This window comes from Nocardiopsis gilva YIM 90087 (genome assembly GCF_002263495.1).
GTDB lineage: Bacteria > Actinomycetota > Actinomycetes > Streptosporangiales > Streptosporangiaceae > Nocardiopsis_C > Nocardiopsis_C gilva.
Map to the genome: position 1 here is coordinate 3,818,621 of NZ_CP022753.1, position 55,481 is coordinate 3,874,101.

Consider the following 55,481-nt stretch of genomic DNA (forward strand, 5'->3'; position numbering starts at 1 on the left):
CGGTCGGGCGAAGTGGCGCAGCAGTCGGACGGTGATCCGCGGGGAGACGAGCGCGTCGCCGCGGGACGCCGCGCGCACGGCCTCGATCAGCAGCGGCGGCCCCGCGTCCTTGAGGAGGAAGCCGACCGCCCCGCCCTCCAGCGCCGCGTGCACGTACTCATCGAGGTCGAACGTGGTGACCACGACGACCTTCAAGGGGTCGGCGACCCCGGGACCGGCCAGCCGCCGGGTGACCTCCAGGCCGTCGAGGCCGGGCATCCGGATGTCCATGAGGCACACGTCGGGGCGGAGCTCCCGGGCCAGGCGCAGCGCCTCGATACCGTCCCCGGCCTCGCCCACCACCTCGATGTCGTCTTCGGCATCGAGCATGTACCGGAAGCCCGTCCGGACCATGCTCTGGTCGTCGGCGAGCAGCACTCTGATCGTCATCTCTCCCCTTGCGCCCCATCCACCGCGTCGGCGTCCTGGAGGTCGGCGGTGCCCGCGGGCAGCTCGGCGCGCACGCTCCACCCCTGGCCGTTGGCGATCGGCCCGGCCGTGCAGGTACCGCCGAGCAGCTTGGCCCGCTCGGCCATGCCGATCAGACCGTATCCGCCGCCGTCGCCGAACGACGAGCCGCCGCCCCGGCCGTCGTCGCGCACCTCCAGCCAGACGCGGCCCTTGTCGACCTCGGCCCGGACCCGGATGCACGTGGCGTCGCGGGCATAGCGGCGGGCGTTGGTGACGCCCTCCTGGGCCATCCTGGCGATGGCCGTGCCCACGTCGGGCGCCACCTCCGCCAGGTCCCCGGACAGCCGCACCTCCACCGGCGGCCCGTTGTCGTCGCCGTCCGATTCGAGCGCGCGCAGTGCGGCCGCGAGGTCGGAGGCCTCTAGCGGCACCTCGTCGCCCTCCCGCAACGCGCCGACGAGGCGGCGCATCGCCGTCAGCGCCCGCGTCCCAGCGGCTTCGATCTCGGGAAGGGCTGTGACAGCCAGCTCCGGATTGCGCGCCCCGACGTGTTGGAGCGCCTGTGCCTGCACGACGATGCCGGTGATCTGGTGGGCCACGACGTCGTGCAGGTCGCGGGCGAGGGAGAGGCGCTCCTCCCGCCGGGCCCGGGCGACGTGGCTGGCGCGCTGGGCCGCCCGCCAGCGCAGGTAGAGGCCGGGGGCGAGCATGAGCAGCACGAGGGTCGCTATGGAAGTGGGATCGAAGTCGACGATCTCCCCGCCCCGCAGTGCCGCCACGAACTGTCCACTGCGCAGGGTGTCGGAGGCCAGGCACAGCATCGCCAGAGCGCTGATTCCGGCGATGGTCCGGGGGCGGCAGCGCAGCGCCACCAGCGTCACCACCAGGAACAGCGCTATCCCCTCGCTGGCCGCAAGGGCGTAGCCGAACAGTCCCTTGGGCCCCGGCATCAGGGCCACGGACGTCGCGAGCATCACCCCGGCGGCGGCCAGTGCGCTCAGTCCCGTGCGGCGGGGACTGACGACGTGCGGGACGGCGCTCACCGCGATGAGGCTCATCACCCCGCCCGAGACGATGGGCAGATAGTCCCGGTACGAGGGCGGCGGCCCGAGCCAGTCGGCCTGATCGCTGGGCTGCCCCAGGGCAATCCCGAGGCCGACGACCCACGCCGCTCCCAAGAGCCCCAGCGCGCCGACGACCAGCACGACGTCCAGCGCGCGCGACTGCTCCCCGCGCACCACGCGCCGCAGCGCCCCCATCACTGTGCCTTGCATAGCGCCAGATTAGAGGCGTCGGCGCTGGTTGTGCCTCGGCCGTTCGGCCGAGGCACAACCAGGTGACCACGACCTCCGCGTCTCGTGCCGATTCGCTGAGGTTGCCCCGTGCCTCGCTCTACCGCGGGACGTCCGAGATCCGCAGGACGGAGTCGCTATGTTCTACCCCTTGGGGATGGAGCTCCGGTTCTCCCCTCGCACCGACCGCGGTACAGCGACGGCCGAGGAGTCCGACCGGTTCGTAGACCGGATCACCGATGTTCTCTACAGCCTGGAGGACGCCGATCCCGCGATCTCCGATCCTGACACCGGTGCCAACCTGGCCGAGCGATCGATGGTGATGAGCATGCGGATCGACGCGAGCGCGCTCAGGGACGCGGAGAGGGTATTTCTGGCCAATATCCGTTACACATTGCGTGTAGCGGCGGACGGCACCACCACGTCGGGCAGCTTCGAACCAACGAAAGGACCGACGGTCCACGAGATCGGCCTGGCCTCTTCGTAAGCCGACGCTCCGGAGCCGGTCGATCATTCATAGGAAGTGGACGCGGCGAGCACACCAACGACGAATACGTAATAGAGGATCACAGCGATTAGGGCCAGCACGCCGACGCCGAACAGGATCCACCCTGCCAGCGTGCAGCCGCGCGAGGCGCGCGGGTTGCTGTTCGCGGTCGCCAGACCGATGATCGAGACCACGGTCCCGATCAGCCCGAACGGCCAGCACAGGAGAATCCCGACCACGTTGGCGATCAGGGCGCCCACCGCGGAGCCGGTACTCGCCGGGGGCTCGCCCATGGGGTGACCGCCGGGTCCGTAGCCGGGCGGGGGCGGCGGCATCCCCGGCCCGCCAGGTGGCGGCGGGGGCGGCTGCCAGCCGCCATGGGGTGGTCCACCCTGTCCGGGACCATAGGTCGTCGTTGTCCTCCGGTTGCTACCTCAGTCGACCGACCGCGTGTCGATGGTTGTGAACGAACTGGGCCGCGTCAGTTCGGTTCCGACGCGGCCCAAAGCCTTCTGGAGTATCCCAGAGAATCACGACATTGAGGATTCACACCCGCAGCGATCCCGCTCACCCCGCCACGAGCAGCGCGGGTGCACGCGCAGGACCACCGACCATCATGCGGAGGCGGATGCCCGGCTTTCGTCCATTTCCGCACGGACCTTCTCCGCGATGGCGACGATCTCGTCCACCGTGCCGCCCATCAGCGTGGCCGCGTGGCCGGTGACGGCGTCGATCGGCCAGTTCCACCAGGCCGCCTCCACCAGCCGTGCGGCGTCCTGTTCGCTGTAGCGCCGCTTGACCACGCGGGCCGGGCTGCCGCCGGCGACGGTGTAGGGCGGGACGTCGCGGCTCACCACGGCTCCGGCGGCGATGATCGCGCCGTCGCCGATGGTCACGCCGGGCGTGATCATCGCGTCGCGTCCGATCCACACGTCGTTGCCCACCACGGTGTCGCCCTTGGACGGGTGGTTCGCCAGGAACGTCTCCAGGCTGGCGTCCTGCCACGCGCCCGGGAAGATGCTGAACGGGAAGGCGGAGGGCCCGCTGCTCATGTGGTCGGCGTCGAGCAGGAAGCGGCTGCCCGCGGCGATCGCGCAGAACCGGCCGATGACCAGCCGTGCCGCGCCGAACGCGTAGAGCATCCGGTCCTCCTCGAAAGTTCCGGGGTCTTCGGAGGCGTCGTAGTAGGTGTACTCCCCCACGTCCAGCAGTTCGGAGGTGACGGTCGGCCGGATGAAGACGCACCGGCGCTCACCTTCGGCGAGCGGGAAGGGGTTGGCCGGGTTCGGTGCGGTCATGGAGCTCCTTGTCGTTGGTTCTTCGTGCGTGATGGTGGCTCTGCGCGGCGCCGACGCGTCCCGCGTCGCGCCGTCCCGGTTCACATCGCCGCGATCCGATCGCGCACCCGCCCGCCGTCGAGCCGCAGCTCCGGGCCGTCCCAGCCGCGGCGCAGCCAGCGGTCGTGCGTCGCCACCACGACCGCGCCGGGCGTGGTGCCCAGCGCCTCCTCCAACTCCTCGGCGAGAGTGAGGGAGATGTGGTTGGTGGGCTCATCCAGCAGCAGGACCTGCGGGGCGTTGCCGACCAGAAGGGCCAGGGCCAGGCGGCGGCGCTGTCCCACGCTCAGCTCTCCGACGGGGCGGTCGATGTCGCGCGGCGCGACCAGGCCGAGCTCGGTGAGGGCCGGGGCACCGCCGCGGTCGGCGGTCATCGCCGCGTAGTAGCGGCGCGGCGTCAGGTCGGGCCGCTGGAAGCGCACGTCCTGTTCGAGCAGGGCCACCGTCGCGCCGCGGCGCCACTGGACGGTTCCCCCTCCCGGGTCGATGCGGCGCGCGAGCACGTAGAGCAGGGTCGACTTGCCCGCGCCGTTGGGTCCGGTCACCAAGAGCCGCGCGTCGGCGGGCAGGTCCAGGTGGTCCAGGGCGAGCCGCCCCGGCACCTCGATGTCCCGGGCGATGAGCGCGTTGCCGTCGGCGACGGTGTCGCCGGTGAGAGCCGAGTCGAACCGGAGCGGCTCCGGCGGCTTGGCGACCTGGTCGCGCTCCAGCTCGTCCAGTCGCCGCTGGGCGTTGCGGACGCGCCGGGAGATCTGCTTCTGAACGGAATTACCCGTCGCGTCGTAGCACATCTTGTTCTTGTCCTTCATCGGGCGGGAGTACCCGACCTGGCGCGCGGTGGTGTGCACGGATCGGCGCAGGTACCGCAGTTCCTCCTGCTCCGCGCGGTGCTGCTGGTCCCAGCGCTCCCGCTCCACGCGCTTCTCGCGCAGGTAGTTGGTGTAGGCGTCGCCGTAGTAGGTGGGGCCGCTGCGCGAGGGGTCGAGGTCGAGGATGCCGGTACACACCTCGTCCAGGAACATCCGGTCGTGGCTGGTCACCACCACGACGCCGGGCAGCCCGCGCAGATGAGCCTCCAAGAACTCCACGGCCGCGTCATCGAGGTGGTTGGTCGGCTCGTCCAGCAGCAGGGCACGCGGCCGCCGGATGAGCAGGGCGGCCAGGCCGAGCCTGGTGCGCTGCCCGCCGGACATCGCGTCGATCCGCCGCCCGGGTTCGATCGTGTCCAGCCCCAGCCCGGCCAGGACCAGCTCGGCCCGCCGGTCGGCGTCCCAGACCTCGTGGGCCTCGGCCTGTTCCAGTGCTTCGGCGTAGGCGGTGAACACGTCCGTGTCGCCGGGACGGTCGTTCATGGTGTCGGCCAGCCGGGTCAGGCGCTCCTCCACGGCACGGCTGGGCGCCAGCGCCTCCTCCACGACCGCGGCCAGTGACATGTGGCCGGGGTAGGGCAGCTCCTGGTGCAGGAAGCCGGTGTCGGAGGGGCGGGTGACCTCGCCGCCGTCAGGGTCCTCGATTCCGGCCAGCAGCCGCAGCAGCGTGGACTTGCCGACGCCGTTCTCACCAACGAGGCCGAGGCGCTGCCCGGGGGCGACGTCCAGGGAGACGCCGTCGAACACCGGCGCGGCGCCGTAGGCCTTGGCAAGGTCGCGGGCGCGCAGCAGCGGCGCGGGGCCGACATCGGCGGGGGTCGACCGGTGGGTCTGCGTGGTCTGCAAGTACGACCACCTCCTGTTCGCGACGGAGGTGGGCCTCGGTGCGGGGACGCGCAGGGTGCGGCCCGGTCGGGACACGCGGGAGCGCGACACGCAAAAAAGACACCGAGGCCACACCGAAGGATCTTCGGATCACCCGCCGGGCACTGGCTCCAGCCCGAGAACTCTGGGATTCGGGCGAGCCGCCGCGATCGCGGGCGTGGTCTCGATGTCAGTAACGCACGAAGAGAAGGCTAGGTGAGGTGCGCCGGTCGCGCAAGTTCTTTTCCGCCGGGGCGCGGCCAACACGCGGCTGCCCCGGCTCATCCGAGCCGGGGCAGCCGCGGTCGCATCGGAGCGCGCGGCGCGTGCAGGGGCGTCAGGCGCCGGGGACCTGCTCGCGCAGTTCGCCGAGGAACCCGTCGACCGTCGTCACCGGGGCATCCCAGCCGAGCTCGGCGCCCAGACGCAGCATCTGCGGCGGCTCCACCCGAGCCTCGGCGAGCTTCTCCGCCTGGGTGAACACCACGTCGGCGGTCCCGTCGGCGATCACCCGGCCCTGCGCCATGACCACGACCCGGTCGAAGTTCTCCGCGACGAAGTCCATGTCGTGGCTGACCGCGAGCACGGTCGTGCCGCGCTCGTGCAGCTCATCGATGATCCGCGCGATCTGGGTGACGGCGACGTGGTCCTGGCCGGTCGTCGGCTCGTCAAGCACGATCACCGGGGTGTCCATGGCCAGTACGGACGCCAGGGCGACGCGCTTCCGCTCGGCCGGAGACAGGTGGTAGGGGTGGTGCTCGGCGTGCTCGGCGATGCCGGTGGCCGCCATGGCGGCGTCCGCGAGCCGGTGCACCTCCTCCTCGCCCTTGCCGAGGTTGCGCGGCCCGAACTCGACGTCGGCACGGACGGTCTTGGCGAACAGCTGGTCGGCCGGGTTCTGGAAGACATAGCCGACGTGCGCCGAGAGCTGGGCGATGCCGCGCCCGGCGGTGTCCTCGCCGCCGATGCGGATCGTGCCGCTGGAGGGCGTGTAGATGCCGTTGAGGTGCCGGGACAGCGTGGTCTTGCCCGCCCCGTTCTGCCCGATGATCGCGACGCGCTCGCCGCTCGCGATCTCCAGGTTCACCCCGTTGAGCGCGGTGACGCCACTGGGGTAGGTGTAGACGAGGTCGGAGATGCTGATGGCGGTCATTCCTGCTCCCCCTTGATCGCCGCGCGGAACCCGTCGGCGGCGCCGTCCAGCGTCACGGGCAGCGCCCGCTCCTGCGACCACATCCCGTCGCGCCGCGCCTCGGTGGCGGCGACGGTGAAGCGGGTGCGGCCGATGCCCCACGCGTCCATGCGCGGGTCCGTGAGGATGTCGGCGGGCGCGCCCTCGGCGACGATCCGGCCGTCGGCCACCACGTGCAGCTCGTCGGCGTGCTCGGCGAGCAGCTCCAGCTTGTGCTCGACCAGCAGCACGGTCATGCCGGTGGCGCGGATCGCGGCCAGCGCCTCGACGACCATGCGGGAGCCGCCCGGGTCGAGCTGGGAGGTGGGCTCGTCGAGGATGAGCACGTCGGGGCGCATCACCAGCATCGACGCGACCGCGACGACCTGCTGTTGGCCGCCGGAGAGCTCGTAGGGCGAACGGTCGGCGAGGTGGCCGATGCGCAGCCGCTCCATGACCTCCTCGACCCGCTCACGCATCGCGTCGCGCTCGATACCGAGGTTCTCGCAGCCGAAGGCGATCTCCTCGCGGACGCTGAACCGCGCGCCGGAGATCTGGTTGAAGGGGTCCTGCTGGACCAGGCCGACGCGGGTGACCAGCTCGGGCAGGGGGGTGTCGGCCACCACGAGATCGCCGACGGTGACGCTGCCGGTGTGCTCGCCGCCCTGGGCGTGCGGGATGAACCCGGCCGCGGCCATGGCGAGGGTGGACTTGCCGGACCCGCTGGCGCCGATGAGGCCGTGGAAGCGGCCGGGGCGCACGTCCAGCGAGATGTCCCGCAGGACCGGGGCCTCGCTGGTCGGGTAGGCGTAGGTGAAGTCGCGGAAGGTGATCATTTAGAGGACCCCCAACGTGTGCAGGGCGATCGCGAGGACCGCGAGCAGGATCATCGCCCACCGCGCCAGGCGCTGCCCGACACTGTCGGGGACGATGGTGAAGGCGGTGGGGCGCCGCGGCGACCCGAAGGCGCGCGACTCCATGGCGATGGAGCGGTTCTCCACGTCGGTGAGCGCGCCGAGGAGGAGCGGGCCCATGAGGGGGACGAGCCTGCGGGCGCGCGTCAGCGCGCCGCCGGAGCCCAAGTCGAGCCCGCGGGCCTGCTGGGCCTGCATGATGGCCCCGGCCCGCGCCTGGAAGGCCGGGATGATCTGCATGGTCGCCGAGATCACGTAGGCGATCTTGGGCGGCAGTCCGGCCTGCTGCATCGCCGACATCAGGGTGCCGGGATGCGTGGTGAGCAGCAGGACGATGAACGCGCTCACCATGACGAGCAGTCGCAGCGCGGTGGTCCCGGCGAAGACGAGGCCCTCGGTCTTGACGGCGAGCGGGCCCAGCTCGACGAGCACGGTACCGGGGTCGGGGTAGGTCAGGCCCTGCAGCAGGAAGAGGATGACCAGGAACGGTGCGAAGAAGCCCAGGACGAGCTTGATGAAGCGCGTGGTCACCCCGGCCGCGATGGCGGCGGGGATTTCCAGCAGGAGGAAGAGGACGGCGGGCCACCACAGGTTCTCCACGCCGAACGCGGCGATGGTGACGGCGGCGACGAACGCCAGCTTGGTGACCGGGTTGAGCCGGTGGATCCAGGTCGCGCCGTCCTGGTAGAAGTTGAGCGTCTGGCTCACAACCGGCCTCCTTCCTCGTCCTGGGTGGTGTCGGTGCCCGAGGCGCTCGGCGCCGCGCCGCTGCCGTCGCCGTCCTGGCCGTTCGCGGCGGCTGACGTGGCGGCCGGGGCGGTGGCGGCGATCGACGCCGAGACCGAGGCGCGGTCCGCTCCGGCGAGCACGTCGACATCGCGGGCCCTGGCCAGCACGGAGGCGCTGCGCGGCGCGAACACCGAGTGCTCGCGGGCGAACGGGAAGCGCTGGGAGAACCGGCTGGGCAGCGCGCGCAGGATGATCACGGCGACGAGGAACGCGATCGACTTGTCCAGCGGGTCGACCGTGAGGCCCTGGGCGATGGACGCCCCGAGGGTGTCGAGCCCCAGGGTCTGGAAGACCGCGACGATGGCCGAGCGTCCGGCCGAGGCGTTGGCCCCGCCGAAGATGAAGGCGGAGATGGGCCCGGAGACGAACGCGGCCACGACCCCCGTGGCGACACCGGCCGCGACGGCCGTGGGCACCCGGCGGGTCCATCCCCAGCGGGCGAACACGCCGGCCAGCAGACCGATGACGACCTGGGTGGTGGAGTACGGGAGCGAGGCCGGGCTGATGCTGATGCCCCAGATGACGTTGCTCAGCGCGCCGGTGGCGGCACCGGCCGCCGGTCCCGCCAGGAGCCCCACCAGGACGGTGCCGATGGAGTCGAGGTAGAGCGGCAGCCCGACCATGTTGTTGATCTGGCCGGCCACGATGTTGATCGCGATGGCGATCGGCAGCAGCGTCACGGTGGACGTGGGCATGCGCGCCATGGCCCCGGCGATGATGAGCCCCGAGCCGATCAGGTATCCGGCGAGGGCGATGAGTGCCGCCGGGCCGACGCCGGCACCACCCACGAGGCTCTCCGGCTGCCACACCACCAGGAAGAGGTAGGTGGTGATGATGATGGCCGATCCCGCCGTGATCAGCAGCCACGGTGGATAGCGCCGCGTGGTCGGCATGTTCCTCATGGTTCCCCTGGTCTGTTCCCCTGGTGCGGAGCGAAATGCGATCGGATCGCGGCATCGGCGGTGGCTGTACCCCGGTCGCACTGGAACGCCGCGTAACAAACTTCGCTTTAATCGCCTGCTGTCACAAATGACAACATTTCGCCGGATCGACCTTACCGGGCGAACAGGGGTCCCCCGACCACGAATGGCGGGACGACGCGCGTCGACACCGCTTCGTTGCACTCGCGTGCCGCGCATCGTATTTTCACAGTACGGGGGCCTACGGTGACATTCCGTATCTTCCCCCCGTGCCGCTTTCACCCACCATTCCGCCACCCGATCCCTGGGCAGGACCATGGCCGTGCACCTATCGACCCGTATCCCACGCCTGCTCTGCGCGGGCGTCGTCCTGACCCTGCTCTCGGTTTCCGGGTGCGCCCTCGGCACTGCCGAGGGCGCACCCCGGCTGCTCACGGTGCAGCCGAAGCGGATCGACGGAGTCAGCCTCGAAAAGCGGTCGATGGACGTGGACGGCCTGCGGATCAGCACCGTCCACCCGGTGGTCCCCGGCGCCCGCCCCTTCAGCACCGAGATCCGCACGACCATGGCCGAGCAGCAGACCGCGTTCATGACCGCGCGGGAGGGCGATGGCGAGGCGAGCCTGGAGCAGAAGGCCGAGTTCCTGGCGGCGTCGGACGACGTGCTGGGCGCCCGCATCACCACGCGGCGCGCCAACGGCGGCTCGGAGGCGTCCGCGTCGGCCACCACCCGCTGGTACGACGCCTCCACCGGCGAGGTCCTGCCGTGGACCGCGCTGTTCCGCGGCGAGGACGCGATCCGGGCGACGGCCGCGGAGGTCGCCCGGGTGCTGCACGAGGAGGAGGGCGTCGAACTCGACGAGCAGCCCGAGGGGCTGGGGCAGTCCGCCATCTCCGCCGCACCGTCGAACGCCGCCGAGGACGCTCCGTCCGACCCGGTCGAGGTCGCGGCGGAGGAGGCCTGGAAGCTGGCGGCCAAGCTGGACGGTTCCCCGCTGGAGGACGTCGGCTTCGGCACCACCGGCGGCCTGATCGTCAGCTTCCCCGGCGAGCCCGGGGAGGAGGGCGCGGGCGAGCGTTCGGTGGCGCTCGACGCCGACTTCACCCGGCCGCTGCTCTCCGCGTTCGGTGAGCGCGCCCTGACCGCCGCGACCAGCGAGGAGAAGGAGGAGAAGGTCGACCTCGGCAACGCGCCCTCCGCCGCCGGCCCCACCCCCACACTCGACTGCGCCCGGGTGCCGTGCGTGGCCCTCACGTTCGACGACGGGCCCGGCAAGCACACCGGGCGGCTCCTGGACGACCTCGCCGACTACTCCGCGAAGGCCACCTTCTACGTGCTGGGCACCATGGTGGAGGAGGCGCCCGACGTCGTCGCCCGTGCGGCGCGCGAGGGCCACGAGATCGCCAACCACACCTGGAAGCACGACGACCTCACCGGCAAGTCCGGCAAGGGCGTCGCCGCCGACCTCGCCCGCACAGCCAAGGCCATCGAGAAAGCCACGGGAACTCCGCCGCGCACCATGCGCCCGCCCTACGGCGCCTACGACGACACCTCGCTGAAGCACACCGACTACCCGGTGATCATGTGGGACGTCGACACCCTCGACTGGATGAACCGCGATACCCGCAAGATCACCAAGATCGCCACCACCGAGACCACCCCCGGCAGCATCGTGCTCTTCCACGACATCCACGCCCCCACCATCGACGCCATCCCCACCGTGCTGCGCACTCTGCACGAGCAGGGCTACCACTTCGTCACCGTCACCGAGCTGTTCGGCGACACGGAGCTGGAACCGGGCACGATCTACCGGCGCCGCGACTAGCAGGCCGCCGACCGAGCGGCTCCGGTCGCGGAATGCCGGGCGCGGCCGCGGGTTCCGGGCTTCCGCCACCCCGGCGTCGCCCATTGACATTCGTAGTGATCTGTTTCACTCTGCCGTTCGTCGAACCAGCCGCGATGGAACGAGGAGACACCGATGACGGACGGCTACCGCACCTTCGGCCACGGCGACCACAAGGTGCTGGCGCTCAACGGCTGGTTCGGATCGGCGGAGGCGTGGCGGCCTCTGCTGCCGCACCTGGACCCCACGGCCTTCTCCTATGTGTGCCTGGACTACCGGGGCTACGGTGCGCGCAAAGGGATCGCCGGGGAGTACTCGCTGGCGGAGGCCGCGCGCGACGCGCTGGAGTTCGCCGACGACCTCGGCTGGAGCCGCTTCTCGGTCATCGGGCACTCCATGGGCGGCAGCGTGATGCAGCGGATCCTCGCTGATGCCCCGGAGCGGGTCCGCGGCCTGGTGGGGATCTCTCCGGTTCCGGCGAACGGAATCCCCTTCGACGAGCAGTCCTGGCAGCTGTTCCGCGGGGCGGTCGAGGAGCCGGCGAACAGGCGCGCGATCATCGACCTCACCACCGGGAACCGGCTGACCGGGGTATGGCTGGACACCATGGTCGAGTACTCGCTGTCCAACTCCGACAAGGCGGCCTTCTCCGCCTACCTGGACGCCTGGGCGCGCACCGACTTCCACACCGAGATCGCCGGGAGCACGGTGCCGATCAAGGCGATCGTGGGCGAGCACGACCCGGCGATCAGCGCCGACGTGCTGCGCTCCACCTTCGAGAAGTGGTACCCCAACCTCGAGATCGACGTGCTGTCCAACGCGGGCCACTACGCGGTGGACGAGACGCCGATCGCGCTGGCCACCAGCATCGAGCGGTTCCTGGTGGAGGTGTGACCGCCGCGGCGACGACCCACGAGCGGGCGGAGCCGCCCGATGTCTTCGACCCCCGTGTCTTCGCGCGCGGGCTTCCGCACGCCGCTTTCCGCGCGCTGCGCGACTCCGCGCCGGTGTGCTGGCAGGCGGAGCACGAGGTGGAGGGCTGGCCGGCCGGGCCCGGGTTCTGGGCGGTCACCCGGCACGCCGACGTCAAGCACGTGCTGCGCACACCCGAGGTGTTCTCCTCCCAGCTGGGCGCCACCCAGATCCGCGACCCCGACCCCGACGACCTGCCGTTCATCCGGCGGATGGTCCTCAACATGGACCCGCCGGAGCACGTCCGGCTGCGCCGCCTGATCACCTCGGTGTTCACCCGGCGCCGCCTGGAGCGGTTCACCGACGCCGTCACCGAGCGAGCGCGGCACCTGATCGACGCGGTCGCCGAGCGGGGGCGCTGCGACCTGCCGGTCGAGGTCACCGACGACTTCCCGTTGAGCAACCTCGCCGATCTGATCGGGGTTCCCGCCGCCGACCGCCATCTGATGCTGGAGTGGACCAACCGGGTGATCGGCTACCAGGACGACGAGCACGCCGAGGTGGTCGTCGACGGCCAGGGCCGCCCGGTCAACCCGCGCTCGCCGCGGATGCTGGGGGACATGTTCGACTATGCGGGGGAGCTGGCCGCTGCCAAGCGGGCGCATCCGGCCGACGACCTGATGACGGCCCTGGTCCACGCCGAGGTCGACGGGCGCGGGCTCACCGACGCCGAGCTGCGGATGTTCTTCTTCCTGGTGGTCATCGCGGGCAACGACACGGTGCGCAGCGCCCTGCCCGGAGGGCTCCTGGCCCTCATCGACCACCCGGAGGAGTACCGGAGGCTGCGGGACCGCCTCGAGCTGCTGCCCACGGCGATCGAGGAGATGCTGCGCTGGCATCCGCCGGTCCTGAGCTTCCGCCGCACCGCCGCCCGCGACACCGAGCTGGCCGGACAGGCCATCCACGCCGGTGACAAGGTGGTGGTCTACCACGCCTCGGCCCACTTCGACGAGCGGGTGTTCCCCGATCCCCTGCGCTTCGCGATCACCCGCGACCCCAACCCCCACATCGCCTTCGGTCAGGGGCCGCACCTGTGCATCGGAGCCCACTTCGCCCGGCTGCAGATGCGGATCTTCTTCACCGAGGTGCTCACCCGGCTCCCGCCCATGGAACTGGAGGCACCGGTGACCCGACTGACCTCGAACTTCATCAACGGCATCACCCACATGCCCGTTCGCTGGACGGCCCCGGTGCGGGCCACCTGACCGCCGGGACGGCGGTCAGGGACGGGCAGCGCGTTCAGGGCGGGTCGGGCGCCGGTGCGGGCGGCGCCTAGAGCCGCGCCTTGACCGCGGGGCAGATATGCCGGGTGTCCGCGGCACCGAGGGCCATCGTCGCGAACGAGTAGGGCGCCCACGGCCCGGAGACCGTAATGCGGATGCCGCGGGGAACACTGGCGCGGAGCCGCTCGGCGATGCGCAGAATCTGGGGCGTCCGGTCGGCGGGGATGAGGTAGGAGGTGTGCATGACGCTTTCTCCTCCTGTTCCCGACCGTCGGGTGTCCGGGGGGTGGTGGTCCTCGCGTGCCTCGGCGAGTCCGCCGACCAGGTCGTCGGCGCGACGCGCCAGGGCCGCCGCGTCACGCCTGAGGTCCTCGGCGCCTACGGGGGGCCGACGGCGCTCATCTCGGTAGGTTCGGTCGGCCGCACCACGGGCGCCCTGGGTGACGCCGCCCGGCCGCGCCGGCGGGCACGTGGAGATCTTGACGCCCCATTCGACGCGTCCGCTCAGCCGCCGGAGGAGCCCTTCGAACCGCCCGTGCTCGTCGCGCAGCAGCGCGCGCACCTGCTCCTCGCCGTCGTACACGCTCGCCATCCGCAGCGGGATCACCGCGCTGTTCTGGGAGATCTCGTCGACCACCCGATGGTGGGCGCGCGCTGCGGACTCCAACCACTCGATGTCCTCCAAGTGCGCCCGGAACCCCCGCTCGTCATAGGAGTTCACGGGAATAGAGCTGACAGCGGCCGCGAGATTCTGCTGTGACACCACATACACCGGACAACCGCCGACACCGCGCGCGTCACCCAGTCTGTGCTGTGGAAACGGCCGCGCGACCGCGTAGACGTAGACCGCGTTCCTTTCCTCCACCGGTCCATTCCTCTCCCTCGGGACGGGGGTGTTCGTCTACCTATGTCCGATGCCGTCCGATCGTGCTGTGTTCGCCCGAGGAGTGGCCACACCGCGCCACTGTGTAATACGCGCTGCTCAACGCGGCAATTTAATGCTGACCGATTTCAGCAAAATGGCATACCACCATGTCATGGGATGTTATTCACCGACACATTTCGGGGACCCATCGCAGCCGCCCGCCGGATGGATCCCCCTGGAGAAAAAGGGTCAGACCTTGATCTTGCGCCACTCCCCGGTGGCCAGGATCGTCGCCCAGGCGCCCGCGATGCGGGCGAGCCCACGGCGCACCTCGTCGACGACGGCGGGCGCCAGAGCGGACACCGCCCCGTCGGACGGCTCGATGCGCACGGTCACGCGCAGCCCGTCGAGGACGCGCTGCGCCTTGTTGATCACCTCGGTGTCGGCGGGGTGGCCTGCGGCGCGGCGGAGTTGGGCGTACATGCCGTCGCGCAGGGTCATGGCTTCGTCGAAGTCGGCGAGCGTGATCGGAATGGCTCCGTCGGTCGTCAGCCGATGCTCACGCATGAACCGCGCGAGGTCCGCACGGTCACCCAGGGTGTCGCCGGTGACAACGAAGGAGCGTACGAGATCTGCTGCGGTCGATAGCTGGATGGGGGTCGTCATGCCCCCATCTCACCACGGCCGGGGTCGGTCTGAAGCCGGTCGTGCCCATCTCGGCCGAATTAGGCCGTGATCGACCAGGAATGCCGGGGAATCGGGGGTGCGCCCCTGATCCGGACCGTCCGTTTTGCGCGCATCGGAAAGGTCTAATCGCCCCCTCCGTTGATCTCGGACATATCGACCGAATAATGGCGCATATGAGGTCGGTATCTCCGAGATCAACGGAGGGGGCGACGACGTCGGTGGAACGTCAGTGAAGCTCGACGCCGAGGAGGGTGTCGGCGATGTCCGCGGCCAGGGCGGGAGCGGCGGGGTCGACCTGGGTCGGGCCCGCCAGGGCGGCCTCGGCCCAGGTGTCCATGGCGGTGAGGGCCGTGGCCGTGTCGAGGTCGTTGGCGAGGGCCTCGCGCACCTGGGCCAGCAGGGGCGTGGCGTCGGGGCCGTCGGGGCGGGCGGTGGCGGCGCGCCAGCGGGCGAGGCGGTCGGTGGCCCGGGTGAGCTCGGCGTCCGTCCACTCCCAGGTGCCGCGGTAGTGGTGGGCGAGCATGGCCAGGCGGACGGCCATCGGGTCGGCGCCCTGCTCACGCAGACCGGAGACGAACACGAGGTTGCCCAGCGACTTCGACATCTTCTCGCCGTTCAGGCCGACCATGCCGACGTGCATGTAGTTGTGCGCGTGGGGTCCGGTGCCGGTCGCACATCGCGCCTCGGCGGCGCCCATCTCGTGGTGCGGGAAGACCAGGTCGCTGCCGCCGCCGTTGAGGTCGAAGCCCATGCCCAGCTCGTGCAGGGAGATCGCGCTGCACTCGACGTGCCACCCGGGGCGGCCGCGGCCCAGCGGCGTGTCCCAGGCGGGTTCGCCCGGGCGCTCGGCACGCCACAGCAGCCAGTCCAGCGGGTCCTTTTTGCCAGGGCGGTCGGGGTCGCCGCCGCGCTCGGCGAACAGCCGCAGCATCTCCGCCCGCTCCAGGCCGCTCACCTCGCCGAAGTGCGGCGCGGACTCGGCGGCGAAGTAGATGTCGCCGTCGAGTTCATAGGCGGCGCCGCGCTCGCGGATCTTGGCCACGAACTCCGCGATGAGGTCGATGGACTCCACGACCCCCACGTAGGCGCGCGGCGGCAGGATGCGCAGCGCCGACATGTCCTCGCGGTAGACCTCGATCTCGCGCTCGGCCAGCGCCCGCCAGTCCTCCCCGTTCGTCTCGGCGCGCTCCAGCAGGGGGTCGTCCACGTCGGTGGTGTTCTGCACATAGTCGACCTCGTGTCCGGCGTCCCGCCAGACGCGGCCGACCAGGTCGAAGGTCAGGTAGGTGAAGGCGTGGCCGATGTGGGCGGCGTCGTAGGGGGTGATCCCACAGACATACATCCGCGCGGTTGGGCCCGGATCAGTGGTGCGCAGGGCGCCGGTAACGGTGTCGTGGACGCGGAGCGGCCCGCCGTTGCCGGGCAGGCGGACGATGTCAGGCGCAGACCAAGAACGCATACATTCGAGACTATCCGCCGGTGTGGGCGGGAATGCCCGAACTCGGCGCCCGGAAAAGAGGCGATCCTCCCAGCCCCGCAGGGAATAGCGCGCGTGTGGCGGCGGCCCAGTCACCGGTTGCCCGTGCGCCCGCCCGCGTTCGGCTCCGGAGAGCGGAGGTCACCGCGGACCCGGTGTCACAAGGTGCGGCTCTGCCAGTAGACGCGCGCGATGCTGCAGGCGCTGATCAGTACGGCGACAACGCACAGCGCCGCGAGCAACTCGTTGCCCAGCCGCCAGTGCATCACCGCGGCGGCGAAGGACACCACATAGAGCAGCCAGTAAGCCGCCGATTCCAGATAGTAACCGGGCGGGCGGGGGCGGGCGATTCGACCGTCCTCACCCCTCTGCCCCCCGTTGCAGGTTCTTCGAGCTATCACGTGATGTCGCAATCCCGGACCTTCCCCGACGACGCGGGGCGCCTGTAGGTGGGTTGACGTGGTTGGGGCCGATTGTGGCGAGACACCATCCGGCCAGGATCCGATCGCGGTCCGATCCCGCCGTAAGGAGACGCCACACGTGGCGCCGAGGTTTACCGGCCACGCCCCCGCCTCGGGAAGATCGCCAGGTCAGCGGAGTACCCGCCAGGCGCTGGGGTCGCCCGGCGCGCCGGTGAAGGCGTAGCGCGCCTCCTGCTCGGAACAGGCGACCAAGGATACCGATCCCGATGCCCACACCCGGCCGTGGCCGAGGTCCGCCCGGGCGATCAGGGAGGAGGGGTCGTCGGGGTCGGGACCGAGCCCGCCGGTGCGAGCGGGACCGCGCGCCGCCTCGTCGACCAAGCGCCGCCAGGCGCCCCAGATCTCGTCGGGCTCCCTCGCCGTGCGCAGCACGCCGGCGCCGGGGCGCGGACGCGCCTCCTCGAACAGCGGGGTGTGCCGCTTGGCGCGTGGCTCATCACGGTCGAGACCGGTGTTGACCAGGACGCTCACGCCGGGCGGCAGGGTCTGTTCGGCGAGTTCGCGGCCGTCCCAGCTGTAGAGCACGGCCGACTCGGCGTCCGCGCCGAGCAGGTGGAAGGGCTCGTAGCGGTGCAGGTCCTCCGTGCCGAGACCGAGCGTGCCGTACTCGGCCATGAGCAGCGGCAGGCGGCCCCGGCTGAGCCGGTCGACGTCGGCCGGGACGGTAGGCTCCAGGTTCGGCGTGCGGTCGCCCCGCGGCCAGCCGTTGAGGAGGGCGCCGACACGCGGCCCCTTGCCGTGGCCCTCACTCGTGCGCACGGCCAGCCAGGTCCCGCCCTCGCGGGGGTCGCGGCCACCGAGCAGGTCGGGGTACCGGGGCCAGTGCCGGTCCGGCCCCTCCCAGCCGCGTTCGACCATCTCGTCGCGTATCGCCACGAGCAGCAACGGGACCTCGGCTTCGGGATCGAAGCCGACGATAGCCGTGCACATCCGCGTTCTCCTCGCCCTTCGCTCGGCGGCGCTGTATGGCGCCCTGGCGCCCGCCGACCGCCGCTCCGGCCCGGAGAGAGGGACACGCGGCAGCACACCGGGCGGAACGGGTCCTGGCACTACCGCCGAGGTTCACGGCTTCGCATAGGCTTCTGGTCGGTCGGGCGCGAAGCGTGGTCCCTCGTCGGCCGTTTTCCCGATTCCCCCTTCATTGTGACCGCAGCGACTTCCTGGAGCGTGGATGGCCCCCCAAGGCGGACGAACGGAGCAGGTCGCCGACGCCGCCGAGGAGGTGCGCGGGCTCTCCGCCGACCAGGTCGCCGAGCGCGTCGCCCAGGGACGGACCAACGACGTCCCGGTACGCGCCAGCCGCACCCTGGGCCAGATCATCCGGGGCAACCTCTTCACCCGCATCAACGCGATGATCGCCGTCCTCTTCGCCATCATCGCGGTGATCGGCCCGGTACAGGACGGCCTGTTCGCCCTGGTCGTCGTCGTCAACACGCTGATCGGCATCGTTCAGGAACTGCGGGCCAAGCGCACCCTCGACCGGCTGGCGATCGTCAACGCCGCCCACCCCCGGGTGCTGCGCGACGGCCAGGTCGTCGAGATCCGCCCGCAAGAGGTCGTACTCGACGACGTGATCGAGCTGGGGCAGGGCGACCAGGTGCCGGTGGACGGCGACGTCGTGTCCGCCACAGCGCTGGAGGTCGACGAGTCGCTGCTGACCGGCGAGGCCGACCCGGTGCTCAAGGCCCCCGGCGACACGGTCATGTCGGGCAGTTTCGTCGTCGCGGGCACCGGCCGGTTCCGCGCCGCCAAGGTCGGCCGCCACGCCTACGCGGCCCGGCTGGCCGAGGAGGCCAGCCGGTTCAGCCTGGTCCACTCCGAGCTGCGCTCGGGCATCAACCGCATCCTGACGTTCATCACCTGGGCACTGTTCCCCATCGGCGGGCTGCTCATCTACAGCCAGCTGGCCCTCGGCGGCGAGGTCGTCATCCGCAAGAGCATCGGCGACGGCCAGGTCTCCGGTCCGCTGGCCGAGGCACTGCGCGGCATGGTGGCCGCCCTAGTGTCGATGGTCCCCGAGGGCCTGGTCCTGCTGATCAGCATCGCCTTCGCGGTGGGCGTCGTCCGGCTCGGCCGCCGCCATTGCCTGGTGCAGGAGCTGCCCGCGATCGAGGGCCTGGCCCGCGTGGACATCGTGTGCACCGACAAGACCGGAACGCTCACCGAGAACGGCATGCGCCTGGCGGAGCTGCGCGACCTGGGCGGCGAGCTCGACGGGGAGCGCACCGCCCCGCGCGAGGTGCTGGCGGCGCTGGCCGCGGCCGACCCCCGCCCCAACCCGAGCCTGGCGGCGATCGCCGAAGCCTGCGGCGACGCACCGGACTGGCCGGTCACGGCCACGGCCGCGTTCTCCTCGGCACGCAAGTGGAGCGGCGCGAGTTTCACCGCCCCGGCCGGCCAGCGGCATTGGGTCCTCGGCGCACCCGACGTGCTCGCCGCCCCGAACAGCCCGGAGGCCGCCGAGGCCGAGCGCATCGGCGCCCAGGGGATGCGGGTGCTACTCCTGGCCCGCTCCAGCGTGCCGGTCGACGCCCCCGAGGCGCCCGGCCGCCTCACGCCCGTCGCGCTGGTCGTGCTCGACCAGCGCGTGCGCGACGACGCCGCGCCCACCCTGCGGTACTTCGGCGACCAGGACGTCGAGGTCAAGGTCGTCTCCGGCGACAACGCCGCCTCCGTCGGGGCCGTCGCCCGGGAGCTGGAGCTCCCCGGCGCCGCCGACCCCGTCGACGCCCGTGACCTGCCCGGCGAGCGCCGCGGGTTCGACGACACGGTGGAACGGACCACCGTGTTCGGGCGGGTGACGCCCGAGCAGAAGCGCGACATGGTGCGCGGGCTGCGCAAGCGCGAGCACACGGTCGCGATGACGGGCGACGGCGTCAACGACGTCCTGGCGCTCAAGGAAGCCGACATCGGCGTGGCGATGGGCTCCGGCAGCCCGGCTTCGCGGTCGGTGGCGCAGATCGTGCTGCTGGACAACCGGTTCGCCACCCTTCCGGCGGTGGTGGCCGAGGGGCGGCGGGTCATCGGCAACATCGAGCGCGTCGCCAACCTGTTCCTCACCAAGACCGTGTACTCGATGACGATGGCCACCATCGTCGGCCTGCTCGCCGTGTCCTACCCGTTCTTCCCGCGGCACGCCACCCTGATCAACGCGGTGACCTTCGGCATCCCGGCGTTCTTCCTGGCCCTGGCGCCCAACACCGAGCGCGCCCGCCCCGGGTTCGTGGCGCGGACGCTCCGGCTGGCCGTCCCCGCTGGCCTCATCAGCGGGCTCGCGGCCGTGACCACCTACCTGCTCGTGCTGCGCGGGGCCGCGATGCCCGAGCTGACCGACCGCACGGCCGTGGTGATCACCCTGTGCGCGACCACGCTGTGGGTGCTGCTGCTGGTGGCCAAGCCGTATGTGTGGTGGAAGGTGGTGTTGGTGGGCGCGATGGTGGGGCTGCTGTGCAGCGTGCTGGCCACACCGTATGGGCGGGAGTTCTTCGCGCTGGACATCAGTGACCCCGGCAAGATCGTCACCGCCCTGGCCGTGGCGGCGGTGGCGGCCGGCCTGATCACGGTCGTGCGCGTGGTCGACGACCGGTTCATCCGCCGCGACCGGGAGCGAGAGGATCGCGCGCGTGCCGGTGGAGCCGCGCGGCGGCAGGGCGCGGGCGTCTGAGCGACCGCCGACCGCACCGCCGCGTCACACCGGCGGCCAGGGGACCGAGGGCCACTCCGGCGAGGGGTAGGGGTGGATGCGGTGCTCGCGCAGCAGCTCGACGCGGCGGCGCACCGCGTATCCCTCTGGGCGGGTGAGGTGCCGCGCGAGTTCGGTCGAAACGGTGCTGTCCGGCGCGGTCAGCTGGGCGTGCAGGGACTCCAGGGCGGCCAGGGACTCCGCGGTCAGCGGCTCGCCCTGCCACTGCCACAGCACCGTGCGCAGCTTGTAGTCCTCGGCGAACGAGACCCCGTGGTCGCAGCCGTACAGGTGACCGTCGCGCGTGGGCAGCAGGTGGCCGATCTTGCGGTCGGAGTTGTTGATGACCGCGTCGAACACGGCCATCCGGCGCAGCCCCGGGTGCCGCACGTCGCGGGCCAGGTCGATCAGGTCGACCTCCGGGTCGCCATCGACCCACAGCTGCACCATGCCCTCGCCGAACGGGCCGTCGCGGTGCACGGTGGGCGGGACGATGTCCCAGCCCAGGGCGTCGGAGACGGCGAACGCGGCGACCTCCCGCCCGGCGAGCGTGCCCTCGGGGAAGTCCCACAGTGGGCGCTCCCCGGCGACGGGCTTGTAGACGCAGGGGGCGCTGCGCCCGCCCGCGGTGATGGTGCAGTAGAGGGTGGCGTTGGACGCGGTGGTGAGCCGCCCCTCGGCGACCAGGTCCCCCGAGCGCAGCAGATCCAGGGCGTCGGTCACCGGCAGCCCCTGGAACGACGCGGTCATACGTGCTCGTCCCGCCCGTCAGCGCCCGGAGGGCTTGTACCCGTTCTGCCGCGGGCAGATGTGGCCCCCCGGGTCGAGCGGGCCGCCGCACAGCGGGCAGTTGGGCCGCCCCGCGGCCACGACGCGCATCGCCCGTCCGGCGAAGGCCCGCGCCGCGGCCGGGGTGAGGTGGACGCGCAGCACGTCGCGGGTGGCGGGCGCCTCTTCCGCGAAGACCTCGATCTGCTCGGCGACGGGGTCCTCCACCCCCTCCTCCGTCTCCTCGACCTCCTGGGCCTCGACGATGACGCGGCCGGCGTCGGCGTCCCAGGCCAGGGCGAGCGTCCCCACCCGGAAGTCCTCCTCGATGGGCTGCTCAAGCGGGTCGTCGTCGATGTCCTCGGGCGCGGGCGGGGTGTCGCCCGGCTGGTCCCCGAAGCGCCGCCGTACCTCTTCGAGCAGCTCCTCGATGCGTTCGGCCAGGGCCGATACCTGAGCCTTCTCCAGCACCACGCTGGTGATCCGGCCGCCGCCGGTGGCCTGCAAAAAGAAGGTGCGCTCCCCCGGTCGGCCGACGGTTCCGGCCACGAAGCGCTCGGGGGGATCGTAAGAGTAGACGGGCATGGTCAATAACCCTAGAGGATGGGGGTCACCGGCGTGATCCGCGACTCGGGTCATCGGACCGGCCGGATCCGGCCGGTCCCGCTCCGCCGCCGACGGCCGCGTCGCCGGAGGCGTCCGAGGGGCGCGGCACCAGGCCGTCGACCGAACCTCCGACGTCGTTCAGGCGCACCAGGAAGGGCCGGGTGGGGGTGTAGCGGATGGCGGTCAGCGAGCACGGGTCGGGGACGATGCGCTGGAAGTGGTCGAGGTGGAGGCCGAGGGCGTCGGCGACGATCGCCTTGATGATGTCGCCGTGGGTGCACACGAGGTAGACGGGTGCGGGATGGGCCGCGGTGAGCCGGTCGTTCCAGTCACGCACCGCCGCGACCGCCCGCGACGCCATCCCGACCAGGGTCTCCCCACCCGGGAAGCGGGCGGCGCTGGGGTGGCTCTGCACGACCCGCCACTGGGGCTCGCGGGCCAGGTCGTCGAACTCGCGGCCGGTCCACTGCCCGTAGTCGCACTCCAGGAACCGGTCGTCCGGCGTGACCGGCGTGCCCACGGTGTCGGCGATCACCTCCGCGGTCTCACGGCAGCGCTCCAGCGGGCTGGAGACGACGGCGTCCAGCCGCAGCGGGGCGAGCCGGTCGGCGACATCCTTGGCCTGGGCGCGCCCCCGCTCGTCGAGGTGCAGGCCGGGTGCGCGCCCCGCGAGGCGGCTGCCCGTCACCTCGGTCAGGCCGTGGCGGACGAGCAGCAGGGTGGCGACGGATTCGGGCGGCGTTGGCTGCGCAGTGCTCCCCATGGTGGGTCAGCATAGGGGCCCCGCTCGCCGATTCGCCCGCCGGCCGCCGCCCGAGCGGTCACCCCGTCGGCGCGGGCTGCCCCTCCTGCGGGGCGCCCTGCTGCCCTTCCTGCTGGCCGTGGACGACCTTGGGGTCGTAGGGCTGGCCGGTGTAGGGGTCGATGGGCAGGCCGCTGTTCGGGTCGATCTGCACGAGCTCGCCGGTGACGGGGTCCTTGTGCTGTCCGGTCTCCGGGTCGCGCGCCAGGCCGGTCTCGGGGTCGATGGGCCAGCCGGTCTCCGGGTCGACGGACGCCGACGGCGAGGGCGAAGGCGACGGAGTGGGCTCCGGCGTTGGCTCGGCGCCGGGATGGGAGGTCTGCTCCTCGGCGATGACCTCCTTCTTCGGGTTCTCCGTGGGGGCGCCATGCGGGTCCAGCACGCCGAAGCTGACCAACGTGAGGACGAGGATGCCCAGCCCCACGCGGTAGTAGACGAAGGGCATGAAGCTGTGGGTGGAGATGAACCGCATCAGCCAGGCGATGACGGCGAAGCCGACCACGCCCGCCACGACCGTGCCGACGATCGTGGCCAGCACGCCCGCGTACTCGTCGCCGCCGATGTCGGTCAGCTTGTACAGGCCGGCGCCGAACACGGCCGGGAGGGCGAGCAGGAAGGAGTACTCGGCGGCGTCCTTGCGCTTGAAGCCCAGCAGCATCCCGCCGGTCAGGGTGCCGCCCGAGCGCGAGACGCCGGGGATGAGCGCGAGCGCCTGGAAGAGGCCGTAGGTGATGCCCCGCTGGGCGTTGAGGTCGGTCAGCTCGCGGTGCTTGCGGGTGTAGCGGTCGGTCACACCCAGGATCACCCCGAAGATGATCAGGGTCAGCGCGATGAGCCGCAGGTCGCGGAAGACGCTGTCGATCTGCTCTTCGAGCAGGAGCCCCAGGACGACGATGGGGATCGTGCCGATGATGACGTACCACCCCATGCGCGCGTTGATGTCGCGTCGCAGGTCCTTGTTGACCAGGGAGCGGAACCAGGTGGAGAGGATCGTCCAGATGCGCTTCCGGAAGTAGATGAGGACCGCGAGCTCGGTACCCAGCTGACTCACGGCGGTGAAGGCGGCGCCGGGATCGGGCCATCCGAACAGCGCGGAGGCCACCCGCAGGTGGCCACTGGACGAGATCGGCAGGAATTCGGTCAGTCCCTGGACCAGCCCAAGGATGATGGCCTCAAGAATGCTCACGACGGACTCGTCTCCAACAACATGCGGACTCCACGGCGCCGCTCGGGCAGGGCCCGTGGACCTGAAGGGGCGGTGCGCCGACTGGACGCGGCGCGGGCAGACGTGGGCAGCTTACTCAAGGTCGGACGCACTGATCGACGTCGGTCCGAAGGGCCCTCCCGCCGGATTCGGGCTGCCGACGGACCGCAGTAGGACCGGGCCACGAGGGGGCGTGAGGGGCGAGGGAGCCCCGCGAGGGGCTGTGACGTGCGGCCACCATCGGCCCTTCCCGGAGCGGATCACAGCCGATCGGGACGCGAGACGGTACTCTCCGCGCCATGGAACAGCGACAGGCGGGCGGGTCGGGGCTCTGGGTGTCACGCACTGCTCTGGGCACTATGACCTGGGGAAAAGACACCTCAGAGGAGGAGGCCGGCGACCAGCTCACCGCCTTTGTGGATGCCGGTGGGACGTTGGTCGACACGGCCGATATCTACACCGGCGGGCACAGCGAACGCATCATCGGACGGCTGCTCACCGGGGTCATCCGGCGCGATGACGTGATCATCGCCACCAAGGCCGGGCACACACCCGAGGGCTACCGGCCGTGCGACACCTCGCGGCGCCATCTGCTGGCGTCACTGGACGCCTCCCTGCGCCGCCTGCGCACCGACTACATCGACCTGTGGCAGCTGCACGTCCACGACCCCGACACGCCGCCGGCCGAGACCCTCGCGGCGATGGACACCGCCGTGTCCTCGGGCAAGGTGCGCTACATCGGCGTCGGCGGGCTGGCCGCCTGGCAGTTCGCCACCTATGCCACCTGGCAGCAGGCCGCCCCCGGCGGTGGCCGCGCCCCCGTGGTCACCACCGGGACGGAGTACTCGCTGCTCAACCGGGGGGCCGAGCATGACCTGCTGCCCGCCGCGATCGACCGCGGCGCGGGGCTGATCGCCTGGTCGGCGCTGGGGCGCGGGGTGCTGAGCGCGAAGTACCGCAACGGTGTCCCGGAGGGGTCGCGCGCGGCGCTGCCGCACATGGCCGCGTACGTCGACCCGTACCTGGACGAGCGCAGCCGCCGCATCGTCGAGTCCGTGTGCACGGCGGCCGACGGGCTCGGGGTGTCGCCCCTCGCCGTGGCCCTGAGCTGGGTGCGCGACCGGCCGGGCGTGACCGCGGCCGTCGTCGGCCCGCGCACCGCCGCCCAGCTCGACGACGTGCTCGCCGCCGAAGACGTCGAGCTGCCCCGGGAGATCCGGGAGGCGCTCGACGACGCGTCCTCGGCTCCACTGCGATAGCGGCGCGCCCGATGCAGGGGCGCGGGAACCGTTCACCGAGTCTTGATCCATCGGGGGTTCCGCACGGATTCGGTCATCGCCTGGGGATTTCGGCGCGTGTCGGCGTGCCCGGCGGATGTCCCCGGGGTGTCCCCGGTGGGTCGGGGCTGGTTGTCCACAGCGCCCGTCGCCGCGACCGGACCCTGGGGGTGTTCTCGCTAAGCTCCCAGGGGACGAGTGACCACCGTTCCGCAGAGAGGAACATCCCCGATGTCCGAGGCGCCGATCGCGGCGGGATCCGAGGGCGGCGACGCCGCAGAGCGCACGCGGGCCGTGCTGGCGCGCATGGGCGCGCCGGAAGCGCTGGCGGAGCCCCTGGTGGCCGCTCTGGGGCCGGGCGCCCCCACCGAGCTCGCCGCGGACCCGTGGCGGCTGCTGGCGCTCCCCCAGGTCACCCTGGAGCAGGCCGACTACTGCGCCCGCCGGGCGCTCGGGGAGACCACCGTCTCACCCGACGACCCGCGCCGCGGCCGGGCCGTCGTCGCTCACCTGCTGCGCCGCGCCGCGCACGAGGGGCACACCGCCATCGAGGAGCGGCGCCTGGCGCGGGCGGTGCGATCGATGGGGATCCGCTCCCCCGAACCCGCCATGACGGCCGCCCTCGACGACGGCGAGGTCATGGCCTTCGAGGTCTTCCCGGACGACAGCGACCCCTTCGGCGAGGGCGGGGAGGTCGCGGAAATGCCCGACCCCGAGCTCTACTACGGCCTGGCGCGGGTCGGCCTGGCCGAGCAGGACCTGGGTGAGGGGCTGGCTCGGCTCTCGGGCACCAGCGAACCCATCATGGACTCCGCGACCGCCGCCGAAACGGTCGAGGCCACGGCGGAGCGGCTGGGGATCGAGGTCGCCCCGGAGACCGCCGCCGCGCTGGTCACGGTGGCGCTGCGCGGTGTGTGCGTACTGCCGCACGGCGCGGGGGCGCGCGCGAGCGGAGTCGTGGCGCACGTTCTGGCGTGCGCCGCCGACATCGCGGCCGACAGCGAGGTCGGCATCGCCCTCGCCGCGCCCACCGCGCAGGCCGCCGCCGGGTTCACCACCCAGCTGGCCGGTCTGGGCGCGGGGACGCGGCCGCCGAGGTCGTGCCGCTGGGCGGCTGCTGGAGTGCCGCGGCCCGGGCCTGTTCGGGCGCGGGGCCGAGCGACCCATCGACGCCGGACTGGTGGTCGTCACCGACGCCATGGCGCTCGACGTCGAGCATGCGGCGGCACTGGTCGAGGCCTGCGCCGACGGAACCCACCTGGTCCTGCTCGCCGACCCCGCCGAGGCTCCCTCGGCCGGGCCGGGGCAGGTGGCCGCCGACCTGGTCGCGTCCCGCACGGTGGCCGTGGCGGAACTGCCGGCCGCGGCGAAGCCCGGACCGCTCGACGAGCTGGCCGCGCGCGTCGCGGGCGGGGAGCTGGGCGAGGTGTCGGCTCCGGAGCGGGAGGTCGTGGTCGTCCCCGCGGGCTCCGGCGAGGAGGCGGCGCACCGGGCGCTGCAGCTCATCACTGATTCGATCCCGCGAGCCCTGAGCGTCCCGGCCGCCGAGACCCAGATCGTCGCGGCCACGCGCGGCGGCGAGGCGGGCACGGACGCGCTCAACGCCGCCTGCAAAGCCCACTTCAACGCCGGACCGGGGGTCTACAACGGCGTGGATCCGGGCGACCGCGTGCTGCTCGCGGCCGACGGTCCGGGCTACGCCGCGGGCGATGTCGGCTATCTGCGCGAGGGCGCGGACGGCGGGCTCACTGTGGAGCTCCCGGACGGCACGTCGGCCGCGGTCGCCGACGCCGCGCACCTGCGCCCAGGCTGGGCCGTCACCGTGGCGGCGGCGCACGGCGGGCACTGGCCCGCCGTCATCGCGGTGTTCGGCCCGGAGACCCGCGGGTCGCGTCCTCAGGTCTACACGGCCGGCACGCGCTCGCTTCGGCACCTGTCGATCGTGCACGCGGCCGGCCCCGCCCTCGCCCAGGCCGTCCGGGAGACCCCGTCCATCCCCCGGCACACCCGCCTGGTGCAGATCCTTCGTGAGGGGTGAGGGGCGGCCGCGTGCGGCTTCCTACGCGATCCCGCCTCCGGCCACGGGCATGTCGTCGCCGCTGCTGGACGGTGGGGCGGGCGGCGGGGCCGGCTGGTTCGGGTCGCGACCGCCCAGGTCGATGCGGAACGGCGGGTAGTGGTCGGTCATCAGAGACACGTAGGCGCCCACGCGCCAGGACCACCGGTTCATGCCCATGACGAAGTCGAAGATCCCCCGCGGGTAGCCGCCGGTGAACAGCAGAACGATGGCCACGAAGAAGACCAGGACGTAAAGCAGGCCCGGGAGGACCGGGACGAAGATGTACTCGCCGGAGTTTCCCGTCCAGGTGTCGTAGAACTCGTCCTTGCGCACCGCGTACGACCCGGCGCCGGTGAAGAACCCCAGCACGATGAAGTGCGGGATGGCCAGCAGCCACCACTTGACGAGGACGAGTCCGCGCGAAAGCCGCTCGGGGTAGGCCACATCGAATTGTGCGGGGTAGTCGTCGACCGTGGCGAGGGTGAACGGCGGATACCGGTCCGTGCCCAGTGCCGAATAGGTGTAGAAGTGCACGCGCCAGCTCCACCGCATCACGCCCACGTTGAACCGGAAGATGGGCTCCGGATAGCGGGCGGTAATGAGGATGGCGAAGAACACGATCACCGTCAGGATCGCGAACGCGATCCACAGGAAGAACAGCACGATGAGGTGCGGGATGACCAGGATCCACTTGAACAGCCAAAGCCATCGCGATACCGCGTCGAGCCGCCCCTCGACCCGCACCGGATAATCCGCCGCGTCCACCATTACGTCCACCCCCGGAATCCTCGTCCAAAGCCTTCAGGGACGGATACCCAGAAGGGTAATCGCGTATTCACGCGGACACTAAAGAGAATCCATTGACTACGACAATTCCCGCAAAATCAGGGCCATTGCGAAATACACAATTCGCGCCAATTCGGGTGAAAGGTGGACGCAGAAGTTCAGGGCAGCATCCCCTGGCGGCGCGCCGCACTCACCGCTTCCAGCCGCGTGTGCGCGCCCAGCCTGCGCATGGCCGAACGCAGATAGCTCTTCACCGTCTCCGGCCGCAGCCCCAGCTGCTCGGCGATCCCGGCGTTGGTGCAGCCGAGCGCGGCACACGACAGCACGTCCAGCTCGCGCGGGGACAGCTCGGGCGCGTCCCGCCGCGGGCCCCGCGCGTCGGCGGCGCAGCCCATTCGCGAGCTGATGTCCAGCAGCCGTGCCTGGAGGTCGGCGTCGGCCACGCGTCCGGCCAGTGAGCGCAGCTCCGCGTTGAGCGCCCTGATCTCCTCCCAGTGGGAGGCTGAGGCGGCGGCCCGTGACTGTTCGGCCCGTGCCCGCTGGAGGTCGAGCAGGCGCCGCTGCGCCTCGTCGCGTACCACGATCTCCTGCTCGACGCCGCGCGCGGCCGCGTGGACCGCCGCGATGGCGCGGTCGCCGATCGGCAGGGTCTGGCGCAGTCCGCCGAGCAGGAGGCCGCGCGGCTGATCGCGCACCACCACGGGGACCGCGATGATCGCGCCGAGCTTCTCGGCGCGGACGGCGGCGTCGTACTCGTGGCTGATCGCCGCGGCCGCGATGTAGTCGCGCACCCAGGCCGGGCGGCGGGTGGCGAGGCTCTTGCCGCCCAGCCCGCGCCCCGGTTCGACGACCAGGCCGCGAATGGCGTCGGTGACGGTGCCGGTCAACTCGGTGTAGCGGACGCGTCCCCCGGACGCCGCGGCACCGCCGAAGACCACGGGCAACCCGCTGTCGCGGCGCAGGCGGGGCAGGGCCGCGCGGATCTCCGCGAGGTCATCGCCGTGGGATGCGAGGGCATGCATACCGATCCCCGTTCGGGTGCGGTCGGTCGCGCCCCCACCCCCATCCGGGGGTGGGGAGACGCGGGTCACATCGCCCACGATCGTACTGCGTCCCCCCGACGCCGAGCGAACGTGATCCAACCGAAGGACGACGACCATGGCTCAGCATCTCGCGTCGTATGCCAGCGGCGCCTCCCCCCAGCCGCTGCTGGGCGACACCATCGGGGAGAACCTGGACCGGACGGTGGCGACGTTCCCGAGCAGAGAGGCGCTCGTGGACCTGCCCTCGGGCCGACGGTGGACCTACGCGCAGTTCGCCGCGGCCGTCGACGACGTGGCGCTCGGCCTGCTCGCGATGGGGATCGAGCACGGCGACCGGGTGGGGATCTGGTCCCCCAACCGGCCGGAGTGGTCGCTGGTGCAGTACGCGACCGCCAAGATCGGCGCGATCATGGTGAACATCAACCCCGCCTACCGCTCGCACGAGCTGGAGTACGTGCTCGACCACGCGGGGGTGCGGCTCCTGGTGTCGGCCCAGCGGCACAAGACCAGCGACTACCGCCGGATGGCCGAGCAGAGCCGGGAGCGCTGCCCCGCGCTGCGCGACGTCGTCTACCTCGACGACCCGAGCTGGGACCTGCTGCTGGACCTGGGCGCCGGTATGCAGCCGGAGCGGCTGGCCGAGCGCGCCGCCGGGCTGTCCTGCGACGACCCGATCAACATCCAGTACACGTCGGGGACGACCGGTTTCCCCAAGGGCGCCACGCTGTCGCACCACAACATCCTCAACAACGGCTACTTCGTGGGCGAGCTCCTGGGCTACACCGAGCACGACCGCGTCTGCCTGCCAGTGCCCTTGTACCACTGCTTCGGCATGGTCATGGGCAACCTCGCGATCACCAGTCACGGCGCCTGCGCGATCATCCCGGCGCCGTCCTTCGAACCGGCCGCCACCCTGCACGCGATCGCCACCGAGCGAGCCACCTCGCTGTACGGGGTGCCGACGATGTTCATCGCCGAGCTGGGGCTGGCCGACTTCGCCGACTACGACCTCTCCAGCCTGCGCACCGGCATCATGGCCGGCTCGCCCTGCCCCGAGGAGATCATGAAGCGGGTCATGTCGGAGATGCACATGCCCGAGGTCGCCATCTGCTACGGGATGACCGAGACGTCGCCGGTGTCTACGATGACCCGGGTCAACGACGACCTGGAGCGCCGGACGGCGACGGTGGGCCGGGTGATGCCGCACGTGGAGATCAAGGTCGTCGACCCGGCCACCGGGGTCACCGTGCCCCGGGGCGAGCCCGGCGAGCTGTGCACACGCGGGTACTCGGTGATGACGGGGTACTGGGAGGAACCGGAGAGGACCGCCGAGGCCGTCGACACCGGGCGCTGGATGCACACCGGCGACCTGGCGGTGATGCGCGAGGACGGCTACGCGGCCATCGTCGGCCGCATCAAGGACATGATCATCCGGGGCGGGGAGAACATCTACCCCCGCGAGATCGAGGAGTTCCTCTACACCCACCCCCAGATCTCCGACGTCCAGGTCGTCGGGGTCCCCGACGAGAAGTACGGCGAGGAGATCCTGGCCTGCGTCATCCCCCGCGACCCCGCTGACGCGCCCACCCGCGACGAGGTCGCCGAATTCTGCCGCGACCGGCTCGCGCACTACAAGATCCCGCGCTATGTGCGGGTGGTGGAGTCGTTCCCGATGACGGTGAGCGGCAAGGTCCGCAAGGTGGAGATGCGGGCCCGGGCCGCCGAGGAGCTGGGGCTGGTGGCGGCCGCCCGATGATCCCATCCCCGCGGGACGGCGCGCCCGCGGGTGGATGAAGACCAGCGTGGCGTCGGCCCGTGATGCTCTGCCCCCCACGGACCGGCGCCGCGCTGCCGCACGCGTGCTACACGCGGTCGAGAAAGCCGCCGTCGACGACGAGGTTCGCGCCGGTGATGAAGCTCGCCGCCGGACTGCCCAGGTAGGCGACGGCGCGGGCGACCTCCTCGGGGCGGCCCAGCCGCCCGTAGGGGATCCGGGCGCGGATGCTCTCGTAGAAGTCCGGGTCGTTGTGCTTGCGGCGGTCCCAGCCGCCGCCCGGGAACTCGATGGGGCCGGGCGAGACGGTGTTCACCCGCACGCCCGTTTCCGCCAGGGATCGGGCCAGTGCGGACGCGTAGTGGTTGAGCGCCGCCTTGACCGCCCCGTAGGCCTTGGGCCCGGAGGGCGCGCTGGCGTGGAGCGCCGAGGTGGTGGAGATGAGCACCACCGACCCGCCGCGCTCGGAGGCGGCCAGGTGCGGCTCGGCCTCCTCGGCCATCCGCACGAACGGCAGGATGTCGGTGGTCAGCCCGCGCTCCCACTGGTCGGGGGTGGCCGAGCTGCCGCCGGAGACGTTGGACACCAGCACGTCGATGCCGCCGAGCCGGTCGGCCGCCTGGGCGATGAAGCCGCGCAGCGCCTCCTCGTCGGCCACGTCGACCGCCTGGTCCACGACCGTCCGGCCGGTGCCCCGGAGCTCCTCGGCGGCGCGTTTCAGGGGCTCGGCCGACCGGGCGCAGATGGCGAGGTCGGCCCCCTCGTCGGCGAAGGTCTGGGCGATGGCGCGGCCGATGCCCCGGCTCGCCCCGGTGACGACGACCCTGGCTCCCTGGAGTCCGAGATCCATTCCGGTGTGTCCTCTCTGGTGTGGCTGGGGCCCGTCCCCCAACGCGGTCGCGGGCGTCCCCTGGAATCCAGGGGACGCCCGCGATGATCACGAATGGGGGATTCTCACCTTACGCCCCTGTGGAGTGGAACCCGCCGTCGACGTGGACGATCTCGCCGGTCGTGGCGGGGAACCAGTCGGACAGCAGCGCCACGACGGCGCGCGCGGCCGGCTCGGGGTCGGAGGTGTCCCAGCCGAGCGGGGCGCGCTCGGGCCAGTGCCCGGCGAGCTCGTCGAAGCCGGGGATGCTGCGCGCGGCCATGGTGCGCAGCGGCCCGGCGGAGACGAGGTTGACCCGGATCTTCTGCTCGCCGAGGTAGCGGGCGAGGTAGCGGGCGGTGGAGGTGAGCCCGGACTTGGCGACGCCCATCCAGTCGTAGACGGGGTAGGAGACGCTGTTGTCGAAGTCCATGGCGACCACGGAGCCGCCGTCGGACATCAGCGGCAGCACCGCGGTGGTCAGCGACTTCAGCGAGAACGTGGAGGTGTGCATCGCGGTGGCGACGTCCTCCCACGCGGTGTCGAGGAAGTTGCCGCCCAGGGCGCCCTGGGGGGTGAAGCCGATGGAGTGGACGATGCCGTCGATGCCGTCGACGTGCTTGCGGATCCGGTCGGCGAGGCTGTTGAGGTGGTCCTCGTCGGTGACGTCGAGTTCGAGCACGGGCGCGGCCTCGGGGAGCCGCTGCGCGATGCGCTCGACGAGGCTCAGGCGGCCGTAGCCGGTGAGCACGACCGTGGCGCCCTGCTCCTGGCAGAGGCGGGCGACGTGGAAGGCGATCGAGGAGTCGGTGATCACCCCGGTGACGAGGATGCGCTTGCCCTCAAGAATTCCCATTGGAGTCTTCAATCCTGTTCTGCGTTCGCGCGGGTAACCGGGGGGACCGCGGCGCGAGGGCGCCGCCCGGTGCTGGTCGGGTCAGCTGACGGTCGGGTCAGTGGCCCATGCCGAGGCCGCCGTCGACGGGGATGACGGCGCCGGTGATGTAGGCGGCGTCCTCGCTGCTGAGGAAGCGCACCGTCTTGGCGATCTCCTCGACCGATCCGTACCGGGCCAGCGGCACGTTCTTCTTGATCTCGGTCTGCCGCTCCTCGGGCAGCTCCGCGGTCATGTCGGTCTCGATGAAGCCCGGGGCCACGACGTTCACGGTGATGTTGCGGGACCCGAGTTCGCGGGCGAGGGAGCGGCCGAAGCCGACGAGTCCGGCCTTGGAGGCCGCGTAGTTGGCCTGGCCGCCGGAGCCGAGGAGGCCCACCACGGAGGAGATGAGGATGATCCGGCCGCCGCGCTTGCGCATCATGCCGCGCACGGCGCGCTTGGCGACGCGGAACGCCCCGGTGAGGTTGGTGTCCAGGACCGAGGAGAAGTCCTCCTCGCTCATCAGGGCGAGCAGCTGGTCCTTGGTGACGCCCGCGTTGGCCACCAGGACCTCGACCGGGCCGTATGTGTCCTCGACCTGCTTGAACGCGGCGTCGACCGCGGCGGTGTCGGTGATGTCGCAGTGGACGCCGAACAGGCCCTCCGGTGGCTCGCCCGAGCGGTAGGTGACGGCGACGTCGTCGCCGGCCGTGGCGAGCTCACGGGCGATGGCCAGGCCGATCCCCCGGCTGCCGCCGGTGACCAGTGCCGTGCGGGACATAACGTGAACTACCTCCGAATGCGCTGATGAGCGCGGTGACAACCATGTCAGAACGGACAGCAGCGTATCCACCTACCCGGCGGTAGCGGAATCGAGGCGGCGAAACCGCGTCCCGGATGCCCCCGATAGGCACTTTGTCCTCGGCAAAACCGCGGGTCAAGATCGGTTTCGATCGCGTCAGGAGGCGGTTGGGCGGGTACAGAGCAGACGTGCCGGTCTACGGCAGACGCACCCGGGTACCCGCCGCCCGCAGCATGGGGAGGACCCATGAAGACCATCACCACCGCATCACCCGTCGACTTCGACGCCTATGGCGACTACGGCACGTCCATGACCAGCTCGAAGGCGGCGGCCTTCGAGCGCCCTCCCTACACCTTCCGGGGCCGGATCGGTTCCAACCGCTTCCCCGCCGAGGCCCACCGGTACCACCTCTACGCCTCCTACGCCTGCCCCTGGGCGCAGCGCGCGCTCATCGTCCGCAAGCTCAAGGGCCTGGAGGACGTCATTTCGGTCGGCATCGTCGACCCGATCCGGGACGGCCGGGGCTGGGCGTTTCGCGAGGGTCCGGGGCACGGGCCCGACACCGTCGGCCACTTCGCCCTGCTGCGCGACGTCTATGAGTCCTCCCGGCCCGGCTACGACGGCCACGTGTCGGTCCCGGTGCTGTGGGACACCTTCACCCGCCGCATCGTGAGCAACAACTTCCCCGACATCACGATGGACTTCAACACCTGCTTCAACGCCTGGGCGCGCAACCGCGTCGAGCTGTACCCGCCCGGGATGCGGTCGGACATCGACACGCTCAACCGCAGGATCTACTCCACCGTCAACAACGGGGTCTACCGGTGCGGCTTCGCGCCCACCCAGGCCGCCTACGACACCGCGGTCAGCGAGCTGTTCGCGACCCTCGACGACCTGGAGGAGCGGCTGTCCAGCCGCCGCTACCTGTTCGGCGACCACATCACCGAGGCCGACGTGCGGCTGTGGGTGACCCTGGTGCGGTTCGACGTCGTCTACGTGACGCACTTCAAGACCAACGTGCGGCGGCTGGTCGACTACCCGCACCTGTGGGGCTACACGCGCGACCTCTACTCCGAGCCGGCGTTCCGCGAGACCACCGACTTCGACCACATCAAGCGGCACTACTACGTCACGCACAGCCAGCTCAACCCTCGGCGGATCGTCCCGGCCGGACCGCTGCTGGACTTCAGTGCCCCGCACGACCGCGCACACCTGAGCGAACGCGACCCGCACGCCCAGCTCATCCGCCCGGGCGACATCGTCAGTCCGCGCCAAGGCGGGTGAGGCCGACCTCGATGAGGTGGGGGACGGCGTCGCCGATCCGGTCGAAGTCCTCCCCCACCGTCTGCCCCTGGCCGAAGCGGTAGTGGATCCCTTCGAGGATGACGGCGACCTTGAAGTAGGCGAACCCGACGTACCAGTCGAGGTGGGAGACGTCGCGCCCGGAGCGGCGGGCGTAGCGCTCGACGATCTCGTCACCGCCGGGGTAGCCCGGGGCCCGGTGCGCGTCGCTGACACCAGGGACGTCGGGGAGGTCGGCGTCGCTGTAGACGATGAGCAGCGCCAGGTCGGTGAGGGGGTCGCCGAGGGTGGACATCTCCCAGTCGAGCACGGCGGTGATGCCGTCGGAGGCGTCGACGAGGAGGTTGTCCAGCCGGAAGTCGCCGTGGACGACGGTCGGCGCGGGCGAGGCGGGAACCGCCGCCGTGAGCCGGTCCTGCAGCTCGTCGATGCCGGGGAGGTCGCGGCTCCGTGAGGCGGCCAGCTGCGCGGCCCACCGGCGCAGCTGGCGCTCGATGAAGCCGTCCGGACGGCCGAAGTCGGCCAGACCGACCGCGGCGGGGTCGACGGCGTGCAGGTCGACCAGGGTGTCGATCATCGCCAGGGCGATGGCGCGGGTGCGCCCTGCCCCCAGCTGGGCGAGGTGGTGGGCCGCGCGGTGGGGCGTGCCCTCGACGTGGTCCATGACGTAGAAGCGTGCCCCGATCACCTCGGGGTCGTCGCAGTACAGCACGGTGCCGGGTACCGGGACCGGGGTCGGGGCCAGTGCCGTGATCACGCGGTGCTCGCGGGCCATGTCGTGGGCGGTCGGCAGCACGTGGCCCAGCGGAGGACGGCGCACCACCCAGCGCCGGCGCCCGTCGCTGACGTCATAGGTGAGATTCGAGCGGCCTCCGGCGATCAGCGCCGCGCTCAGGTCGCCTTGGACCAGGCCGGGCCGCTCGGCGTCGAGGTAGGAGCGCAGCCGTGCCGGGTCCAGCCCCGGAGGATTCGTCGCATCCGTGCCCACTCTCGGCCCTCCCGCCATTCGACACCATAAAGAGCGACCAACATACCATCCGGTCGGTATCTCACTCCGAGCGGTGGGCACCGCCCGGCCGCCGCCGCGCACCGGAGTCTCAGCCAGCGGCCGGGGGGCCGCCCGCGCACGGGAGCAGTTCGCGCAGCAGCACGTCGAATTCGTCGGCCGTCGGGGCAGGGTCACAGAGCAGCGCGCGCAGGAGCAGCCCCTCGTAGGCGCCGACGAAGAGGCGGATCCGGACCGGGTCCGTGGTGAACCGGCGGGCGAAGGCCGCGAGGACCTCCTTCCACTGCTCGGTGGACTCGCGCAGGTCCAGGCGGCGGGCGGCGAGCAGGCACAGTTCGAACTCGGCGAGCAGATGGCCGCGTCCGGGGGCGGCCACGATCCCGGCCATCTGCTCGGCGAGCGCACGCCGGACGTCGAGCAGGTCCCCGCCCCGCGCGGTGATCCGCCGGAGCCGCTCGCAGTCCTCCTCCATGGAGACCGCCAGCGCGGCGGTCAGCATGTCGTCGACGCCGCTGAAGTAGTAGGTAGTCGCTGTGGTGGGCAGATTCGCCTCGCGGGCGACGGTGCGGTGCGTGACACCGGAGGCCCCATCCCGCTCGACCACGCGCAGCGTCGCCTCGATCAACGCGCGCCGGCGCCGTTCGCCCTTGGCCCGGCGGCCGTCGGTCGTGGACATGGTCAGCGCCTCTCTCCCCTCGCGTTCGCGGTGGTCGCTGACGCCCGCGACCGTGCGGATACACGCGCACGCGCGGGTGTCCACGGCGACAATACCCCGCTACCTCTCTGGCTCCGCCGGACGCGGGGGCAAACGGCGGCCGACCATCGGCGGTTGCACGTGGTACGGGCCTGGTTACTCAGGGCTTGGCTGGGCTACAGTCCGGTCATGCACTTCCACGGGTACTACTGGCGCGGCCTGTGGGCGCGCCGGCAGAAGGAAATCGACGATTCCCACCCGGATGGCCCCAACTTCGCGGTATCCGACGTCCCTCCGATGAGGACCTGCCATTGGCTGCGCAAGAACCCCCCGTTGCACCGCGGCACCTGGGAGACGGCCAGGGCAGGGGTGGCATGGATGGTGCGGTGCCACGACGGGATCGCCGACCTGGTGGTCGAACCGTCGCCATGGCGGCCGACCGGAGATCTGCGGGGGGCGACCACGGCGGCCCTGGGGGCCGGCCGGGACGCCTGCTGGAACTACCAACTCCGGGGCGGCGAGCAGGTGTTCACCGCGGTGGTCTGCTGCCCCAACCGGTGGGAGGACCTGGGGTGTCCCCTCACGAAGCACGCCCCGGCCCGGTGATCCCAGCGGGGAGTGGTGGCGGTCCACAGCGCCGGCGGGCGGATCCGCGGCACCGCCACGTGTGCCCACCCGTCCGGAGGAGCGCTCACAGGAGGCGTGGCGGGTCATGGTGGCGGCCGGTGGCGGCGCACATGCGGCACTCTTCGACGACCTGTTCCCACCCGATGCTTCCCGACGCGTCACGTGCGGGCTTCTCCGCGCTCCAGACCCCGGTCCCACGGCAGTGGGCGCAAGGCTCGAACGGTCCGGCGCAGTACGTGCACTCACTCAGGGCGCACTGAGGGTAAGGGGGAGCCATGGATCTTCTCTACCAGAAGACCGACTCCTCCCTCCTTTCTTTCTTTTGTTTCTTTCCGGACGCGCCACTGCGCCACCGCGACGCGGTCAGATCAGGCGGCCGACGTGGCCCAGCGCCTGACGCAGCAGGACCCCCTGGCCGCCGCTCATCTCCTGTTGGACGCCCTGGCCCGCGGCCTCCTCCGGGGTGAACCAGACGAGGTCGAGCGCGTCCTGGCGGGGCTGGCAGTCGCCGGTGACCGGGACGACGTAGGCCAGCGAGACCGCGTGCTGGCGCGGGTCGTGGAACGGCGTGACACCGGGCATCGGAAAGTACTCGGCGACGGTGAACGGCTGCGGTGAGGCCGGGATGTGCGGCAGCGCCATCGGGCCGAGGTCCTTTTCCAGGTGGCGGACGAGCGCGTCGCGGATGCGCTCGTGGTAGAGGACCCGGCCGGAGACCAGGGCGCGGCTGATGGTGCCGTCCGGGGCGGCCCGCAGCAGCAGGCCGACGTGGGTCACGGTTCCGGACTCGTCGACGCGCACCGGAACGGCGTTGACATACAGGATGGGCAGCCGACGGCGCACGGCGTCCAGTTCCTCGGGCGAGAACCATCCGGGCGCGCTGTCACTCATGCTTTCCGTCATGTCGACGTTCTACCGCATGAGCGGCCCGCGAGAGCGATCGACCCACCCGGTCGCCGTGTTCCGCCATCCGCACCGGTGTTCAGGGCGTGCGGCCGACCGCACAGAACTGCGCGACCGGGGTCATGTCGGCGCCGGGGTCGGGGCGCCAGGCCGAGCAGGAGACGACGCCGGGATCCACCAGCTCCAGTCCGTCGAACAGGGCGGCGAGCTCGTCCCTGGTCCGCAGCACGAGCGGCGTGGAACCGCCCGCGTTCCACAGCCGTGCGGCCTCCTCCATGGCCTCGGTCTCCACCTCGGTGGTGGACACCGACACGCACAGGTGGCTGCCGGAGGGGACGGCGCCCATCAGGGTCCGGATGATGGACGCGGCCTCGTCGGTGTCGGTGATGAACTCCAGGACGCCGAGCAGCATGACCGCGACCGGCCGCTCGAAGTCCAGGGTGCGCCCGGCCTCCTTCAGAATGGCGGCGGGGTCGCGCAGGTCGGCGTGGAGGTAGTCGGTGGTCCCGCGCTCATCGCCGACCAGCAGCGCGCGGGCGTGCGCGAGCACGATCGGGTCGTTGTCCACGTAGACGACGCGGCTGTCTGGAGCGACCGATTGGGCGACCTCGTGGGTGTTGTCGGCGGTGGGGATGCCGGTGCCGATGTCGAGGAACTGTCGGACGCCGACCTCTCCGGCCAGGTGGCGCACGGCCCGCCCGAGGAACGCGCGGTCGGCGCGGGCGTTGGCCGCCATCTGCGGCATCGCGTGCAGGATCTGTTCCCCGGTCGCGCGGTCGGCCGCGAAGTTGTCCTTGCCGCCCAGCCAGTAGTCCCAGATGCGGGCCGGGTGGGCGGTGCTGGTGTCGATCTCGGCCGGTGCGGCCGGGGCGTCGAAGCGGGGCTTCATCCAGTCGGGACGGTCGGTCATGCGGTCCCCCGATTTCTGCGCTCAGCGTCGGTGCTCGTCGCACGAATCCTAGGTGCGGCAGGGGTTTCCGCGTCTTCGGGGCGGGTCTCTCGCAGTGGTCGGTGCGGAGGCGCAGGTGGCGGGCCCGGGCGGGGTCAGGGGTGCGCGGGGGCCGGGCGCAGTGCGTCGAGGAGGAGGCGGGCGTAGTGCGCGCCGATCTCGTCGGGGGTCAGGGCGCCGTCGACGCGGTACCAGGTGCTGAGGTGGTGCACCGAGCCGAAGTAGAAGTCCACCACGAGGTCGGCGGGCACCCGGGCGGCGAAGACACCCTCGCGCTGGCCCTCGGTGATCAGGGAGCGGAACAGCTCGTGGTAGCGGCGGCGATCGGCGCGGACCTCGCGCTGCTTGGCGGCGCTGAGCTGGTGCATCGAACGGAAGAAGATGGTGGCGTCGTCGAGGTTGGCGATGGTGCTGACGACGACGTCGGCCGCGGCCCGGCCGAGGCGGTCGGCGACCGGCCCCTCGGAGGCGGCGATCTCCTCCAGCCGGGTCATCTGCATGCGCAGGATCCGCTCGTAGACCTCGGCGAGCAGGTCGTCCTTGGAGGCGAAGTAGTGGTACATCGCGCCCTTGGTGACGGCGGCGGCGTCCACGATCTCCTGCACCGAGGTGCGGTCGAAGCCCTTCTCGGCGAAGAGCCGGGTGGCCGCGGTGAGCAGCCGCCGGGGCACCGTCTCGGTATCGGCCGTGCGGCCGTCGGTGCGACCGGCAGGGGTCTCGGTCGATAACGACGTGGATCTCGCTGTGCTGCCACTGCCTCCGCGGGTTCGGACGGCCACGGCACGGCCTCTCTCTTGCTTTGACGGTCTGACCCGATCGGGTCGCGCTTTCCACCGGCCCCCGATGGGGCCACGTGCACACAATAGACCTGGAGGCGGACCGAGCGGGGGTGAGGCCGATCACCCACCCCGGCCGTCCTGCTACCGCTGCCCGTCGGGCGGGAGCAGCGGCCCGCCTTCCCACTCCTGGAACACCAGGGTCGTCTGCACCTGGTTGATCTCGGGGCGCCCGGTGAGCTCGTCGATAACGAGCCGCTGCAGGTCGGCGACGCTCTCGGCGGCCACGAGGACCAGGAAGTCGTCGCGCCCGGCCAGGTGGTAGAGGGCGCGGGTCTCGGGCTGTGAGCGGATGTGCTCGGCCAGGGCGGTGAGCAGTTCCCGGCGGTGCTGGGCGCGGATGGTGAGGAACGCCTGGATGGGCCGCCCGAGGGCCTCCGGTGCGACCTGGAGTCGGTAGCCGAGGATGACGCCGTTCTCGCGCATCCGGTTGACGCGGTCGAGGCAGGTGGAGGCAGCGATGCCCACGGTGGCGGCGAGTTCGCGGTTGGTGATCCGTGCATTGTTCTGCAGGACCCGCAGAATCTCCAGGTCGGTCGAATCAAGTCGCATGTTTTCGTTCATGGACCGAATTTATCACGGCAGTTTGCCAATATGCCCGAAGAGTCTTCATAATTGAGCTGTTGTTTCCGTGAAACGACCGGGTTCACCCCGGTCGTTTCGTCGTGTTGCGGGCCACGGCGGTGACGCAGCTCGCTCGATGGGAGGGATCCGATATGCCGCAGCCAGAGCACCTGCTCCTCTTCACGCTCACCACGGTGTTGATCGTGGTCCTTCCGGGGCCCGACTTCGTCCTGGTCACCCGCAACACCCTGGCCGGAGGGCGCCGCACCGGATTCGCGACGGCCGCGGGAAGCGCGCTGGGCATGGCGGCCTGGGCCGCGCTGGCCGTAGCGGGGCTGACCGTGCTCGTCGCGTCGAACCCGACCATCCTGCTCGTGCTCCGCCTCGCGGGCGCCGCCTACCTCGTCTACCTGGGCACCAGCGCGCTGGTGCGGCTCTGGCGGGCCTGGCGCTCGGGAACGCTGGCCGAGGCCGCGGGCGACCCGACCGAGACAGGCGACGGCGCGGCGGCGGGCCAGGGCGGCGCGCCGTTCTGGCAGGGCCTGCTCAACAACGTGCTGAACCCGAAGCCGCTCGCGTTCTTCCTCACCGCGCTGCCGCAGTTCATCGACTCCCAGGCCAACGCCACCGCGCAGACGGCGGTGCTCGGCTCCATCGTCGTGGGGATGACGGTCCTCTGGTGGCTCATCTACATCACGTCGATCACGCGGCTGAGCGCGTTCCTGCGCCGCCGCCGGGTCCGCCAGGGCATCGAACTGGGCAGCGGCGTCGCCCTCACCGCCTTCGGTGTCGCACTGGCGCTGGCCGCCTGACCACATCCGGCCAGCGCGCCGTCCCTAGCGGGAACGCAACAGCGGACCGGCCTCGCGGGTGGTGACGCCGATGGGACCGGGGGCCAGCGCCGCGAGGGCGGCGCGGTAGTCCGTTCCGGCGTCGAGGTCGGTCAGCCAGACGTCGGTGGGGGCGTCGGGCGCGTCCCAGGCGACCAGCCGCGCCGCATCGTCCGGCCCGGTGACACCGACCGTGCCCAGGCCCCCGGAGAGCCCGTCCCCGGTCGCCTTGAGCAGGGCCTCCTTGCGCGCCCAGTAGCGGAAGAAGCCGGGGGTCCGCTGCGCTGCCGGCAGTGCGCGCCACACCGCGAGTTCGTCGCCGGTGAGCGTGTAGGAGGCCAGGCCGTCGATGTCGCGGCCCTCCGCGACCGCCTCGACGTCGACGCCCAGCTCGATGCCGTCGGCCACGGCGAGCACGACGCGGTCGCCGGAGTGGCTGATCGAGATCTCCAGACCGAGCGCCGGCCCGGCGGGGCGCGGCTTGCCGTGCGGATCGGTGCGGGGTTCGCGGCGCAGCTCGCAGTTCCTGCAGTGCAGGGTGAACCGCACGTCCTCCGGCGCGCACCCGGCCCGCTGCGCGCAGACGAGTCGCGCCAAGGCGTGGGCCACGACGAAGCGGTCGCGGTCGGCCGCCAGCCGGAACCGCGCGTGCCGGGCGCGTTCCTGGTCGTCGAGCAGGTCGAGGAGTCCGGCGTGTGCCTGGGCCGGGTCCGCCCACCACACCTCACACGTCAGCTGAGTCACCTCCCCATTCTGTCGGGTCTCCCGTCACGCAACACACGCGGGTGTGCTGTCTGTTCGAACATGGATCGTGCTTGAAACATGGAAAAACAAACACCAACTGTGTTTGAATTACCACCATGGACAGTGCCGACAGAACCGACCTGATCGTCGCCCGCCTACGGGACGCGGGCGAGGTGAGCGTGGTGGAACTCGCCGAGCTCACCGAGCACTCCGAGATGACCATCCGCCGCGACCTCGACCAGCTCGCCGCCCAGGGCGTGCTGCGGCGAGTGCGGGGCGGCGCCGTCAGCCTGGTCCCGCGCGGCCAGGAACCCCCCTACACCCTGCGCGAGCGCCAGGCGGCCGCGGCCAAGAAGCGCATCGCCGCCGCCGTCGGCGAGCTGATCGGCCCCGGCAACGCGGTCGCCATCGACGGCGGCACCACCGCCACCGAGGTCGCCCGTGTCCTGGCCGGACGGCCGATCACCGCCATGCCGCTGGGCCTGCAGGCCGCCCAGGTGCTCAGCGCGAGCCGGGAGACCAAGGTGCTGCTGGCCGGAGGCGAGGTCCGCCCCGATGAACTCAACCTGCACGGCCCACTGACCGAGGCATCCCTGGACGCGGTGCGCTTCGACGTCACCGTGCTGGGCTGCTGCGGCCTCACCGTCACCGACGGGATCACCGCCCACGACCTGGGCGATGTCGCGGTCAAACGCGCCGCCATGCGCTCGGCCCAGCGCACCGTCATGGCGGCCGACTCCACCAAGCTCGGCCAGGTGACCATGGGCCACGTCGGCCCGGTGACCGCCATCGACACCCTGGTCACCGATACCGACGCCCCCGACGACATCGTGGCCGAGATCCGGGCAGCGGGAGTGACGGTCATCCATGCCTAGCACGCCCTCCCCCGACACCACAGGGCCCGACCGATCCTCCCTCACCCTGCGGGGCACGACCGAGCCTCCTCACCGGCCGGGGCGCCCTGACCCGCGGGTGCGCCGCGCCCGCCGTGCCGTGGCGGTCTACTTCTTCGTCGCCGGAGTCATCATCGCGTCGTGGGCGGCCCGCGTCCCCGCGGTCAAGGCGCAGACCGGACTGGACGACGGCCGGCTCAGTGTCGGCCTGCTCGGTCTGGCCATCGGTGCGCTGGCCGCCATGCAGGTCGCCGGTCGCATGACCGACCGCTTCGGCAGCGCGGCCATCGTGCTCCCGGCCGCGGTTGGCGGCGGCCTCGCGCTGGTCGTTCCGGGCTACGCCGACTCGCTCCCGGTCCTCTTTGGTGCGCTGTTCGCAGTGGGCGCCGGGCACGGCATGATCGACGTCCCGATGAATGTGCACGCCGCCCGGGTCGAGCGTCGTTACGGTCGTCCCATCATGGCCTCTTTTCACGCGGCCTTCTCCTTCGGCGGATTCGCCGGAGCCGGTCTCGGCGCTCTGGCGGCCCGGGCGGAGGTCGGGGCCACGGCCCACTTCTGGGCTGTCGCGCTGACCACGGTCGCGCTGTCCGTGGCCGTGCGCCGGGGACTGCTTCCCGGGCGCGACGCCGCCAGCACCACCCCACACGACGCCAGGCCATCGGCGGCGGGCGGCGGGGGGACCGCGGTGCCGGGACCCGACCGACGGGCCCGGCTCGCACCGCGGGTCCTGGTGTTCGGTGTCGTCGCCTTCGGCGCCTTCCTCGCCGAGGGCTCCGCTCTTGACTGGTCCAGCGTGTACCTGCACGACACGCGCGGCGCCTCCCCGGCGGTCGCGGCGGTCGGGTTCGCCGTCTTCTCGGCGACGATGGCCGCCGGGCGGCTGGTCAGCGACCGCCTGAGCGGCAGGTTCGGCCCCGTGGCCGTGGTGCGCGGCGGTGGGATGCTGGCCGCGGCCGGGCTGGGGGTGGCCCTGCTCGTTCCCGTGCCGTGGCTGGCCGTGACCGGATTCGGACTGATGGGAGCGGGGCTGTCGGGCATCGTCCCGCAGGTCTTCACCGCGGCGGCCGCGCTCGACCCGCTGCGCGCCGGGCGCAACCTGGGCATGGTCGCCGCGGCGGGATACGTCGGCCTGCTCAGCGGACCGGTACTGATCGGCGCCATCGCCCACTTTTCCGGTCTCGCCGTCGCACTGGCGGTGCCCGCACTCCTCGCTTTGCTCGTGGCCGCAGTGGCCGGTGCGCTGCGCGGAGGGCGGTGAGGTCCGAACGCCGGATGCGGCCAGGGTGGGGATGTGTAATTCCGATCCGGGCTGGGAATCCGTTTCCCAGACCCTGGCGCACGGTGATGCGCCTCACGTCACCGGGAGTCGGGGCGCCGGTCCGTCCCCCTTAGGAGGCCCCGTGTCCATCATGCTGATGTTCGGAATCGGGTCTCTCGCCATGTTCGCTCTCCTCGTCGGCCTGTTCATGACGGCGCTGTTGGCCGGTTCGGGCGACGTGAGCGATGACGACCAAGCCGATGACGAGGAGATCAACCGGTCGTTCGACGCCCACGGGGTGCACATCGGCTGACGGCGCCGCTGCTGATCCCGCTCTATGATCGAGCCGATGGACCGGCGCGATCAGGGGGGCACACGGATGACCGACGAGACCAAGCCCGCGTTCGCGGCGGAGCGCCGGGAGCGGATCCTGGAGCTGGTGCGCGCCAACGGGACGATGGCCTTGCGTGACATCGCCTCCCAGGTCCGCGCCTCCGAGGTCACCGTGCGCCGCGACATCCGCGTGCTGGAGGCCGAGGGCCTGATCGACCGGCGGCGCGGTGGGGCCGCGCTGCCCGGACGGCTCGGCCACGAGCCGAGCTACACGCAGCGGTCGGGCACGTCCGCCCCGGAGAAGCTCGCCATCGCGTCGGCCGCCGCGCGGCTGGTACAGGACGACGACGCGATCGTGCTCGGCCCTGGGAGCACGACAGAGGCGCTGGCCCGCGAGATCGTCGGGCGGCGGAACCTGACGGTGGTGACCAACTCGCTGCCTGTCGCCGAGGTCCTGGCCGGCGCACCCGGGGTGGAGGTGGTGATGACCGGCGGGAGCCTGCGCGCCAAGACGCTCGCGCTCGTGGGTACCGCCGCCGAGCAGTCGCTGGCCGGGCTGCGGGTGCACCGTGCGTTCGTCTCCGGCAACGGCGTCACCGCCGAGCGGGGGCTGAGCACCCCCAACCCGGCCGTGGGCAGCACCGACCGGGCGCTGGTGGCCTGCGCGGAGGAGGTCATCGTGCTGGCCGACCACACCAAGGTCGGCGCCGACACCATGGTCCAGACGGTGCCGCCGGAGAACATCGCTCACCTCATCACCGACAACCACGCCGACCCCGAAGTCCTGATGACGCTGGAGGACATGGGCACCCTGGTGCACGTCGCGGTGTTGGAGGTCGACCGGGGCGAGTAGCGGCCCCAGGGTTCCGGACGCTCCTGCGGGGCCGACGGATCCCGGCCCCGGAGACCGAGGCGCTCGCCGGGCATGATCCCAGGTCGCTGGCGGCCCGGGGCCGAAAGGCCGATACTGGACAGTGAGGGTGGGCACGGGCAGCGCCGCGGCCGCATGAGGGCGTACGCTACCGGCTACCCGCGTGTGGGCTGCTCCCCGCGCCGGCCTGTCCGATCGTCATCCCCTGGAGCACGCTGTATGCCGATTCCCGTGACACTCCCCGAGCCGTGGTCACAGGCGCGGGTGACGGTTGTCGTCCCGACCTACAACGAGGCCGACAACCTCCCCGTCCTGGTCGAGCGGGTCTTCGCGCTCGACCTGCCGGAGCTGCGGCTGGTGATCGTGGACGACAACTCCCCCGACGGCACCGGGGAGATCGCCGACAAGCTGGCCGCCGACCACGGGCAGCTGAGCGGGGGCGCGCCGCGCATCTCGGTCGTGCACCGCACCGCCAAGGACGGCCTCGGGCGCGCGTACGTCGCCGGGATGACCAGGGCGCTGGAGGACGGCGCCGACTTCGTCGCCCAGATGGACGCCGATCTGAGCCATCCGCCGGGCTACCTCCCGCAGCTGCTGGGCACCCTGCTGTCCACCGGTGCCGGGGTGGTGATCGGCAGCCGCTATGTTCCCGGCGGGAGTCTCTCCGAGCACTGGGACCTGCGCCGCCGCCTGCTCAGCGGGTGGGCCAACGCCTACGTCAAGACGATCCTGGCGATGCCCATCCGCGACGTCACGGCCGGGTTCAAGCTCTGGCGCCGCGAGGCGTTGGAGGCGCTGGACCTGCCGAGCATCCACAGCAGCGGCTACAGCTTCCAGGTGGAGATGCACTTCCGCGCCTACCGGCGCGGGCAGAAGATGGTGGAGATCCCGATCCACTTCGAGGACCGGCAGGAGGGGTCCAGCAAGATGGACTTGGCCGTCCAGGTCGAGTCCGCGCTGCGCCCCTTCCGGCTGCGCAGGTACGAGCGCGACGCCCGAGGGAAGTAGCGGCTCGCACGATCCCGGTGCGTGTCGGTCGATCGCAGCTCGGGCTGTGCAGGGCGATCCGGGCCCCGGTGCGTGTCCGTCCGCCGGTCATGTCACCGGGAGGTGTCAGACTCAGCCTCAGTCGTTGAGTCCACACCCACTCCCGCAGGACGCCACCCATGATCAAGATCAATTTGACCGGCATCTATGTCACCGACCAAGACAGGGCGCTGGACTTCTACACCAACGTGCTGCGCTTCAGGAAGAAGTTCGACGTCCCCTACGGCGATGCCCGGTGGCTGACCGTCGTCTCGCCTGCCGAGCCCGATGGTGTGCAACTGGTCCTGGAGCCCGGGGGCAGCAAGATCGCCCGGGAGTACCAGCACGCGATGCTGGACGCCGGGATCCCCGTGCAGTCGTTCGCCACGGACGACCTGCACGCCGAGTACGAGCGCATGCGCGACCTGGGCGTGCAGTTCATCATGGAGCCGACCAGGGAGGGTCCGGTGACCTACACCGTGTTCGACGACACCTGCGGCAACCTCATCGCCCTCCACCAGGAGGACTGACCCCGCCCGTGCGCTACCCGCCGTCCCTCGCCGAGCCCCGCACACGGGCGCGGCGCCCCCGCAAGACCGTGTCCGTGATCAGGTCAGCGAGACGTTCCGCCTGATCGCGAATGTGCGGCAGGGAATCGGCCCGGTCTCCTCGCCGGGCCGGGCCGAGCACGAACATGCACCGGGACGGGCCGCCCGAGGCGGTGATCAGGGCGCCGCGCGGGCAGCTGACCAGTCCCGGCTCGGTCGACGGCGCGGGCACGCCGCTGATCGGCGGCGGTGCGTCGACCCGCGGGTCACCGGTGGCCACCACGGCGGCGGCCACGCGCAGCCGCTCTCGGTCGGCGGACCCCGGATCGGCTCCGGCGGGCGGCCGCCGACTACCGACGAGGTGCAGCACCGCCCCCTCCGGCTCGGCCTCGACTGTCGCGACCCGGGCCGTGCGCTGGTGGACCGCGGCGTGCGGCCAAGCCCAGTCGGCGGTCCGCGCGAGGGTCGCGGCAAGGTAGTCGCCGTAGACCCGGCAGGGCAGGTGGGTGTCGGGGCCACATCGCACCCCGGTTTCTCGGGCCCATTCCAGCAGGTGGGCCGGGCGGTCGGGGAAGGCGGACAGGGCGCGGACCGGTGCGTCGAGCCGCCGGCCGTCGACCGCCGAGCAGGAGGCCCCGCGCGCGTGGCGGCCGTGTTCGTCTAGGAGCACGACCTCGTAGCCCAGGCGCAGCCACGTGGTGGCGCGCAGCAGCGCGATCACCGCCAGAGCGGCGCTGGGTCCCCCGCCCGCGAAGGCGATGACCGGGTCGGCGGCAACAGTGCGGTGTCCCACTCCCATACGTTGAGGGTGCCATCCTCCCGTTCCGGATAGGGCCGCCCCCTTCCCTCAGCGAGGTTTCACGGGTAAACGACGACTCCCTGGGCGTCGGTGATCAGCCGCGCCCCTGTGACCTCCCGCCCGCGGTCGACCCCGGGCAGCGGCTCATCGGCGGCCCGGACACGTCGCAGAAGCTGCGTTCGAGTGCCGGAGCCGACGGCTCACGGAGCAGCACGAGGGCGAGCAGCGCCCCGAGCGCACTCAGCGCGGCCAGGATCAGCATCGCCGGGCCGAACCCGGACGCGATGCCGCCCGCGCCGGTGACTCCGGCCAGCACGGGGACGGCCGCGACACCCATCAGCTGGGCGCCGCGCGCCAGCGTGTTGTTGACGCCCGACGCCACCCCGGCATGTCGTTCGGGGGCCGCGGCCAGCACCGTCGCCGTCAGCGGCGCCACCGCCGTGGACAGCCCCAGCCCGATCAGCAGCACCCCAGGCAGCACGCCCGTGGCATAGTCGGCCAGCGACGCCGCGCTTTCAGGCTCCGGTTCGCCCAGCCGTGCCAGCAGGAGCATCCCGGCGGCCACCAACAGCGGGCCGACGGTCAGCTGCGGGCGCGGCCCGATGCGCTCGGCCAGTTTCCCGGAGCGGCCGGAGAGCAGGAGCATCAGCACAGTGATCGGCAGCGCCGAGGCGCCCGCCGCGACCGCCGAGTATCCGCGCACCTCCTGCAGGTAGATGACCAGGAGGAACAACAACGGCCCCAGCGCGCCGTAGACCACCACCGTCACCGCGTTGGTCACGCTGAACCGTACTGAGGAGAAGATGTCCAGCGGCAGCATCGGATGGGCACCGCGCAGCTCGGCCACGAGGAAGGCCGCCAGTGCCGCGACACCGACCAGGGCGCTGGCCGCGACCGCCGCCACCGGCGCCCGCGCCGCCCCCGATTCGATCAGCGCGTAGGTGATCCCGGCCAAGCCCACCACGCCCAGCACCGCGCCGGGAAAGTCCAGCCGGTCCGACGCCGCTTCATCGCGCGACTCGGGCAGAAAGCGCCAGGCGATCAGCAGCACCACCACGGCCAGCGGCAGGTTGATCAGGAAGATCAGCCGCCACGAGCCGGTGTCCACCAGCCAGCCGCCGACGAACGGTCCGGCCGCCGCGGCCACACCGGTCAGCCCCGACCACGCGCCGATCGCCCGCGCCCGGTCCTCGCGGCGGAACCCCGCCTGGATGATGGCGAGGCTGCCGGGCGTCAGCATGGCGCCGCCCACCCCCTGCAGCACGCGCCCCGCGATCAGCCAGGACAGGTCGGGTGCGACCGTGCACAGCGCGGAGGCCACGGCGAACCAGGCCACACCGAGGGAGAACAGCCGGACCCGGCCGAACCGGTCGCTCAGCGACCCGCTGAGCAGGATCAGCGCCGAGAGCGTGATCATGTAGCCGTTGGCGATCCACTGCAGGCCCGACACGCCCGTGTCCAGGTCGGCGCCGATGTCCGGGAGCGCGACGTTGACGACCGTGGAGTCGAGGAACGCCATCCCCGAGCCCAGGACGGTCGCGGCCAGGATCCACCGTCCCGCCGGTGTGCCCCAGGCGACCTCCCCGGCGGCGACCCGACCTGGCCCCACTCCGCCCATGCGGCTCACCCCCGCCGGAAACACTACGGCGCGGACGGCCCCCGAGGTAGGGAACCGTCCGCGCCTCCGGTGTGTCGCGTGGGCCGCCCGGTGAAACGGCCCCGCGTCACCGGTCGGGGCTACTCGCTGGCGAGCGCCCCGGTGATCGACGTCTGCGCGGCCTTGCGGCCCGGCAGCACCGAGGCGAGCAGCCCGGCGACCACCGCGACAGCGATGAACACCGCGATCTGCCCGGCGGGAAGGGCGAAGAGCATCCCCCGCATGGCGGACGCGCCCGCGGCCCAGCCGAAGAGCACACCGAGCCCGATGCCCACACCCGCGCCGATCAGGCAGAGCAGGACCGCCTCCAGGCTGAGCATCCTGCGCAGCTGTCCCCGGGACAGCCCCAGCGCCCGCAGCAGCGCCGACTCGCGGGTGCGCTCCAGCACCGACAGCGCCATGGTGTTGGCGATGCCGAACACCGCGATCAGGATCGCGAGGCCGAGCATGGCCGCGATGGCGAGGAACGCCATGTCGAGCATGTCGTCGAACTGCTTCTTCATCTGGGACAGCGACGTGACCTGAAGCGTCGGGTCGTCATCAACCACGGAGTAGACCGCGTCGCGCACCTCGTCCGCTTCGGCGCCGTCGACGCCCTTCACCGAGACCTGCCGGTAGTCCGTGATCCCGGGGAAGTCCGCGGCGAAGTCCTTCCCGTCGAGGATCACGCCCCACATCTGGGCCGAATCCTCGGTGACCGCGACGATCTCGAAGGAGCGCTCGCCCTTCTCGGTCTCCAGCGTGTAGGTGTCGCCCACGCCGAGGCCGCCGGACACCATGTCCGCCGACAGCGCGGCCTTGCCGGGCCCCAGGTCGGCCAGGTCTCCGGACTTCACGTCGGCGGTGACGTCGCTGCCGACCTTGCCACCGAAGTAGGCGGCGACCCGGGTGGACTCGCCCCCGTTCTCCTGGAACGTGGAGCGCTCGGCGATGACCGACTCGATCTTCGAGGACTCCTCCAGGCGATCGGCGACGGAGTCCGGAACGCCCTTGCCCTCCTCCGCGTCCATGCTGAGCTGCCGGGAGATCTGGTAGTCCACCGGGAACTGCTTCTCCATCATCTCGGTCATCGTCTTGGAGACCGACGCGCTGACGACGGAGTAGCCGGTGATGAGCGTCGCTCCGACAGTGAGCGCGATCATGGCGGTGGAGGCGCGCTTGGGGCTGCGCCGGGCGTTGTCGGCGGCCAGCATGCTGGGCACCCCGACCTTGCGCATCGGGATCCCCACGACGCTCACGATGGCGCGGACCAGCAGCGGGCCGATGATCACGACGCCGATGAAGGCGAGGATCCCCGCCACCGCGGTCAGGACCAGGCCGGTCTGGCCCTGGGCACCGCGCAGCGCCATGGTGACCAGTCCGGCGGAGGCCAGGAAGAACACCGCGGCACCGGCGATGCGCTTCCACCCGACGCCCTTGTCCAGGCCGTGCGCCACCGCGCTGGTGCGCAGGGCCGCCAGCGGCGGGACGCGGGTGGCGCGCAGCGCGGGCACCAGCGCCGCGAACAGTGTCATCAGAGTCCCGACGAGCATGCCGACGATCACCGCGGTCGGGCTGACCACGAGCGACGCCGAAGCGCCCTCGACGCCGAGGGCCTGGCCGCCCAGCAGGTAGGCGCCGTATCCCGCGCCAATACCGGCGCCCACCCCCAGGGCGGAGGCCACCAGGCCGACGATCAGCGCTTCGGTCAGCACGCTGCGGAACACCTGCCCGCGCTGGGCGCCGACGCAGCGCAGCAGGGCCATTTCACGCTGGCGCTGGGCGATGAGGATGGCGAAGGTGTTGTAGATGACGATCCCGGCCACGAACACCGAGATCAGCGCGAAGAGCATAAGGGCGGTCGCCATGACGTCGGCCTGGGCACCGGCACTCTCGGCCAGCTCCTCGCCCTTCTTCTGCCCGGTCATGACCTCGGAGTCGCTGCCCGCGACCTTCTCGACGGCGGAGGCGACGGCGGTGTCCGCGGTGCCTTCGGCGCCGACGACGTCGATCTCGGTGAAGTCCGAGACACCGGTCATCTCCGCCGCGGTCGTCGGCACGAACGCGACGACGCCCATGAAGGCCAGCTCCTGGTCGATCCCGAAGTCGATCAGGCCGGTCACGGTGAAGGTGTGCTTCTTCCCGTCCGGGTCGAGCACCGTGACCTTGTCGCCGACCTCGTAGCCGGTCTCGGAGGCCGTGTTGGTGGCCAGCGCGACCTCGTCGGCGGCCTTGGGCAGGCGGCCCTCGGTGGCCGAGTAGCGGGTCGCGTCGCTCACCGACATGCCCAGTGTCGGGAAGGAGCCGACGGCGCGACCGTCCTTGTCGAGCAGCGGGGCGTCGGCCTTGATGATGCCGTCGGCCTTGGCGACCTCGGGCAAGTCCCGAATGTCGTCCAGGGTCGAGCTCGGCAGCAGCTTGGGGTCGGAGTCGGGGGCGGCGCCGGTGTCCTCCGGTTCCACGATCGCGGAGAACTTGTCAGCAGACCCCATGACCTGGGTGCTGAAGCCCTCCTTGAGGGTCCCCGTGAAGACGAGGGTGCCGGAGACGAACATGACGCCGAGGATGATGGCTAGGGCGGTGGTGATCAGGCGGGCCTTGTGCAGGCGCAGGCCGGCCAGGGTGGTGCGCAGCATGGCGGGTTCAGGCCTCCAGCTTCACGAGCCGGTCCAGCACGGCCTCGGCGCTGGGGGAGTGGACCTCGTCGACCAGGCGCCCGTCGCGCAGGAAGACGACCCGGTCGGCGTAGGAGGCGGCCACCGGGTCGTGGGTGACCATCACGATGGTCTGGTTCAGCTCGCGGGCCGAGTCGCGCAGGAAGGCCAGGACTTCGGCGCCGGAGCGGGAGTCGAGGTTGCCGGTGGGCTCGTCGGCGTAGACGACCTCGGGGGCGCCGAGCAGGGCGCGGGCCACGGCCACGCGCTGCTGCTGGCCGCCGGAGAGTTTGGAGGGCAGGTGGTCCAGGCGGTCCTGGAGGCCGACGACGTTGATGATGTGGTCCAGGCGGGCCTGGTCGGTGTCGCGTTTGGCGATCTGGGCGGGTAGGAGGATGTTCTGCTGGGCGGTGAGCATGGGCAGCAGGTTGAAGGACTGGAAGATGAAGCCGATGCGGTCGCGTCGGAGCAGGGTGAGTTGTTTGTCTTTGAGTTGGGTGAGGTCGGTGCGGCCGAGGTGGACGGTGCCCGACGTGACGGTGTCCAGGCCGGCTAGGGCGTGCATGAGGGTGGATTTGCCCGAGCCGGAGGGGCCCATGATCGCGGTGAAGGCGCCGCGGGTGAACTCCACGGTGACGTTGTCCAGGGCCCTGACCGCCGAGTCCCCACTCCCATACACCTTCGACAGGCCTCGGGCGATCACCACCGGTGGGGCCTGGGGGTGTTCTTGGTGCGGCGTGGCCAATGCGGCGCTCTCGCTCACGGTCGGTTCTCCTGAAACTCGGTGGGATCGGATGACTACCGCGAGCGGGTGCACGGCTCGCGGCAACGCTGATAACGCTAGGTCCGCGCAGGTGGCCGATTCCTCGGCCGGAGAGCCGATCTTTCCGATGGCCGAAAGTACGGCGTGCGGACGCCGACGACGCCTTCGTCGGGTGCCGCGTACCGACTTTCGTCGGTGCCGCCCCGCCCGCGACCGGACCGAGCACACCCGTCTCAACCCACCTGAGCTGCGCGAACACCCGGAAACCGACTTTCGCCCACCGGGTGGAAAACGCCGCTGACCTGGCGAAGAACCGCTGCTGAGCGCGCCATAGACTCCGGCACATGTTCCATGGAGAGGAAGAGAAGCTGCGGGTCGCCTTCGGGGAGCGGCCGGTGCGGATCTGGGGCTGGTGGTGGAGACGCCGCTACCGGTTCGCCGACTGGTTCTACGCGATCGCCCTCTGGCCGTGGATCATCGTGTTCACCCTTGCCCCGGACGTGGGGCTCGTAGGGCTGACCGCCCCCTTGACGGGACTGCTCGACGGATCCGCGGCATGGCCGCTCCAGGTGGTGGCCCTGGGCCTGGCGGGCTTCGTCTTCCCCACCGCGACCGCGGGCACGATCCTGTTCCGCCGAACACGCCCCCACTGGCTGCTGACGGCCGCGGCGATCATGATCTTCCTGTTCGGCAACCCGATTCCGATCGCGATCGCGCTCTACTCCTATGCCGCCTGGTTCTCCGACCGGAAGAAGCTTGCCAGCTGGACCCTGGTCATGGTGATCGGTCCGCCGGTGGCCTACTCGTTCACCACCGGAACCGTGTTCATGACGGTGAGTGTGTGGATCGTGTTCATCGCGCTCCCCCTCACCGCCGGGCTGTGGGTGGGCACCCGCCGCCAGCTCATCGAAAACCTGAAGGAACGGGCCGAGCGGCTGGAGCGCGAACAGCACCTCATGGCCGACCGCGCCATCTCGGCCGAGCGCACCCGCATCGCCCGCGAGATGCACGACGTCGTGGCCCACCGGGTCAGCCTGATGGTCTTGCACGCCGGTGGCCTGGAGGTGTCTGCCACCGACGACAGGACCATCGAGACCGCCGGGCTGATCCGCAGCACCGGCCGCGAGGCCCTGTCGGAACTCCGCGAGATCCTCGGCGTCCTGCGCGACGACCCCGCCTCCGAGGCCCCCACCGCCCCGCAGCCCGTCCTCTCCGACCTCGCCCGGCTGATCTCCGATTGGCGGGCCGCCGGAATGGCGATCGACTGGCGCACGACCGGCTCCCCGCGCGCCCTCCCCGCCCAGCTGGAGCGCACCGCCTTCCGGACGGTGCAGGAGGCACTGACGAACGCGGGCAAGCACGCGCCGGGCGGCGCGGTGGTGGTCCGCATGGACTACGGTGACGACGATCTGGAGATCGCGGTCACGAACGAACCCCCCGGCCCCGTCACCGGACCGCGACCGGAACCCCCGCCCAGCAGCGGCTATGGTCTCGCGGGGCTGCGCGAGCGCGTCGCGCTGGCCGGTGGCAGCCTGTCAGCGGGCCCGTATCCGGACGGCGGGTGGCAGGTACGCGCTATCTTGCCTGTGGGGGCGCATGTGCCTGAAGAGACGGGGGACGACGCGGGTGATCCGCACGATACTGATCGATGACGAGCAGCTGGTCCGCTCGGGCCTGAAGATGATCCTGGACTCGGCCGACGACATCGAGGTCGTCGGGGAGGGATCCGACGGCGCCGAGGCGGTTCGGCTGGCCCGCGGACTCCAGCCCGACGTCGTGCTGCTCGACATCCGCATGCCCGGCGTCGACGGCCTGACCGCCGCCACGGAACTGGCGGCCCTGCCCAACCCGCCCAAGGTCGTCCTCCTCACCACCTTCGATCTGGACGAGTACGTGCACCGGGCGCTTCGCGCCGGGGCCGTGGGCTTCCTTCTCAAGGACACCCCGCCGCGCGACCTCATCACGGCCGTGCGCACCATCGACGAGGGCAACGCCATGCTCGCCCCCAGCGTCACCAAGCGCATGCTGGAGCGCTTCGCCGCACCGGCCTCCGACGAGGCCCCGGTCGCCGCCAAGCGGCTGGAGGTGCTCAGCGACCGCGAGCGGGACGTCCTCATCGCGATCGCCCGCGGCATGTCCAACGCCGAGGTCGGCCGCGAACTGGGCATGCGCGAAGCCACCGTCAAGGCCCACGTCAGCCGCATCCTGTCCAAACTCGCCATGACCAACCGCGTGCAGGCGGCCATCCTCGCCCACGACGCGGGCTGGGTGTAGCGCGCCGACGGTCGGCGCGGTGCTCACGGTGTCGGGCGCTCCGTCGCGTGCAGGTACAGCAGCGCACTCACGGAAGTGCCACCGATGACCTTGCCCTCGCCGACCAGCTTCGGCACGTCGGCGAGCGGCACCCACTCGATGCGTTCGGACTCCCAATCGTCCGCGGGATCGCCGATGTGCTCGGCTGACTCGGCGACGAAGATGTGGTGCTCGCTGTCGCTGACTCCCGGCGTGGGGTGGACGTGGATCAGGGGGCGCAGCGGTCCTGGCCGCCACCCGGTTTCTTCCTCCACCTCGCGTGCTGCCGCCGCGATCGGGGCCTCGCCGTCGTGGACGCCGCCCATGGGAATCTCGTAGCCCCACGTGTCGGTGATGAAGCGGTGCCGCCACTCCAGCAGCACCTCGTCGCGGTCGTTCATGATCACCGCGCCCGCCCCTGGCCCGGTACGGATGATCCGGTGCTCCAGGTGCCGCCCGCCGGAGACCTCCACGTCCGCGGCCCGGATGTCCAACCACGGATCGGTGTAGAGCGGCTTCTCAGAGCGGACGACCCAGCGCATGCGTACTCCCCGTGTCTGTCGGCGGTGTCGGCCCAAGGCAATCACAACGCGGGTGCCGCGCTCCCGGCACGGTCAGCGGCCGACAGACGAAATGGGGAGGTCGTTGCGCCGCGCACGCCGCCCGCATCCTCCCAGCGTGTCGCCACTCTAAGCGATCATCTTGTGATACATGGTGACGCATGACTGATATTCCTGGACCAGACGCGTACAACGAGATC

At 71.4% G+C, this 55,481-nt stretch carries 56 protein-coding genes and 1 pseudogene (2 of these 57 running past the window's edge); 21 read left to right on the forward strand and 36 right to left on the reverse strand.

The window, feature by feature from the left end:
- On the reverse strand, positions 1-429 hold the 5' portion of the coding sequence (locus tag CDO52_RS17330; RefSeq protein ID WP_017617984.1) for a response regulator. 270 nt of this gene lie to the left of the window's left edge; only the first 429 of its 699 coding nucleotides appear in the window; the start codon lies at positions 427-429; its stop codon lies beyond the left edge, outside the window.
- A complete protein-coding gene (locus CDO52_RS17335) occupies positions 426-1,724 on the reverse strand; it encodes a sensor histidine kinase (protein WP_232524232.1) in 1,299 nt (432 codons plus the stop codon). Before CDO52_RS17335 ends, CDO52_RS17330 begins: the two co-directional genes overlap by 4 nt.
- Positions 1,725-1,881: 157 nt before the next feature.
- Between CDO52_RS17335 and CDO52_RS17340 the strand changes: the two genes are divergently transcribed.
- Positions 1,882-2,229 carry a hypothetical protein gene (locus CDO52_RS17340; RefSeq protein ID WP_017617986.1) on the forward strand — a complete coding sequence of 116 codons (348 nt, stop codon included), beginning with the start codon at positions 1,882-1,884 and terminating at the stop codon, positions 2,227-2,229.
- Positions 2,230-2,252: 23 nt separating this feature from the next.
- Here CDO52_RS17340 and CDO52_RS17345 read toward each other — a convergent pair whose 3' ends face one another.
- The 7 genes from CDO52_RS17345 to CDO52_RS17375 all read right to left on the reverse strand — a co-directional run bounded on the left by CDO52_RS17345 (position 2,253) and on the right by CDO52_RS17375 (position 9,066).
- Positions 2,253-2,489 (reverse strand): hypothetical protein, encoded by a 237-nt coding sequence (locus CDO52_RS17345; RefSeq protein ID WP_232524234.1) that lies wholly within the window; start codon positions 2,487-2,489, stop codon positions 2,253-2,255.
- 354 nt (positions 2,490-2,843) lie between these two features.
- Entirely contained in the window at positions 2,844-3,527 is a 684-nt protein-coding gene (locus CDO52_RS29135; RefSeq protein ID WP_017617988.1) for a CatB-related O-acetyltransferase, read from the reverse strand.
- Between the two features lie 80 nt (positions 3,528-3,607).
- Positions 3,608-5,281: an ABC-F family ATP-binding cassette domain-containing protein gene (locus tag CDO52_RS17355; RefSeq protein ID WP_094932533.1), complete on the reverse strand. Its 1,674-nt coding sequence runs from the start codon at positions 5,279-5,281 to the stop codon at positions 3,608-3,610.
- 355 nt (positions 5,282-5,636) lie between these two features.
- Positions 5,637-6,452: an energy-coupling factor ABC transporter ATP-binding protein gene (locus tag CDO52_RS17360; protein ID WP_017617990.1), complete on the reverse strand. Its 816-nt coding sequence runs from the start codon at positions 6,450-6,452 to the stop codon at positions 5,637-5,639.
- Complete coding sequence (locus CDO52_RS17365) at positions 6,449-7,306, reverse strand: energy-coupling factor ABC transporter ATP-binding protein (RefSeq protein ID WP_017617991.1); 858 nt, start codon at positions 7,304-7,306, stop codon at positions 6,449-6,451. The genes CDO52_RS17360 and CDO52_RS17365 overlap by 4 nt, the downstream gene beginning before the upstream one ends.
- Positions 7,307-8,092, reverse strand: coding sequence for an energy-coupling factor transporter transmembrane component T family protein (locus tag CDO52_RS17370; protein ID WP_017617992.1), 786 nt, complete (start codon positions 8,090-8,092; stop codon positions 7,307-7,309).
- Positions 8,089-9,066, reverse strand: a complete 978-nt coding sequence (locus tag CDO52_RS17375) for a hypothetical protein (RefSeq protein ID WP_017617993.1) — start codon at positions 9,064-9,066, stop codon at positions 8,089-8,091. Before CDO52_RS17375 ends, CDO52_RS17370 begins: the two co-directional genes overlap by 4 nt.
- A 349-nt stretch (positions 9,067-9,415) precedes the next feature.
- Here CDO52_RS17375 and CDO52_RS17380 point away from each other — a divergent pair, with 349 nt between their 5' ends.
- The 3 genes from CDO52_RS17380 to CDO52_RS17390 all read left to right on the forward strand — a co-directional run bounded on the left by CDO52_RS17380 (position 9,416) and on the right by CDO52_RS17390 (position 13,113).
- A complete protein-coding gene (locus CDO52_RS17380) occupies positions 9,416-10,918 on the forward strand; it encodes a polysaccharide deacetylase family protein (RefSeq protein WP_232524239.1) in 1,503 nt (500 codons plus the stop codon).
- Positions 10,919-11,071: 153 nt separating this feature from the next.
- Entirely contained in the window at positions 11,072-11,830 is a 759-nt protein-coding gene (locus tag CDO52_RS17385; RefSeq protein ID WP_017617995.1) for an alpha/beta fold hydrolase, read from the forward strand.
- Positions 11,827-13,113 carry a cytochrome P450 gene (locus tag CDO52_RS17390; protein ID WP_017617996.1) on the forward strand — a complete coding sequence of 429 codons (1,287 nt, stop codon included), beginning with the start codon at positions 11,827-11,829 and terminating at the stop codon, positions 13,111-13,113. Before CDO52_RS17385 ends, CDO52_RS17390 begins: the two co-directional genes overlap by 4 nt.
- Before the next feature lie 67 nt (positions 13,114-13,180).
- On the opposite strand, the gene CDO52_RS17395 is transcribed toward CDO52_RS17390, so the two are convergent.
- From CDO52_RS17395 to CDO52_RS17415, 5 genes are all read right to left on the reverse strand, one after another.
- Complete coding sequence (locus CDO52_RS17395) at positions 13,181-13,996, reverse strand: GvpL/GvpF family gas vesicle protein (RefSeq protein WP_017617997.1); 816 nt, start codon at positions 13,994-13,996, stop codon at positions 13,181-13,183.
- Between the two features lie 249 nt (positions 13,997-14,245).
- Entirely contained in the window at positions 14,246-14,662 is a 417-nt protein-coding gene (locus CDO52_RS17400; RefSeq protein WP_017617998.1) for an ABATE domain-containing protein, read from the reverse strand.
- Between the two features lie 247 nt (positions 14,663-14,909).
- On the reverse strand, positions 14,910-16,142 hold the full coding sequence (gene mshC, locus CDO52_RS17405) for a cysteine--1-D-myo-inosityl 2-amino-2-deoxy-alpha-D-glucopyranoside ligase (RefSeq protein WP_083919781.1): 1,233 nt from the start codon (positions 16,140-16,142) through the stop codon (positions 14,910-14,912).
- A 176-nt stretch (positions 16,143-16,318) separates the two neighbouring features.
- Complete coding sequence (locus tag CDO52_RS17410; protein WP_051060690.1) at positions 16,319-16,561, reverse strand: hypothetical protein; 243 nt, start codon at positions 16,559-16,561, stop codon at positions 16,319-16,321.
- A 189-nt stretch (positions 16,562-16,750) separates the two neighbouring features.
- On the reverse strand, positions 16,751-17,572 hold the full coding sequence (locus CDO52_RS17415) for an NRDE family protein (RefSeq protein ID WP_017618001.1): 822 nt from the start codon (positions 17,570-17,572) through the stop codon (positions 16,751-16,753).
- Between the two features lie 241 nt (positions 17,573-17,813).
- Between CDO52_RS17415 and CDO52_RS17420 the strand changes: the two genes are divergently transcribed.
- Positions 17,814-20,306, forward strand: a complete 2,493-nt coding sequence (locus CDO52_RS17420; protein WP_094932534.1) for an HAD-IC family P-type ATPase — start codon at positions 17,814-17,816, stop codon at positions 20,304-20,306.
- 24 nt (positions 20,307-20,330) lie between these two features.
- Here the strand turns inward: CDO52_RS17420 and CDO52_RS17425 are convergent, their stop codons facing one another.
- The 4 genes from CDO52_RS17425 to CDO52_RS17440 are packed head-to-tail and all read right to left on the reverse strand — an operon-like array spanning position 20,331 to position 23,686.
- Positions 20,331-21,074 carry an SCO1664 family protein gene (locus tag CDO52_RS17425; protein ID WP_094932535.1) on the reverse strand — a complete coding sequence of 248 codons (744 nt, stop codon included), beginning with the start codon at positions 21,072-21,074 and terminating at the stop codon, positions 20,331-20,333.
- Between the two features lie 18 nt (positions 21,075-21,092).
- Positions 21,093-21,677: a DUF3090 domain-containing protein gene (locus CDO52_RS17430; RefSeq protein WP_017618004.1), complete on the reverse strand. Its 585-nt coding sequence runs from the start codon at positions 21,675-21,677 to the stop codon at positions 21,093-21,095.
- A gap of 25 nt (positions 21,678-21,702) precedes the next feature.
- On the reverse strand, positions 21,703-22,461 hold the full coding sequence (locus CDO52_RS17435; RefSeq protein ID WP_017618005.1) for an MSMEG_4193 family putative phosphomutase: 759 nt from the start codon (positions 22,459-22,461) through the stop codon (positions 21,703-21,705).
- Positions 22,462-22,519: 58 nt separating this feature from the next.
- Positions 22,520-23,686 carry an undecaprenyl-diphosphate phosphatase gene (locus CDO52_RS17440; RefSeq protein WP_017618006.1) on the reverse strand — a complete coding sequence of 389 codons (1,167 nt, stop codon included), beginning with the start codon at positions 23,684-23,686 and terminating at the stop codon, positions 22,520-22,522.
- A 317-nt stretch (positions 23,687-24,003) separates the two neighbouring features.
- Between CDO52_RS17440 and CDO52_RS17445 the strand changes: the two genes are divergently transcribed.
- Together CDO52_RS17445 and CDO52_RS29270 are read left to right on the forward strand one after the other, a co-directional pair.
- A complete protein-coding gene (locus CDO52_RS17445; protein WP_198345749.1) occupies positions 24,004-24,963 on the forward strand; it encodes an aldo/keto reductase in 960 nt (319 codons plus the stop codon).
- 324 nt (positions 24,964-25,287) lie between these two features.
- A pseudogene (locus tag CDO52_RS29270) lies at positions 25,288-25,464 on the forward strand (helix-hairpin-helix domain-containing protein); the annotation flags it as partial.
- Here the strand turns inward: CDO52_RS29270 and CDO52_RS29275 are convergent.
- Positions 25,450-26,172, reverse strand: coding sequence for a hypothetical protein (locus CDO52_RS29275; protein ID WP_332459826.1), 723 nt, complete (start codon positions 26,170-26,172; stop codon positions 25,450-25,452). The pseudogene CDO52_RS29270 and the gene CDO52_RS29275 overlap by 15 nt on opposite strands.
- On the opposite strand from CDO52_RS29275, the gene CDO52_RS29280 reads away from it, so the two are divergent.
- Positions 26,162-27,019 carry a hypothetical protein gene (locus CDO52_RS29280; protein WP_332459827.1) on the forward strand — a complete coding sequence of 286 codons (858 nt, stop codon included), beginning with the start codon at positions 26,162-26,164 and terminating at the stop codon, positions 27,017-27,019. The genes CDO52_RS29275 and CDO52_RS29280 overlap by 11 nt on opposite strands.
- 21 nt (positions 27,020-27,040) lie before the next feature.
- Here CDO52_RS29280 and CDO52_RS17455 read toward each other — a convergent pair whose 3' ends face one another.
- Together CDO52_RS17455 and CDO52_RS17460 are read right to left on the reverse strand one after the other, a co-directional pair.
- Positions 27,041-27,808 (reverse strand): DUF4389 domain-containing protein, encoded by a 768-nt coding sequence (locus tag CDO52_RS17455; protein WP_017618010.1) that lies wholly within the window; start codon positions 27,806-27,808, stop codon positions 27,041-27,043.
- Between the two features lie 176 nt (positions 27,809-27,984).
- Positions 27,985-28,848 carry a helix-turn-helix transcriptional regulator gene (locus CDO52_RS17460; RefSeq protein WP_017618011.1) on the reverse strand — a complete coding sequence of 288 codons (864 nt, stop codon included), beginning with the start codon at positions 28,846-28,848 and terminating at the stop codon, positions 27,985-27,987.
- Positions 28,849-28,984: 136 nt separating this feature from the next.
- Here CDO52_RS17460 and CDO52_RS17465 point away from each other — a divergent pair, with 136 nt between their 5' ends.
- Positions 28,985-30,625, forward strand: a complete 1,641-nt coding sequence (locus CDO52_RS17465) for an AMP-binding protein (RefSeq protein WP_094932536.1) — start codon at positions 28,985-28,987, stop codon at positions 30,623-30,625.
- 106 nt (positions 30,626-30,731) lie between these two features.
- Here CDO52_RS17465 and CDO52_RS17470 read toward each other — a convergent pair whose 3' ends face one another.
- The 3 genes from CDO52_RS17470 to fabG form a co-directional block, all read right to left on the reverse strand.
- Positions 30,732-31,493 carry an SDR family NAD(P)-dependent oxidoreductase gene (locus CDO52_RS17470; RefSeq protein WP_017618013.1) on the reverse strand — a complete coding sequence of 254 codons (762 nt, stop codon included), beginning with the start codon at positions 31,491-31,493 and terminating at the stop codon, positions 30,732-30,734.
- 109 nt (positions 31,494-31,602) lie between these two features.
- The gene (gene fabI / locus CDO52_RS17475) at positions 31,603-32,367 is read right to left on the reverse strand and encodes an enoyl-ACP reductase FabI (protein ID WP_017618014.1); all 765 of its coding nucleotides are present in this window, start codon (positions 32,365-32,367) and stop codon (positions 31,603-31,605) included.
- A 97-nt stretch (positions 32,368-32,464) separates the two neighbouring features.
- Entirely contained in the window at positions 32,465-33,169 is a 705-nt protein-coding gene (fabG, locus tag CDO52_RS17480; protein ID WP_017618015.1) for a 3-oxoacyl-[acyl-carrier-protein] reductase, read from the reverse strand.
- Between the two features lie 267 nt (positions 33,170-33,436).
- On the opposite strand from fabG, the gene CDO52_RS17485 reads away from it, so the two are divergent.
- Entirely contained in the window at positions 33,437-34,474 is a 1,038-nt protein-coding gene (locus tag CDO52_RS17485; RefSeq protein ID WP_094932537.1) for a glutathione S-transferase family protein, read from the forward strand.
- Here the strand turns inward: CDO52_RS17485 and CDO52_RS17490 are convergent.
- A complete protein-coding gene (locus CDO52_RS17490; protein WP_232524240.1) occupies positions 34,452-35,480 on the reverse strand; it encodes a phosphotransferase family protein in 1,029 nt (342 codons plus the stop codon). The genes CDO52_RS17485 and CDO52_RS17490 overlap by 23 nt on opposite strands.
- 109 nt (positions 35,481-35,589) lie before the next feature.
- Positions 35,590-36,258 carry a TetR/AcrR family transcriptional regulator gene (locus CDO52_RS17495; RefSeq protein WP_017618018.1) on the reverse strand — a complete coding sequence of 223 codons (669 nt, stop codon included), beginning with the start codon at positions 36,256-36,258 and terminating at the stop codon, positions 35,590-35,592.
- A gap of 123 nt (positions 36,259-36,381) precedes the next feature.
- Between CDO52_RS17495 and CDO52_RS17500 the strand changes: the two genes are divergently transcribed.
- Positions 36,382-36,798 carry a hypothetical protein gene (locus CDO52_RS17500; RefSeq protein ID WP_094932539.1) on the forward strand — a complete coding sequence of 139 codons (417 nt, stop codon included), beginning with the start codon at positions 36,382-36,384 and terminating at the stop codon, positions 36,796-36,798.
- Between the two features lie 384 nt (positions 36,799-37,182).
- Here the strand turns inward: CDO52_RS17500 and CDO52_RS17510 are convergent, their stop codons facing one another.
- From CDO52_RS17510 to CDO52_RS17525, 4 genes are all read right to left on the reverse strand, one after another.
- Positions 37,183-37,722, reverse strand: coding sequence for an NUDIX hydrolase family protein (locus tag CDO52_RS17510; RefSeq protein ID WP_026125667.1), 540 nt, complete (start codon positions 37,720-37,722; stop codon positions 37,183-37,185).
- Between the two features lie 79 nt (positions 37,723-37,801).
- On the reverse strand, positions 37,802-38,632 hold the full coding sequence (locus CDO52_RS17515) for an SAM-dependent methyltransferase (protein WP_017618021.1): 831 nt from the start codon (positions 38,630-38,632) through the stop codon (positions 37,802-37,804).
- A gap of 134 nt (positions 38,633-38,766) precedes the next feature.
- Positions 38,767-39,342 (reverse strand): TetR/AcrR family transcriptional regulator, encoded by a 576-nt coding sequence (locus CDO52_RS17520; protein ID WP_017618022.1) that lies wholly within the window; start codon positions 39,340-39,342, stop codon positions 38,767-38,769.
- Between the two features lie 249 nt (positions 39,343-39,591).
- A complete protein-coding gene (locus tag CDO52_RS17525) occupies positions 39,592-40,071 on the reverse strand; it encodes an Lrp/AsnC family transcriptional regulator (RefSeq protein WP_026125668.1) in 480 nt (159 codons plus the stop codon).
- Between the two features lie 152 nt (positions 40,072-40,223).
- On the opposite strand from CDO52_RS17525, the gene CDO52_RS17530 reads away from it, so the two are divergent.
- Positions 40,224-40,883 carry a LysE family translocator gene (locus CDO52_RS17530; protein WP_017618024.1) on the forward strand — a complete coding sequence of 220 codons (660 nt, stop codon included), beginning with the start codon at positions 40,224-40,226 and terminating at the stop codon, positions 40,881-40,883.
- Positions 40,884-40,907: 24 nt separating this feature from the next.
- On the opposite strand, the gene CDO52_RS17535 is transcribed toward CDO52_RS17530, so the two are convergent.
- The gene (locus tag CDO52_RS17535; protein ID WP_232524241.1) at positions 40,908-41,645 is read right to left on the reverse strand and encodes a 4'-phosphopantetheinyl transferase family protein; all 738 of its coding nucleotides are present in this window, start codon (positions 41,643-41,645) and stop codon (positions 40,908-40,910) included.
- Between the two features lie 116 nt (positions 41,646-41,761).
- Between CDO52_RS17535 and CDO52_RS17540 the strand changes: the two genes are divergently transcribed.
- The 6 genes from CDO52_RS17540 (at position 41,762) to CDO52_RS17560 (ending at position 46,559) form a co-directional block, all read left to right on the forward strand.
- Positions 41,762-42,520 carry a DeoR/GlpR family DNA-binding transcription regulator gene (locus tag CDO52_RS17540; protein WP_017618026.1) on the forward strand — a complete coding sequence of 253 codons (759 nt, stop codon included), beginning with the start codon at positions 41,762-41,764 and terminating at the stop codon, positions 42,518-42,520.
- Entirely contained in the window at positions 42,513-43,799 is a 1,287-nt protein-coding gene (locus CDO52_RS17545) for an MFS transporter (RefSeq protein WP_083919787.1), read from the forward strand. The genes CDO52_RS17540 and CDO52_RS17545 overlap by 8 nt, the downstream gene beginning before the upstream one ends.
- A gap of 142 nt (positions 43,800-43,941) precedes the next feature.
- A complete protein-coding gene (locus CDO52_RS27665; protein WP_017618028.1) occupies positions 43,942-44,112 on the forward strand; it encodes a hypothetical protein in 171 nt (56 codons plus the stop codon).
- Between the two features lie 66 nt (positions 44,113-44,178).
- Entirely contained in the window at positions 44,179-44,985 is an 807-nt protein-coding gene (locus tag CDO52_RS17550; protein ID WP_026125669.1) for a DeoR/GlpR family DNA-binding transcription regulator, read from the forward strand.
- A 237-nt stretch (positions 44,986-45,222) separates the two neighbouring features.
- Positions 45,223-46,011, forward strand: a complete 789-nt coding sequence (locus tag CDO52_RS17555; RefSeq protein WP_017618030.1) for a polyprenol monophosphomannose synthase — start codon at positions 45,223-45,225, stop codon at positions 46,009-46,011.
- Between the two features lie 158 nt (positions 46,012-46,169).
- Positions 46,170-46,559, forward strand: a complete 390-nt coding sequence (locus CDO52_RS17560; protein ID WP_017618031.1) for a VOC family protein — start codon at positions 46,170-46,172, stop codon at positions 46,557-46,559.
- Positions 46,560-46,572: 13 nt separating this feature from the next.
- Here CDO52_RS17560 and CDO52_RS17565 read toward each other — a convergent pair whose 3' ends face one another.
- The 4 genes from CDO52_RS17565 to CDO52_RS17580 form a co-directional block, all read right to left on the reverse strand.
- Positions 46,573-47,376 (reverse strand): FAD/NAD(P)-binding protein, encoded by an 804-nt coding sequence (locus CDO52_RS17565; protein WP_094932540.1) that lies wholly within the window; start codon positions 47,374-47,376, stop codon positions 46,573-46,575.
- A 94-nt stretch (positions 47,377-47,470) separates the two neighbouring features.
- Positions 47,471-48,994, reverse strand: coding sequence for an MFS transporter (locus tag CDO52_RS17570; protein WP_094932541.1), 1,524 nt, complete (start codon positions 48,992-48,994; stop codon positions 47,471-47,473).
- 119 nt (positions 48,995-49,113) lie between these two features.
- Positions 49,114-51,648 carry an ABC transporter permease gene (locus CDO52_RS17575; RefSeq protein ID WP_094932542.1) on the reverse strand — a complete coding sequence of 845 codons (2,535 nt, stop codon included), beginning with the start codon at positions 51,646-51,648 and terminating at the stop codon, positions 49,114-49,116.
- A 7-nt stretch (positions 51,649-51,655) separates the two neighbouring features.
- On the reverse strand, positions 51,656-52,429 hold the full coding sequence (locus tag CDO52_RS17580) for an ABC transporter ATP-binding protein (RefSeq protein ID WP_198345750.1): 774 nt from the start codon (positions 52,427-52,429) through the stop codon (positions 51,656-51,658).
- A 344-nt stretch (positions 52,430-52,773) separates the two neighbouring features.
- On the opposite strand from CDO52_RS17580, the gene CDO52_RS17585 reads away from it, so the two are divergent.
- Both CDO52_RS17585 and CDO52_RS17590 read left to right on the forward strand, forming a co-directional pair.
- A complete protein-coding gene (locus tag CDO52_RS17585; protein WP_017618334.1) occupies positions 52,774-54,081 on the forward strand; it encodes a sensor histidine kinase in 1,308 nt (435 codons plus the stop codon).
- Positions 54,056-54,703 carry a response regulator gene (locus tag CDO52_RS17590; protein ID WP_017618333.1) on the forward strand — a complete coding sequence of 216 codons (648 nt, stop codon included), beginning with the start codon at positions 54,056-54,058 and terminating at the stop codon, positions 54,701-54,703. Before CDO52_RS17585 ends, CDO52_RS17590 begins: the two co-directional genes overlap by 26 nt.
- A gap of 23 nt (positions 54,704-54,726) precedes the next feature.
- Here the strand turns inward: CDO52_RS17590 and CDO52_RS17595 are convergent, their stop codons facing one another.
- Positions 54,727-55,263: an NUDIX domain-containing protein gene (locus tag CDO52_RS17595; RefSeq protein ID WP_017618332.1), complete on the reverse strand. Its 537-nt coding sequence runs from the start codon at positions 55,261-55,263 to the stop codon at positions 54,727-54,729.
- A gap of 179 nt (positions 55,264-55,442) precedes the next feature.
- Here CDO52_RS17595 and CDO52_RS27670 point away from each other — a divergent pair, with 179 nt between their 5' ends.
- Positions 55,443-55,481: the 5' portion of a hypothetical protein gene (locus CDO52_RS27670; protein WP_152471583.1), read on the forward strand. The gene runs 156 nt beyond the window's last position; 39 of the gene's 195 nt are visible here — the first part of the coding sequence; the start codon lies at positions 55,443-55,445; the stop codon falls past the right edge of the window.

Excerpts from the sequence above, each read along its gene's own strand:
- CDO52_RS17470 (WP_017618013.1), bottom strand. The coding sequence starts at position 31,493 with ATGGATCTCGGACTCCAGGGAGCCAGGGTCGTCGTCACCGGGGCGAGC.
- CDO52_RS17485 (WP_094932537.1), top strand. The coding sequence starts at position 33,437 with ATGAAGACCATCACCACCGCATCACCCGTCGACTTCGACGCCTATGGC.
- mshC (WP_083919781.1), bottom strand. The coding sequence starts at position 16,142 with ATGCGTTCTTGGTCTGCGCCTGACATCGTCCGCCTGCCCGGCAACGGC.
- CDO52_RS17430 (WP_017618004.1), bottom strand. The coding sequence starts at position 21,677 with ATGCCCGTCTACTCTTACGATCCCCCCGAGCGCTTCGTGGCCGGAACC.
- CDO52_RS17510 (WP_026125667.1), bottom strand. The coding sequence starts at position 37,722 with ATGACGGAAAGCATGAGTGACAGCGCGCCCGGATGGTTCTCGCCCGAG.
- CDO52_RS17545 (WP_083919787.1), top strand. The coding sequence starts at position 42,513 with ATGCCTAGCACGCCCTCCCCCGACACCACAGGGCCCGACCGATCCTCC.
- CDO52_RS17515 (WP_017618021.1), bottom strand. The coding sequence starts at position 38,632 with ATGACCGACCGTCCCGACTGGATGAAGCCCCGCTTCGACGCCCCGGCC.
- CDO52_RS17500 (WP_094932539.1), top strand. The coding sequence starts at position 36,382 with ATGCACTTCCACGGGTACTACTGGCGCGGCCTGTGGGCGCGCCGGCAG.
- CDO52_RS17540 (WP_017618026.1), top strand. The coding sequence starts at position 41,762 with ATGGACAGTGCCGACAGAACCGACCTGATCGTCGCCCGCCTACGGGAC.
- CDO52_RS17435 (WP_017618005.1), bottom strand. The coding sequence starts at position 22,461 with ATGGGGAGCACTGCGCAGCCAACGCCGCCCGAATCCGTCGCCACCCTG.
- CDO52_RS17455 (WP_017618010.1), bottom strand. The coding sequence starts at position 27,808 with ATGGTGGACGCGGCGGATTATCCGGTGCGGGTCGAGGGGCGGCTCGAC.
- CDO52_RS29135 (WP_017617988.1), bottom strand. The coding sequence starts at position 3,527 with ATGACCGCACCGAACCCGGCCAACCCCTTCCCGCTCGCCGAAGGTGAG.
- CDO52_RS17445 (WP_198345749.1), top strand. The coding sequence starts at position 24,004 with ATGGAACAGCGACAGGCGGGCGGGTCGGGGCTCTGGGTGTCACGCACT.
- CDO52_RS17400 (WP_017617998.1), bottom strand. The coding sequence starts at position 14,662 with ATGACGACCCCCATCCAGCTATCGACCGCAGCAGATCTCGTACGCTCC.
- CDO52_RS17595 (WP_017618332.1), bottom strand. The coding sequence starts at position 55,263 with ATGCGCTGGGTCGTCCGCTCTGAGAAGCCGCTCTACACCGATCCGTGG.
- CDO52_RS17550 (WP_026125669.1), top strand. The coding sequence starts at position 44,179 with ATGACCGACGAGACCAAGCCCGCGTTCGCGGCGGAGCGCCGGGAGCGG.
- fabI (WP_017618014.1), bottom strand. The coding sequence starts at position 32,367 with ATGGGAATTCTTGAGGGCAAGCGCATCCTCGTCACCGGGGTGATCACC.
- CDO52_RS17585 (WP_017618334.1), top strand. The coding sequence starts at position 52,774 with ATGTTCCATGGAGAGGAAGAGAAGCTGCGGGTCGCCTTCGGGGAGCGG.
- CDO52_RS17375 (WP_017617993.1), bottom strand. The coding sequence starts at position 9,066 with ATGCCGACCACGCGGCGCTATCCACCGTGGCTGCTGATCACGGCGGGA.
- CDO52_RS17385 (WP_017617995.1), top strand. The coding sequence starts at position 11,072 with ATGACGGACGGCTACCGCACCTTCGGCCACGGCGACCACAAGGTGCTG.
- CDO52_RS17530 (WP_017618024.1), top strand. The coding sequence starts at position 40,224 with ATGCCGCAGCCAGAGCACCTGCTCCTCTTCACGCTCACCACGGTGTTG.
- CDO52_RS17570 (WP_094932541.1), bottom strand. The coding sequence starts at position 48,994 with ATGGGCGGAGTGGGGCCAGGTCGGGTCGCCGCCGGGGAGGTCGCCTGG.
- CDO52_RS17335 (WP_232524232.1), bottom strand. The coding sequence starts at position 1,724 with ATGCAAGGCACAGTGATGGGGGCGCTGCGGCGCGTGGTGCGCGGGGAG.
- CDO52_RS17360 (WP_017617990.1), bottom strand. The coding sequence starts at position 6,452 with ATGACCGCCATCAGCATCTCCGACCTCGTCTACACCTACCCCAGTGGC.
- CDO52_RS17560 (WP_017618031.1), top strand. The coding sequence starts at position 46,170 with ATGATCAAGATCAATTTGACCGGCATCTATGTCACCGACCAAGACAGG.
- CDO52_RS17525 (WP_026125668.1), bottom strand. The coding sequence starts at position 40,071 with ATGAACGAAAACATGCGACTTGATTCGACCGACCTGGAGATTCTGCGG.
- CDO52_RS17365 (WP_017617991.1), bottom strand. The coding sequence starts at position 7,306 with ATGATCACCTTCCGCGACTTCACCTACGCCTACCCGACCAGCGAGGCC.
- CDO52_RS17415 (WP_017618001.1), bottom strand. The coding sequence starts at position 17,572 with ATGTGCACGGCTATCGTCGGCTTCGATCCCGAAGCCGAGGTCCCGTTG.
- CDO52_RS17575 (WP_094932542.1), bottom strand. The coding sequence starts at position 51,648 with ATGCTGCGCACCACCCTGGCCGGCCTGCGCCTGCACAAGGCCCGCCTG.
- fabG (WP_017618015.1), bottom strand. The coding sequence starts at position 33,169 with ATGTCCCGCACGGCACTGGTCACCGGCGGCAGCCGGGGGATCGGCCTG.
- CDO52_RS17465 (WP_094932536.1), top strand. The coding sequence starts at position 28,985 with ATGGCTCAGCATCTCGCGTCGTATGCCAGCGGCGCCTCCCCCCAGCCG.
- CDO52_RS17420 (WP_094932534.1), top strand. The coding sequence starts at position 17,814 with ATGGCCCCCCAAGGCGGACGAACGGAGCAGGTCGCCGACGCCGCCGAG.
- CDO52_RS17460 (WP_017618011.1), bottom strand. The coding sequence starts at position 28,848 with ATGCATGCCCTCGCATCCCACGGCGATGACCTCGCGGAGATCCGCGCG.
- CDO52_RS17340 (WP_017617986.1), top strand. The coding sequence starts at position 1,882 with ATGTTCTACCCCTTGGGGATGGAGCTCCGGTTCTCCCCTCGCACCGAC.
- CDO52_RS17555 (WP_017618030.1), top strand. The coding sequence starts at position 45,223 with ATGCCGATTCCCGTGACACTCCCCGAGCCGTGGTCACAGGCGCGGGTG.
- CDO52_RS17565 (WP_094932540.1), bottom strand. The coding sequence starts at position 47,376 with ATGGGAGTGGGACACCGCACTGTTGCCGCCGACCCGGTCATCGCCTTC.
- CDO52_RS17425 (WP_094932535.1), bottom strand. The coding sequence starts at position 21,074 with ATGACCGCGTCGTTCCAGGGGCTGCCGGTGACCGACGCCCTGGATCTG.